This window comes from Olleya sp. YS (assembly GCF_029760915.1).
Taxonomy (GTDB): domain Bacteria; phylum Bacteroidota; class Bacteroidia; order Flavobacteriales; family Flavobacteriaceae; genus Olleya.
Genome location: NZ_CP121685.1, coordinates 1,277,399 through 1,335,069 on the forward strand (window position 1 = coordinate 1,277,399; position 57,671 = coordinate 1,335,069).

Consider the following 57,671-nt stretch of genomic DNA (forward strand, 5'->3'; position numbering starts at 1 on the left):
CTATTTTAGAGTTTACATCTTTAATGTCGCTTTTAAATACTTTAGGCATGCTCATGCTACCATCTCTAAAAAAAACAGAACCTCCATAATATTTCCAGATGTTTTTTCTAAGCGATGTCAATCTTTCATTAGCACGAATGGTAACTAACCCTACGACTTTATCATCTGGTAAATGTGGAAATGGAATATTCTCGTACTGCACTATTGGTGGATTGGTTAAATAGGCATTAATGAGGTTTTGGATTTTAGAATCGTCAAAAAAATCCACACCTATAATCTTATTGTCTTCATCTTCTACACCAATAACGATGTACGAGTTGTTTTTAGGATTGCTATTGGACAACGCGCAAACATGCTTTAAAAACTTTGCTTTTCCTTCTTTTTGGCTAATATCAATCTTTCGCTTTTTGTCATAAAAACTGTTCTCATCGTTATGTGCGAGCAGGTTTTTAATTAAAAGGCGTTTGTTAATCATTGCTTAATTTTTATTTACAATAGTACTACTAGCCTGAGCAGTGCAAAACATAAGTACATCCGCAATATTGACGTGTGCTGGACGTGACACTGTAAAGTAAATAACATCAGCCAAATCTTCTGGTTGCAACGCTTTGTAGCCTTTATAAACAGTATCTGCTTTAGCATCACCTTTAAAACGTACTTTAGAGAATTCGGTTTCAACCAAACCAGGATTTATGGCTGTAACTTTTATTCCAAATGGGTTAAGGTCAATACGCATACCTTCAGTAACTGCAACTACTGCGTGTTTGCTAGCACAATACACATTGCCTTTTGGATAGACTTCTTTCCCAGCAGAGGAGCCTATATTAATGATATGTCCAAATTGACGCTCAGTCATTTGTGGTATTACCGCTTTACTAACATATAATAACCCTTTAACATTAATATCCATCATAGCATCCCAATCGTCTAAATCACCTTCTTGTATTGGGTCTAATCCGTGTGCATTTCCTGCGTTATTTATAAGAATATCTATTTGTTTAAAGTCTTTAGGTAAAGATTCAATAGCCTCGAAGACCGCTTTTTTATCACGTACATCAAAATTTAAAGTGTGGACTTTAGTTTGCTTTGCTAACGCTTTTTCAATAGTATCTAAGCGTTCTTGTCGTCGTCCACAAAGGATGAGGTTAATTCCGTGTTTTGCAAACTCGTGTGCAGTTGCGCGTCCTATACCACTAGTTGCTCCTGTTATTAATGCTGTTTTATTACTCATAATTTATTTTTCACTATTCACTATTCACTATTAGGGTACTTTATGTCCTTGACAAGCCACTAAAATTAAAAACCAATCTTCTAATTCTAACTCTATGGTTGTTGCTGCGTAAGCATCAGATAACCGTTTTGTATTAGTTGTACCAATAACAGGCAAAATGTTTGCTGGATGCTTCATAATCCAAGCTAATAATAATTGGTCTTCAGTTGCATTGTATTTATCCAGTAACTCACCTAATTGTTTATGTATACGACGTGTTTGTTCGTTATCCTCTTTAAATACATTACCTAATGGCGACCAAGACATAGGTTGTATGTTGTGCAGTTGCATATGGTCTAAACTCCCATTGTGCATTGCTGTGTGATGGGTTAACGAAAACTGTATTTGATTCACTTTTACGTCAACAACCTTCGAAAGTAAGTCAATTTGTGATGGTGTAAAATTTGATACTCCAAAATCTTTAATTTTACCCTGTTGTTTTAAAGTAGACACAGCTTCAGCAATTTCCTCAACGTCCATCAATGGGCTTGGTCTGTGTAATAACAGTAGGTCTAAATAGTCTGTTTTTAAATTTTTTAGGGACTGTTCTGCAGACCAAATAATGTAGTCTTTACTATAATTATAGTGCTTAACTTTGTTTTCTGGACGCGCTTCACCAAGATATTGGATTCCACATTTGGATATCAATTGGATGTGGTTTCGGTCAATATGGCTTTCCGCAAAAGCGTTACCAAAATCTTTTTCGGTACTGTAATCACCATAGATATCTGCATGGTCAAAAGCTGTTATATTAGCCTCAACGCAGTGATGCATGAGGTTGACCATGTTTTTTTTATCTAGTTGTTTTCCCCATTGTCCCCAAGTCATTGTTCCAGCAATGACTTTAGAAAAGTTGTTTTTTATCATAAATTCTATTTCTTCTATAAAAGTAAAAAACAAAATACGCTTTAAAGGCTTTTAAATGCTGAATTTTTAACCAATTATTAACACCATAACATCAATTTTTTTTTCAATTTGCACACCTTGATTGAAATACAAATTCATTCCCTTAAAAAACAATAGATGATGGAAGAAATTAGTACAATTGATATTAAATCAATTAACGAAAAAATTGAAAAGGAAAGCGCTTTTGTCGACCTATTAATGCTTGAAATGAATAAAGTAATTGTTGGACAAAAACATATGGTCGAGCGATTACTGATTGGTTTATTAGGGCAAGGACATATTTTACTAGAAGGTGTACCTGGTTTAGCCAAAACATTAGCTATTAATACACTATCACAAGCTATTGACGCTAGTTTTAGTCGTATACAATTTACTCCAGATTTATTACCTGCAGACGTTGTTGGTACTTTAATTTTCAATATGAAAGAGAATGATTTCTCAATCAAAAAAGGACCAATATTCGCCAATTTTGTATTAGCAGATGAGATTAATCGTGCTCCTGCAAAAGTGCAATCTGCTTTATTAGAAGCGATGCAAGAAAAGCAAGTAACTATTGGAGATGAAACGTTTGTGTTAGACAAGCCATTTTTGGTTATGGCTACTCAAAATCCTGTGGAGCAAGAAGGAACCTACCCTTTACCAGAAGCACAAGTGGATCGTTTTATGTTAAAAACAGTTATAGATTATCCAAAGCAAGCAGAAGAGCAATTAATTATGCGTGCTAACTTAAAAGGAAATTGGGATAAGGTTAATCCTGTAGTTTCTGTTGCACAAATATTAAAAGCACAAGACGCAGTTAGAGAGGTATATATGGATGAGAAAATTGAAAAATATATCTTAGACATCATCTTTGCGACACGTTATCCAGAAAATTATAAACTAGCCGATTTAAAACCATTAATTTCTTTTGGAGCTTCACCACGTGGAAGTATTAATCTAGCTACAGCAGCAAAATGTTATGCATTCATAAAGCGTCGTGGTTATGTTATTCCAGAAGATGTGCGTGCTGTAGTGCACGATGTGTTACGTCACAGAATAGGCATTACCTATGAAGCTGAAGCCGAAAATGTAACTTCTGAAGACATCATTAACAAAATAGTTAATGAGATTGAAGTACCATAGAATTTTAGATTTTAGAATGTCGAATAACGATTAACAAAAATCGTAAATCAAAAAATCTACTATCGTAAATCAATAAATGGATACCAAAGAATTACTAAAAAAAGTACGTAAAATAGAGATTAAGACACGTCGTTTGTCTGATCATATTTTTGGAGGTGAATATCATTCGACCTTCAAAGGACGTGGTATGACTTTTTCTGAGGTAAGACAGTATCAGTTTGGTGATGATGTTAGAAATATAGACTGGAATGTTACTGCGCGTACTAACCAACCACACATAAAAGTTTTTGAAGAAGAGCGTGAGTTAACCATGATGTTGATGGTTGATGTGTCTGGATCAGAGTTTTTTGGTACAGAGCAACAATTTAAAAATGAAATAGTTACAGAGATTGCTGCTACGCTAGCGTTTTCGGCAACTCAGAATAATGATAAGATTGGATTAATTCTGTTTTCAGATGACATAGAGTTGTTTATTCCACCAAAAAAAGGACGTTCTCATGTATTAAGAATTATTAGAGAGTTAATCGAGTTTGAACCAAAAAGCAAACAAACCAATATAGCTGAAGCATTAAAGTTTTTGCGTAATGTGATGAAGAAAAAAGCAATTGTATTTATCATGAGCGATTTTATTGCTGATGATTACAAACAAACGCTTAAAATTGCTGCTGGGAAACATGATATTACAGGAATTAGAGTGTACGACAAGCATGAAGAAAGTATCCCTAATTTAGGAATGGTACAAATGGAAGATGAAGAAACTGGCGAGTTGATGTTAGTAAATACTAGCTCTAAAGCAGTCAGAACTAACTACACTAAGTTTTATAACAACAAGGTAGATTATTTTAAAGACAGTTTTGCAAAGTCTGGAGCAGGAAGTATAGCTTGCAGAACAGATGAGAGCTATGTTAAAAAATTATTAGGATACTTTAAAACTAGAGGGTAATAATTAAAGTAAAAAGTATAAAGTGAGAAGTGAAACGTTTTCAAAAATAGTAACTCAATCACAAGTATTAAGGTTTAACCTTATAGCTTTTGTCGTATTGCTTGTACCTTTTATTTCAGTAAGTCAAGTCACTTCATCAATAGATTCTACGTCAATAAAAATAGGTGAGCAAATCACTTATAAAATTCAAGTTGAAACTGATACCGTAAATCGTGTGGTATTCCCTGAAGGGCAAAGTTTTGTGCCTTTAGAGATGATTGAATCTTATAAAATAGATACGACTAAGCAAGACGCTAAATACAAGCTTATTAAAAAATATGGATTAACTCAGTTTGATTCGGGACGTTATGTTATCCCAAAACAAAAAGTATTAATTGCTGGAAAACAATTCCTGACAGATTCGTTGTTAGTTGAGGTTAATACAATTGAAGTCGATACCACCAAGCAAAAGCTTTTTGATATCAAACCCATGTTAGAGGTCGAAAAACCTGCTAGTAACTGGTGGAAATATCTGCTTATTGGATTAGCTATTGTGTCTTTGGCAGGGTTTTTAATTTATTGGTTTGTTTGGCGCAAAAAGCCATTAACAGAAGAAGAGGAAATTGCTTTATTACCTCCTTATGACAGAGCAAAACTAGCACTACAAAAGCTTGATGAAAGCAACTACTTAGAGTTTGATAAATACAAAGAATATTATTCTGAATTGACTTTAGCCATTAGAAAGTATCTTGATGAAAAAGTGTATGATAGAGCTTTAGAAAGTACTACAGACCAATTAATTACAAGGTTAGAAGTATTAAGCGATGGAAACCAAATAGATTTATCAAGAGACGATATTAAAAAATTAGAAGATGTTTTAAAGCGTGCCGATTTAGTAAAGTTTGCAAAATCTGCTCCAGATAAGGAATTAGCCAAAATTGATAGAACGGTAATAGACCAAGAAATTGACGTAGTTAAAGAAGCGCTTCCAGAACCAACAGAAGAAGAAAAGTTACTGGATTTAGAGTATAAAAAACAACAAGAACGTAAGGAATTTAGACAAAAAATATGGGTAACTGTTGCAGCGTTAGTTTTTATGCTAGGCTTGATCTTTGCTGCTTTTAGTTACAGATACGGTTTTAACTACGTAGTAGATACTATTTTACAAAAAGAGACCAAACAATTATTAGAAGGCAATTGGGTAAATAGTGACTATGGTTATCCACCAATAACCATTTCTACTCCTGAGGTTTTAAAAAGAGAGGAAGCACCAGTTCCGGATGAGTTAAAAGACAAAGTAAAAGTGTCTGCATTTGGGTATGAGTTAAAAAATAAACTGACAATAGCAACAGCTTCAACAGTTTTTTCTGGAATGCCAACTGGTGAAAATCAACCATCAACAGAAGATAATTTGTTAAAGGCAATAGAAGGTAATTTAAAAGCAATGGAAGCAGAAGGTGGACGAAATATTATCTCTAACAGAGATAAATTTGTAACACCTAATAATGCAGAAGGTGTCAAAACTTCTGGGACTTTTGAGTTTCCTATAGATGAAGATAAACAGGATTACGTTACTGGTGAATTTGTTATACTAAGCTTTGCTAATAAAGACGTTATGCAACAAATCTTAATCACATGTCTAAAGGACGATATTTATTTAGATCAAGTGGTAGAACGTATTTTAGCATCTGTAGAACTTAATCAAAAAGAGGACTAATGTTAGACGGAATTACATTTTTAAATAAAGAATTTTTCTGGTTGTTACTAGCACTACCATTAGCAATTATTTGGTACGTGTTTAAACACAAGCAACAAACTGCAGAGCTTAAAATTTCAAGTCTAAAAGGTTTTAAAATAACTAACTCTTGGTTGCCTAAACTAAAACACCTTTTATTTGCATTACGATTATTGGCTTTAGCTATATTAATTACAGCACTAGCAAGACCACGTACGTCAGAAACTAACACAAAAACTAAAACTACTAGAGGTATAGATATTGTCATGGCAATAGATGTATCTGCAAGTATGTTGGCTAAAGATTTAAGACCAAACCGTTTAGAAGCTTTAAAAAATGTGGCTACAAAGTTTATTAAAGGAAGACCAAACGACAGAATTGGATTAGTAGAATATGCAGGAGAAAGCTATACCAAAACACCAATAACCAGTGATAAAGCGATTGTTTTAAGTTCGTTAAACGAAATAAGGTACAATACTATTATAGATGGTGGTACAGCTATTGGCATGGGTCTAGCAACTTCTGTAAATAGACTTAAAGACAGCAAAGCTAAAAGCAAGGTTATTATTTTATTAACGGATGGTGTCAATAATTCTGGGGTATTAAATCCAAATATTGCAAGCGAATTAGCAGTAGAGTATGATATAAAAGTTTATACTATTGGGTTAGGTACTAATGGAATGGCTCTAACACCTTATACCATTGATAGAAACGGACAATTTCAATACCAACGAGCTCAAGTTAAAATTGATGAAGATTTACTAAAAAACATCGCAAAAGTGACTGGAGGAAAATACTTTAGAGCGACAAATACGCAAAAACTAGAGCAGATTTATGCCGAAATTAATAAACTAGAAAAAACAGAAATAGACGAAATAAAATACACCACATATCAAGAACATTTTAGACCATTTATTTGGGTTGCAGGAATCTTGTTATTGTTAGAGTTTTTAATAAGAATCACGCTATTTAGAAGTTTCATTTAAAAGTATTTAGAAGAAGAATGTTTCAATTAGAAGAAAAAATATGGTTTTGGACACTACTAGTTATTCCGGTAATTATAGTCTTCTTTTTGTTGCTTCAATTTTGGAAAAAACGCACACAAAAGAAGTTTGCTAATAAAAACCTATTAAAACGTTTAAGTCCTAATCAATCATTATTCAAGTCGGTTTTAAAACTTGTTGTATTATGTCTAGCGTTTGCTAGTTTAGCACTTGCATTGGTCAACCCTAAAGTAGGAACCAAATTAGAAACTATAAAGCGCGAAGGTGTAGATATTGTTTTTGCAGTTGATGTTTCTAAAAGTATGTTGGCAGAAGACATAAAACCTAACAGGTTAGAAAAAGCACAACAGTTAGTATCTAAAATCATTGATAATTTAGGCAGCGACCGTGTTGGTATTATTGCTTACGCAGGAAAAGCGTTTCCGCAGTTACCAATTACTACAGACTATTCTGCAGCAAAAATGTTTCTACAAAACTTAAACACAGACATGTTATCGTCTCAAGGGACTGCCATTAACGAAGCTATTAATTTGGCAAAAACCTATTATGATGATGACGAGCAAACCAATCGTGTACTAGTTATCATTTCAGATGGAGAAGACCATAGTGAAGCTGCTGTTCAAGTCGCAGAGGAAGCTAGTAAAGAAGGTATTAAAATTTTTACCATCGGAGTCGGAGAAACCGCAGGAGGACCAATACCTATTAAAAGAAACGGAGTATTGCTTAACTATAAAAAAGATAAGGACGGAGAAACAGTTATAACAAGATTAGATGAAGACACCTTAAAAGCAATAGCTAATCAGGCTAATGGTGTGTATATTAACGGAACAACAACAGACAAGGTGGTCAACGACATAACTGATATTTTAAACAAATTAGACAAAAAAGAATTTGAAGCAAAGCAAGTTGCCGACTTTAAGTCACAATTTCAATGGTTTTTAGCGCTTGCTATTACATTGTTGTTTTTAGATATATTTTTATTAGAAAGAAAAACTGCATGGCTAAAAAAATTAAATCTATTTAACGAGAATTTATAATACTCTTAACACCTACCATTCCAAGCCTTTAGTATATTTACGAGTTATTCAAATACAAATGAAACACCTACTAGCTTACATATTATTTTTAGTTACTGTAACTACTTTTGCTCAAGATAAAAAAGAAGACAAGCAAAAGTTGCAAGCACAAAGTTACGTTGCAGAAGCTAATGACTTGGCTGTTAACGATGCGTTTGTTGAAGCAGAAATGGAATACCGTAAAGCCTTGTCTTTAAAGCCAACACAAGTAGCTGGTGCCTATAATTTAGGGCATCAATATTTCAAAAAAGGAAATTTTGAAGAAGCACTGTTTAGACATCAACAAGCTGCTAAAAATGCCACTTCTAAAGAAGAAAAATATCGTGCTTTTCACAATATTGGCAACATTCTTATGGAAGAAAAAAAGTGTAAACAAGCAGTAGAAGCTTATAAAACTGCACTTAGAAATAAGCCTTCTGATGATGAAACTAGATATAATTATGCAGTAGCCAAGGAGTGTGCCGATAATCAAAAAGATGACGAGCCACAAGAGGAGGATAATGAAGGCGATAATAATCGAGATAAAGAAGACAACAAAGACGAAAACCAGAAAGAGAATAACGAAAAAGAGCAAGAGGATAAAGGCGAAGACGATAAAAAAGAAGGTGATCAGGATAAAGATAAACAAGGAGAGCCTAAAGATGAAAAAGAAAATGAACAAAAAGAAGGAGACCAAAAAAACGAACAAAAACAACCACAACCAGGACAATTATCGCCTCAACAAATTAAAAACTTGTTAGAAGCCATGAATAATCAAGAACAGAAAGTTCAAGAAAAAATAAATGCCCAAAAAGTTAAAGGGGCTAAATTACAAACAGAAAAAGATTGGTAAAACAGGCATGTAATTATTTCTTTTAAAATTAAATGAAGTTTATAAAACACATATTCATCCTTGCTTTAATAAGCACAACTACATTAGTTGTTGCTCAGGACGAAGATGCTGTACAATTTCAAGCTAAAGTCAGTAAAAAAACCTTAGGACTTAATGAGCGTTTACGTGTAGATTTTCAAATGAATAAAGATGGAGACAATTTTGTGCCTCCAAGCTTTGCAGACTTTATAGTTGTTGGTGGACCAAACCAATCAGTAAGTCATTCGTGGGATGGTAAAAGACGAAATTTTACCAAAATTTACAGTTATTTTTTAGCGCCAAAGCAAATGGGAACTTTCACCATTAACCAAGCTAAAATTGAGATAGATGGTCAGGATTATAAAACGTCTCCAATCACAATAAAAGTTACTAAAGCTAAAGAAAAACCTGCAGATCCTAATGACCCAGATTATATTGTTCAGGAATACATCCATTTAGTTACTGAAGTATCCAAAACTAACCCTTACTTAAATGAGCCAATTAGTGTAGTTTATAAGCTTTACGTCTCACCATTAGCTGGAATTAGTAACTATAGAGAGTTAGAAAGCCCAGTATTTAATGGGTTTTGGAGTCAAAGTATGGATGATAAAAGGATTAAAGCCCAAAATGGAACCTATAAAGGTGAAGATTATAGATATGTTACCCTTAGAAAAACCATATTATATCCTCAAAAAACAGGTAAACTGGTAATAGAGCCACTTAGTTTAGATTTAACGTTAGAAGTGCCAACTAATAGACGCGATATTTTTGGTAATCAAATAAAAACTCAAGCCCACAGAACTGTTACTGCTAGTGCAAGAACTATTAATGTAAAACCATTACCAGAAGAGGGTAAACCCGAAAGTTTTACAGGAGCGGTTGGAGACTTTCAGTTTATTATGGAGACCTCCAAAAACAGTTTGAATGCTACAGAATCGTTACAAGCTAAAATAGAAGTGTCAGGAAAAGGAAATTTAAAACTATTTGAATTGCCAAAACTAAAAACGCCTAGTACTTTAGAGGTTTACGAGCCTGAGCATCAAGAAAATGTCAGAACATCAATGTCTGGAATGCAAGGAAAAATTTCGGATACATATACCATTATTCCGCAGTATAAAGGAAAGTTCCCAATTCCGACAGTCAATTTCTCATATTTTGATTTAAAAACAGAAACTTACAAAGAAATCACTTCAGAAGATATCATCATCAATGTCCTTGAAGGACCAGTTTATGCAGAAGCAGATAATAATTTACCAATAACTAATAATGGTAAACAACCAGTAGTACTAAATGAAAATCAATTTGCTTTTATTAAAACAAATACCAACTTTAAATCTACAACCAAAGATTCTTTTTTAAACTCACCAATATTTTGGACAGGTTTGGTAGGTCCATTGTTAGCTATCCCTTTAGCTTTAGTTTACAGAAGAAAACGTGAAGAACGATTAGCAGATATTAGTGGGAACAGAGTTAGAAGAGCAGATAAATTAGCTAAAAAATATTTAAGCGAAGCTAAAAAAGCGTTGGGTCAAAAAGAAGCCTTTTATATTGCTTTAGAAAAGGCATTGCATAATTATTTAAAAGGTCGATTAAACATTGAAACAACAGATTTAAGTAAGGATAAAATTAGAACACTATTACTTGAAAGACAAGTTGAAAGTACAGTAATTAATGATTTTGAAGCTATACTGGAAAATTCTGACTTGGCAAGATACACACCAATAACTACAGTAACGATGCAGCAGGATTATGACAAAGCAGCAAAAACTATTAACCTAATAGATAAACAAATTAGGTAGTATAATGAAACAGTTTCTATTTATATTTTTTGTTTTTTTAGGAACCTTGACAGCGCAGAACAAAGCTGTTTTTGAGGAAGCTAATATGCTTTATAATGATGGTAATTATATTGAAGCTATAAGTAAATACGAATCTATATTAGAAACCAATCAACACTCTGCAGAACTGTATTATAATTTAGGAAACGCGCACTACAAGCTTAATAATATTGCTCCTAGTATCTATTATTACGAAAAAGCATTACAGCTAAAGCCCAACGATACAGACATATTAAACAATATAGCTTACGCAAAAAAAATGACTGTTGATGCTATTCAAACCGTACCTCAATTGGGACTATCTAAGTTTTTTAACCAACTTACTAATGCCTTAAGTTATGATAATTGGGCAAAGTTAGCTATAGGATTAATAGTTGTTTTTGTCGTGTTATTTCTAGTCTACTTTTTTACTTACAGTACGGTTTATAAACGTTTAACGTTTGTGCTTAGTTTTGTTTTTTTATTTCTAGCAATATCTAGTGTTGGTCTAGCTTTTCAAAAACAAGCTTTAGATAAAAAAAATAATCCAGCAATAGTTTTTGCTCAAGAAACAGAGGTGAAAACTGAGCCTAATTTAGGTAGCACAGATGCTTTTTTATTACATGAAGGCACTAAAGTCCAAGTACTTGACACCATTAATAATTGGAAAAAAATCAAACTGGAAGATGGTAAAACAGGTTGGATATTAAGTGATGACATCAAATTATTGAATACTTTTTAGTTATTCTTTAACACTTACGTATTACTTTAATTTTATATTTGTTAAAACCAACCTGCTAAAATGTATAAAAAACCAATATCTATTTTCTTTACAATATTATTTTTGGGCATTATTACTGCGCCATCAATAATTATTGCTATGGATGATTCTGTAGATATATCTGTTTTTTACAGTCTTAGCGAAGAAGAGGAAGAAATTAAAAATATAAAGTTAATATCTTCTTTTGAAGATTTGGAGTGTGATTTTTCTGAATTTTCAAATTACGATTTATATTTAGGGTATTACTACAAAACGTATCCTAAACCACATCTTAATATCATCTCTCCTCCACCAGAACATTATCTGTAATATTCTCTTAATGGCTATCTTGTAGCCAATTTTCATTCATTTAAATAGCTATTAACAATAAAGTTAATAGAACAAAAATTATTATAATATGTTTAAAACGTTAAAAAATGACTTACCAGCTAGTATAGTTGTATTTTTTGTAGCACTTCCTTTATGTTTAGGGATTTCAGTTGCTTCAGGAGCAGAACCAATTACAGGTTTAATTGCAGGAATAGTTGGAGGTATAATAGTAGGTGCTGCATCTGGCTCTAAAATTGGAGTTAGTGGACCTGCTGCTGGATTAGCAGTAATTGTTGCAACAGCAATTGGAAATTTAGGATACGAGAATTTTCTTGTAGCTGTTGTATTAGCTGGTGTTTTTCAAATAATACTAGGTTTTCTAAAAGCTGGTATTATTGGGTATTATTTCCCGTCTTCGGTTATAAAAGGAATGCTTACTGGAATAGGTGTAGTTATCATCTTAAAAGAAATACCATACTTTTTTGGTTTAGATAAAAATCCGGAGGGTGATTTTGCTTTTTTACAGGTAGATGGCGAGAATACATTTACTGAATTATTAAAAGCAATTAATGCGTTAATAAGCGGTAATTTTGATAAAGGAGCAACTATAATAGCTTTCATCGCTATGGGAATACTTCTTTTGTGGTCGAATGTATTAAGCAAAAAAGGAAAAATATTTAACCTTATACAAGGTCCTTTAGTAGCTGTAATTGTAGGTATAATTTTCTATTTTATTACAAAGGATAGTAGTTTATCACTTAGCGCTGAACATTTAGTATCTGTTCCAGTTCCAGAAAGTTTAGCAGGAATTAAAGATTTACTAACCTTTCCTAATTTTTCTGCTATTACAAATCCAAAAGTATTAATAACTGCGTTTACAATTGGTTTAGTTGCTTCTCTGGAAACATTATTATGTGTAGAGGCTACAGATAAATTAGATCCTGATAAAAACGTAACACCTACCAATAGAGAATTGTTTGCTCAAGGGTCTGGAAATATAGTCTCTGGAATGATAGGAGGATTACCTGTTACTCAAGTAATTGTACGTAGTTCTGCAAATATCCAATCTGGTGGAAAAAGCAAAGCGTCTGCTGTAATCCATGGATTTTTATTATTAATATCTGTAGTTACAATACCAACTATATTAAATTTAATTCCACTTTCTGTTTTAGCAGCAATTTTATTTATAGTAGGTTATAAATTAGCAAAGCCTTCTACATTTAAAGCAATGTATGATGGTGGATGGAAACAATTCGTACCATTTATAGTTACTGTATTAGGTATTGTATTTATCGATTTACTTTGGGGAATTGGATTAGGATTAGTAGTAGGTATATTTATCGTACTTTTTAAGAGTTTTGAAAATTCTCATTTCTTACATAAAGAAGGTGAAGACGTTGATGATGGTAAAATTAAAATGACTTTAGCAGAAGAGGTAACGTTCTTTAACAAAGGTGCAATTCTTAAGGAATTAGATAAACTTCCAGAAAACACATATTTAGAGTTAGATGTAAGAAAAACAAGATATTTAGATAGTGATATTATAGAAATCTTAGAAGATTTTGCTTACAAAGCAAGAGAACGAAATATTGATATTAAATTAATTTCAGAAAGAGGAATTGTAGAAAATCCAGATAGCTTTATCGAATTTTTTAAACTAAGACCAAAAATATCTAATAACTAAGCGGTTACAATAGAAATCACTCTACAGATCAATTAAATATCATAACATTTGTAAATTTTTAGAAACAAGTATTAAAAACCAACTAAATACCTATGAAAAACTTGTTTAGCAACTTAAAAGGCGATTTATTAGGAGGTGTAACAGCAGGAATCGTTGCATTACCTTTGGCGCTTGCGTTTGGTGTATCTTCTGGATTAGGACCAAGTGCAGGTTTATATGGTGCTATATTTATTGCTTTTTTCGCCTCGCTTTTTGGCGGAACAAACACGCAAATATCAGGACCAACTGCTCCCATGACTGCTGTAAGTATGGTGGTTATTGCGACTATTATTGCTGCAAACGATGGTAATTTAGAGCAAGCCTTACCAACCATTCTTGTTATATTTCTTTTAGCAGGACTGATGCAAATAGGATTAGGTCTGTTAGGATTTGGTAAGTATATACGTTACATACCATATCCAGTGGTATCTGGTTTTATGACAGCAATAGGTGTTATCATTTTGGTGACTCAACTTTTACCATCAATGGGTTATTATGCTAAAGAAGATGCGTCTTATGTAGAAACGTTTAAACCTCAAGCTGAAGAAATTATTCTACAAAACATTCTTAAAGACGAAGCAGGAGAAGGTATTTTGGTTTTACAAGATTTTAAAGAAACGATTAGTCGTGCAAATCAAATTACAGATGCAGACATTTTAAAAGAAGCCAAAACATTAGCTGGTAAAGAATCTTCGGGTGTTTTAGGCACATTTAAAGTACTATCAAAAGCAGTTAAGAATATTAATTACCTCGAACTTTTACTAGCACTTGGCACCATTTTAATTATTTACGGTTTTAAGAGAATTACAACTGCAATTCCAAGTACATTAGTGGCTTTGGTAATTATGACAAGCGTTGCATTAATTTTCAACCTTAACTACATTCCTATTGAAGAGATACCTACAGGTATTCCTAAGCCAAACTTAGAGATGTTTACACAGTTTAGTTTTAGCAATGTAAAACCATTTATTTTCACAGCCTTTACTTTGGCATTGTTAGGTGCAATAGATTCTTTGTTAACCTCTGTGGTTGCAGATAACATGACAAAAACTAAACATAAGCCTAATAAAGAATTAATAGGTCAAGGAATAGGGAATAGTATCGCCTCAGTTTTTGGAGGTATTCCAGGTGCTGGAGCAACGATACGTACAGTTGTAAATATTAAATCTGGAGGTAAAACAAAACTATCTGGTATGATAGCAGCTGTAATGCTTCTAATAATATTATTAGGTTTAGGTGGTATAGCTTCAAAAATACCTGCTGCAGTACTTGCTGGTGTTTTAATTACAGTTGGTATAGGCGTTATGGATTATAAGGGACTAAAAGCTATTCCTAGTTTACCTAAAGATGTAAAAATTGGACCATTAAAACTAAGTTCAGAAGTTATAATCATGTTGGTAGTATTAGTACTTTCAACATTTTGGGATTTGGTGTATGCTGTAGGGATAGGTTTAGTAATAGCATCTCTAATATTTATGAAAAAGATTGGAGATTTAACGACTAAAAGCTCTGATGTTTCACCTCTTAAAGAAAAAGCTTGGGAAGATGAAGCAGGTTTTCCTAAAAACCTAACTCAAGAAGTATTTATAAAACACATTAATGGACCTTTGTTTTTTGGTTCCACTAGTAACTTCCAGCAACTAGCTAAGCAAATACCAGATACTGCTTCTACAGTAATTGTTAGGATGGATAGAATGCCATATATTGACCAGTCTGGATTATTTGTTTTAGAAGATATTATCATTGACTTAGAAGCTAATGGTATTCAAGTACTTTTTGTGGGTGTCCAAGAACAACCTAAATATATGATGGAACGTATTGACATTATTCCAGATTTAGTATCTAAGGAGCATATTTTTAACACCTTTTCTGAATGTTTAGATTGGGTAAAAAGTAACATTAAAGACAAATATTAAACACAACTATTTATTAATAAAAAATAAAAAATGAAAAATTTAGCAATAACAAAACAAGTACAAGACGGATTAACGCCAGATAGCGTTTTAGCAGATTTATTAGAAGGAAATAACCGTTTTGTAAATGGAAAATTAGAAGGTGCAGACAATGCAGCATTAGTACAGCAAACTACAGGAGGTCAGTTTCCTAAAGCTGTTGTACTATCTTGTATAGATTCTCGTGTACCAGTAGAAACAGTTTTAGACCAAGCAATAGGTGATATCTTTGTTGCTAGAGTTGCAGGTAATTTTGAAAATGCAGACATTTTAGGAAGCTTAGAATACTCTTGTAAAGTAGCTGGAAGTAAATTAGTATTAGTTATGGGTCACGAAGCTTGTGGAGCAGTAAAAGCTGCTTGTGATGGTGTAGAACTAGGAAACATTACACATTTACTAAGCAACATTTTACCAGCGGTTCATCAAAGTGCAGAAGAAGTAGATGGAGAAGCAAATTCTTCAAATAAAGCATTTGTTGCAAAAACAGTAGAGAATAATGTCAAATTAACAATGGATCGTATTCGTGAAAAAAGTCCAATTCTAAAAGAAATGGAAGACGCTGGCGACATTAAAATCGTAGGTGGTGTTTACAGTTTACACACTGGTAAAGTAGAAATGTTATAAAACTTTTGATACAATAAAATCTAACCTGTAAGATCTAAATCTTGCAGGTTTTTTTATGCTTCAGATTCATTAGTATCTTCAGGTGCATCAATAGGATTGTTTTCCTCGCTGGCAGCCTTTATAATATCAGGAAATACCATTGGAGCAAGAGATTTTACAGGTTTATATAAAATAGACTCTTTGACATGTTCTTCATCTACAAATGAGATGGTACTATTCATTTTATCAAAAACAATCAATAAAACACTTAAAATCAACCCTACTTTTAAGGCACCAAAAACTGCTCCTAAAAGCTTATTTAAGATTCCTAAAGAAGCAAAATCCGCTAACTTTGTAAGTGCTTTTCCAGCTAAACTAATAGCTAGAATAATAATAACAAACGTTATGGCAAATGCAGTAATATTTATTGTTTTTTCGTCCCATGACGTTTTATCCATCAAAAAATTAGAAGCAAAATAACTAAAATGGATGGCACCATAAACTCCAGCTACCAATGCAACAATAGAAGCTAATTCTACAAAAAGTCCTTTAAATAATCCGCGTACCAATCCAAATAAAAGCAAAGCACCTAAAACAATATCAATAACAGCCATAATATTAGATTTTAGACAAATATAAATTAACTTTGCGACTTTCAAACTTTATACTTTTAACCTGATACATGTCAAGAGACGAACAATTAAAACAACGCTGGGAATTAGTGGTTACAAAACTATCTAACCAGTTTGCAGATGGAGATATCCTAGATTTAGATGCTATAATATATTTAATTGGTGTGCAAGAGCTAGGTCAGTTAGAGCGTAAGTTTAAAAAAGACCACAAATTAGACTTAATGCATATTGCCATATGTAAACTATTATCGCCTTATGGATATTATGAGTTTGATTTTGTGGATGAAGATGGTTGGCCACATTACAAAGTAAAAGAAGCATTACCACATTTAAAAGCAGGAGAGCAAAGTATATTAATGAAAGAAGCTATTGTTAACTATTTTATAGAAACCGAGTATATAGAGTAGAAATTATTAAATTTGCCAATCATTACAAGATTTATGATAGACAAGATTAAAGAACTTATTGCAGAAGCTGAAGCTTTTAAAGCACAAACTAAAGATGAGGTAGAAGCATTTCGTATAAAATACTTAGGTAAAAAAGGATTGCTAAACGAGTATTTTGCTGAGTTTAAAAATGTAGCAAACGATCAAAAAAAAGAATTTGGTCAAGCTATTAATACACTAAAAAACACTGCTCAAGATAAAGTAAATGCGCTTAAAGCAGAATTGGATAGTGCTACAGACAACTCGACATCTAATTTAGATTTATCGCGTCCAGGAGAGCCTATTACTATTGGTTCTCGTCATCCTATATCTATAGTGAAAAACCAAATTATAAACATTTTTTCCAATATTGGATTTAATGTTAGTGAAGGTCCAGAGATTGAAGACGATTGGCACAACTTTACAGCATTAAATTTACCTGAATACCATCCAGCAAGAGATATGCAGGATACGTTTTTTATACAAACTAATCCTGATATTTTACTACGTACACACACCAGTTCTGTGCAAGTGCGATATATGGAAAATAATCCACCTCCAATTCGTACCATATCACCAGGTCGTGTGTATAGAAACGAAGCGATATCTGCTCGATCACATTGTTTTTTCCATCAAGTAGAAGGATTATATATTGATAAAGACGTCAGTTTTGCAGATTTAAAACAAACGCTACAATACTTTACAACCGAGTTATTTGGAAAAGCAAAAATTAGATTACGTCCATCATACTTCCCATTTACAGAGCCAAGTGCTGAGGTAGATGTATATTGGGGCTTAGAGACCGAAACTGATTATAAAATCACCAAAGGTACTGGTTGGTTAGAAATTGGTGGTTGTGGTATGGTAGATCCTAATGTATTAACTAATTGTGGAATTGATGCAGAAGCCTATTCTGGTTTTGCATTTGGAGTTGGTATTGACCGTATAGCCATGTTGTTACATCAAATTAGCGACATTAGATTACTAAGCGAGAATGATGTTAGGTTTTTGAAGCAATTTAAAAGTGCATTATAAATAGTTTTACTATACTCTAAATAAGAATATTAAAAGCTCAACTAAAATTTTAGTTGAGCTTTTTTTTACCTGTTTTTGTTTACAGGTATTTATACTCTGGTTTTAACATATTGATATTCAGATATTTGTAACGTAATCAAACTGTAATTCGATTGACTAGCTAGTTGTTTTTGATTATAAAGGCGGTTTCTGAAAAGCCTATTATAATAGAGTAAGATGACATCAAAAAAACTAAATAATTATGTCTACTTTTAAAGTAAATATCCCAGCAGGTCCATTATGGAGCAATGCAGATGCAGAAGAGAAAGCACCTAAGATAGCAGCTGCTCACCAAGGAAAATGGACAGGACAATGGAATACTGTTATTGAGTCTCAAATGAGTGTTATTGAAGTTGAATTAAACGTCAAAAACTCAGGTCCAAACGAATTTAAAACGCTTGTATTAGCAGGTCCTATTTGGAACAATGAAGCCGCACAACAATTAGGACCTGTAATTGCAGCGTCTTATGGTGCTGAGTTTACAGGTAATTGGAATACGATTACAGAAGGAGTAATGAGTGTAATCGAAATTAAATTCAAGTATTAAAACGCTATTATTTTAGTATTCTTTAAATCGATTTTACATCTTACTAAAAACAAGGTGTAAAATCGCTTTTTTCTATAGTATTAATCAATATTTTTGCATTGTTTCTAATAAAAAATTTTTAATTAATATGAAAAAAGACATCCACATCCCAAAAGTCGAAAACGTCTATATAGCAGTTGTTAACGAGTATAATGACATTTATAAGACCCAAGATTGGAATGCCTACATTATAAATGATAAAGAGGTTGATTTAGACACCATATTAATTGTTACTAGTGGTTATTCTGAAGATAAAATGACTTCCATATTCAGAAAAAAACTAGATAAATTACCAAAAAAAAGCTATGCTAAGATAGAGTTGATGCAAGAAGACTTATTTGCTATAAACAACCAGTTTAAAGTGACTTTTTTTGAAGATAATACGATGTTTGATAAAACCTATACGTTTAGAAAAAACACCATAAATTTAAAAGCGTTACAACCCATACCTTTAATGGAGGCTCGTGGTGTGTTGGTAAAATAGCTTCTAGCCTTTAACAGTTTGCTAATAGCCAAAAGCAAATAGTAAACAGCTAATTCTAATCCAACTTTTCCGTCAGTTTTTTAAATACTTTTTTAGCATCTTTACCTTCATATAAAACTGCATAAACTGCATCTATAATAGGTGTACGTGTTTTCTTTTTGTTTTTTTCGTTTAATAGATGTGCAGATTTTGTAGCATAATACCCTTCTGCAACCATACTCATTTCCATTTGGGCAGATTTTACCGTGTAACCTTTACCTATCATATTTCCAAACATGCGGTTTCTAGAAAACGTTGAATAGCCAGTTACCAGTAAATCTCCTAAGTAAGCCGAGTTGTTAATGTTACGTTTCATTTTATGCATTTTTTTAATAAAACGTTTCATTTCTCGTATGGCATTACTCATAAGCACGCTTTGGAAGTTATCTCCATAACCCAATCCATGTGCAATTCCTGCAGCAATAGCATAAATATTTTTTAGCATTACAGCGTATTCGGTACCAATAATATCGTCACTAATTTTAGTTTTGATATAATCGCTAGATAACACATCTGCAATAGCTTGTGCTTTGTTTTGGTCTGCACATGATATAGTAAGGTAAGATAAGCGCTCTAATGCTACCTCTTCTGCATGACAAGGACCAGCTATTACGCCAATATTCTCAAAAGGAATGTTGTAATTATCATGAAAATGCTCACCTAACAGTAAACCAGATTCTGGTAATATACCTTTTACTGCAGAAACCACAGTTTTACTGGTAATATCTATTGACAACTTTTCTAATTCTGAATTTATAAAAGCAGACGGAATAGCAAATATTAACACATCTGCATAAGTTGCCATCTCGTTTATGTCGTTAGTTAGCTTTAATTGTTCTAAATGAAACTCGACAGAGCTTAAATAACTAGGGTTATGTTGCTCTTTAAGTAAATGTTCTTTAGTATATACACTACGCATATACCATCCAACTTCGTTTAGGTTTTCACACAGCATTTTTACAATTGCAGTAGCCCAACTTCCAGATCCAAAAACAGCGTATTTTAATTGTTGACTCATATAAGGGATTAAATTCTATATCAAAAATACATAAAAATTAATTCTTTAAATAGCCTTGATAATCAACTGTTTAGCATTTTTGGCACGCCTTTTGAAAATGGTGTAGTATCAATCCTTAAAACGACAGATTATGAAGACGATAAAATTACTTTCGACATTTGCTTTAATAGCAACATTATTTACTTCTTGTTATACAGAAGTAGTAGTAGACAATAATGGATTTGATTCTACACCAGTAAGTATCAATCAATTGTTAAATAGCCATGAATTATGGTACGTAGCAGTAGAAGAAACTATTGGATTTGGCGAGTCCCCTTTTTTACAAATAGCTTTTACCGTATCGTTTAGAAACGGAACCCTTTACGCTAATAACAACTTAGTTGGTATTGGTAGTCAAGGTAACGGATTTGGTATACCAATTGGTTATTATAATGCTTATGATATGATTTTGGATATCGACCATGATATTGATGGATACGATAGTTTTGATGTCTATCAAATAGATAATAATACTATAGAATTGTACAATCCTTTTAATGATACCTCGTATTTTTTACATGGATACCAACGTAATAACTTTGATTACGACTTTGTATTCTATGATAACATCCAATACTTTTTACAAGAGTATGAAGCTTGGGAAAAAACATACACCAGTAACTTTGGAGCTTTAAATGAGTTTGATAACGAAAACTACTTACAGTTTTTATCTGGCGGAAATGATAATACGTTTAGAAGCAGCCAAGATCCAAACGGTGTTAATTCAAACAATTTATATTGGGATTATACAGGGTTATACAATGTTGGAAACGTTAACGGTAACATGTATTTAAAAACACTAGTCTTAGATTATGATTATTTTGATAATGAGTTATTTGAATTAAGTGTTATAAACGACCAACGTGTCGAGTTGTATCACCCAAGTTCTGGAACAGTTTACGAGTTTACAGGTAGAGGATACATTGAGTATTTAAAAGTTGGAACGGAAATAAACAAATCAAAATCTTCTGGACTTAAAAAGCGTGTACAACACACTACAAAAAAAGAAAACACTAGAGAGAATACTAGAAAAAATACAAAATCATAAATACAAATTGAATTAGTTAGTTAGTTTGTAAAAACCGTTTAAGGCTTAAGCTTTAAGCGGTTTTTTAATTCCCTTTAAGTATAAAAACAATCCACATCAGTTCGAATATTTTGCGAAGTATAGCGAAATGTATCGAGAACTATTTTTAATGATTGATTTGCATTTCCCCAAGAGTTGTTAACATAAGTTGCAGTTGGACAACTAATTTTCTAACTTTAGGACAATTATATAACACTTAAAAATAACAATTACAATTATGGGATTATTTTCATTTATTAAAAACGCAGGTGCTAAAGTATTTGGGATTGGTAAAACAGATAAAGAGGAAGCAGCAGAAGCAGCTGCAGCAGAAGTAAAAATGGAAGCTTTAGCTGCTAGAAAACTGGAAGAAACAGCAAGAGATTTAGATTTACATGTCGAAGGATTAAGTATATTTATAGACGATGATGCAGCAACCATTTCTGGTCAAGCAGCAGACCAAGCCACTAGAGAAAAACTAGTTTTATTAGTAGGTAATAGTGATGGTATTGCAACAGTAGATGACCAAATGACGGTTGCAGAAGCAGCAGAAGTTATACCAGAAGCGCAATTTCATACTGTAGTTAGTGGTGATACATTAGGTAAAATAGCAAAGCACTATTATGGTAATGCTATGAAATATCCAGAAATTTTTGAAGCGAATAAACCTATGCTAACAGATCCAGATAAAATTTATCCAGGACAGGTATTACGTATTCCGACTTTAGACTAAACTAATTATATTTTAAATTGAAAAAACACCAACTGTGAGGTTGGTGTTTTTTTGTTATTTAAATTTCGTTTAACGGTCTCGTGTATGAGCTGTAGCGGATTTTATTCGACTACTTTTCAGATAGCAATATACTTTATTTAAGCGAAAAACAGTTCGAGTTTACACTTAAACCGCTATTGCTTATACACGTTGTTGTACGCTGGCTTTTAATCTTTCGATTTTTCGAGGATACTGTCAACTAATGATTCGAATTTCACTAATAACTTTTCATAGCTTCCAGTAGTCATTGGAACAGAATTATAGAATTCAAAAGTTTTTTGTTGCAGAATTGCCATTTCGTTGTCTTCATTAATAGCATTCCAAAAAATATTCCCATTCAAGTCCCAATACTTTGTTTCTTTTTCTGTTGTTGGTTCTTTTGGTAAAAGCATAAATGATTTGAATTGCGTCGTTTTCTCGTCTAATGGACAAAATGTAACAGCCATAATATGGTCTGGTTCAATTAAGATTATTGTATTGGGGAAAATATGAATCAGAATATTTGCGCCTTGTCTTAAATTCCATTCCGAAGTTGGCTTACTTTGAAATTCTTTCATTATTCTTTTCGGAAAGATGATACTATGGTGTAATTCGTTTTCGGTATTTACACTTAAATTATCCAAAAAGTATGGCCCAATTGTATTAGCGTGTGCAATCTTAAAATGATATCCTTCTAGCGCGCCATCAACGATAAGTTTCCAATTGCAATTAAGAATTTCAGATTTATGAAAATATGGATAGAGTTCTCCAAATTCAAAACCTTTTGTCAATTCATTAATCTCTGTCAACCATTTATCTATATCAATACTACCTTTTAATTCTGAATTGGGTAAGACAAATACCATTCCAAATCGTACCCAACAATCCAACTCGATTAGACTATGTGTAGTTTCTGAAACGTCATTAAATCCTTGTGGATGAAAAACGCCCTTAAGACAACCAGCTGTATCGTAAGACCAAGCGTGATAAGGACAAACAATGTTGCGTTTTATATGGCCTTTTTGTTCTTCCAACAGTTTTACGCCACGATGCCTACACATATTTATAAAGGCTCTTACAATTCCATCTTTCCCTTTGATTACAATAATAGGAATACCTGAATCCTCGTGTAAAAAATAATCGCCTTCCTTCTTTAAATCACCAACTGCACCTGTAATAATTGGATGATTTTGAAAGATTTGTTTTTGTTCCTTCTTAAATCGTTTATTCGAATGATAACGTGAAGTTTCTATGCTATGTGTAATACCGTCAGCATCAGTTTTATTTTTCTGTTTTTCAAGATTTTCGAAAACTGTTTTAATTGTGGCTATTTGTCTTTCTTGATTCATAAATTATTCTAAATGTTTAGATTAGAAAAATATTATGAATAATTGATTTTGCTCTTGACAAATATCAAGAATTTGACTTGCTTCTAATTCTGCTTAAAGTTTCAGCACTCATTCCAAGCATTGAAGCAATATATTGAAGCGGGATTTGATTAAAAATTTCTCTGTCTGATTCAAACAAGTATTTGTATCGTTGTTCTGTTGACATCGAGATTAAGGCATAAATACGATTTTCTAAAGCCGACATTAACTTAATAAGAAATAAATTCTCATAGGTTGCCCATTCTGGTACTTCGGCTTTGAGTTTCGAGTAACCTTCGGAAGTAATAGAGTATACATTCGTACTACAAAGGGCTTGAATATTCCATTTTGCAGGTTGGTTTAAATAGAAACTACCAACATCAGTTATGAGTTGGTTTTTTCCAAAAATCCAATGTGTTATTTCTTTATCTTCTGACAAGCTATAAAATCTTAAATAACCATTTGAAATTATTGAAATTCGGTTACATTGTTTTGAAAATTTGCACAAATAATCATTTTTTGTAATCTGCTCTTTTATAAAGTACTTCTCAACTTTTGAAATAAGTCGTTCAGGTAGGTTTAAAGATTCAAATAAAAAAGTTGAAAGTAAGTTCATTTGCAGGTTTTTCAGCTTGCGTACAATGTCTCTGATAAAAAATCGTTTCAATGTTTTTTATCAATCGTTAAACGAAGTTAGTTGAAAAAAATGAAAATGTCAAGCTAGTTACCTTTCTCTTCCGTTTTAATTAATGTTCCATTTTCATCATAAAAGGTCCAAGTACCAGCTTCTTTTCCGTTAATGTACATGCCTTTTTCTCTTATAATTTTTTGATCTAAAGAATATTGTAGATAGTAGGTTTTCTTGCTATTTTTTAACTCATTAAACACTCTATAAGAGTTGTCATGTTTAAAGGCTTTTTTTGTAATTAAAGACGAATCTGTTTTAATTCGCTCTTCATGCAAATAACTAATCCAAGAAGCAACATTACTGTCTCTATTAGCATAATAACCGTTAGGTAAATTAATAATGTTACAAAGACTAGGGTCTTTTTTAATTAAATCTTTAAAGGTGTATCTTTTAAACGCTCTGGATTTTGCATCACTAAACAAGGTCCACTTGCCATCAAAAGCATGTTGCACTTCTGTAATTGGAGTACTAAATGTCGCATCTGTAAAGGTGAGCATATCTGTGTTTAATTGTGTATTGGTTAGACCTTCAATACATTTAGAATTGGACGTAGTGTGTGTTAATTCAAAAGTGGTATTGGTTGAAGTATCAGGACTATTGTCCTGTTTATTGTAAACGTTCCATGTCACTAATTTTGGATCAAACCTATAGTCTAATTGAATAAATGTTATGGCATTGGTTTCAACTTTTGACACTAATAATGGTGCAGACGTCACACCTTTTAAAAATATATTACCAAATAAGTTAACGATAATAAAGTCTGAGGTCCATGTGCTGCTACTATATTCTTTAGTGTAAGTGATAGTACCATTTGTTGATGGATTATATAGTAATTTGTCACTTAATGTAGTAGTCGTGTCATCAACTTCATAAAAGGTATTGCTAATAAGCTTGTTTTTAAATATGTCTTTATTTACAGCTAAAGATTGCTCTATTGCTTTAAAAGGCATAAAGGCGTCGTTAACAGCAATTTTAAAGGACTTAGTAGACCTATTATAAGTTATAGGGAATGACTTATCTTTTAACATCAAGCGTATTCCCTCATTGGAAGCCTTGATAGTTAAAGTGTCTATCTTACTTGATAACTGTATGTTTCCAGTCTCCATATTAATTTGTTCAAAAAAACGTAACAAGTACATCTTGTCTTTTTTTACCAAAGCAAATTGTTGGATTTTATCACGTAACGTTTCTCCTGAAGCATTTTCAATACCATAACCTTTCCAAAAACTGTTATCTTGTAACTGTCCAAAAATTAAACACGGAAACAATATAAATAGGTAAAGTGTTTTTTTCATAAGTTTATCCTATCTGTAAAAGTTCATCTCATCCAAATACGACCATACATGTTCTGGTAACAAAGGTTTTATGTTTTTACCTGCTTTAATACTATTGCGGATTAAGGTTGAGGAAATCTCCATTATTGGCGCATCAACATGGTGTATATTGGGATGATTATCAAATTGGGTTTCTAAAGTACCTTCACTAATTCTTGGATATACATAAATGTGATGGTTACTTAAAATAACCTGGTAATTTTTCCATTTATGGAAGCTTTTTAGATTGTCTTCTCCCATAATAAGTGAAAACTCTTTGTTTGGATATTTTTCGGTTAAATGGGCTAAAGTATTAACAGTATAATTAGGTTGCGGTAAGTTAAACTCGATATCACTTTCTTTAAGCGTATCGTAGTCTTTGGTTGCTAAATACACCATTTCTAAGCGTTGGTGATTATCTAAAAGCGAGCTTTTCTTTTTAAATGGATTATGAGGTGTTACTACAAACCAGATTTGATCTAAATCGCTATTTTCAACCAATTGGTTGGCGATTATTAAATGCCCAACGTGTATTGGGTTAAAAGATCCAAAGTATAAGCCTATTTTCATTACCATCTAAATCTTCCCAAAGGGAAGACTTTTTTTAGTTTTAGTTTTTGTTGCACTTCGACTGCGCTCAGTGTGACAATGCAACTATTTTTTTATAAAATCTCCAACAATCGTTTCTGCTTCTATTAAAGCTTTTTCTAAATTATCGTTTTCTATAATCACATCAAATAATGGTGCTGTTGCTAACTCTGCACTAGCTTTAGCAATACGCATGTTTATTTTGTCGTTACTCTCGGTTTGACGTTTTTTAAGTCTTATTTTAAGCTCGTCAATACTTGGTGGTTTTACAAAAACTGCCAAGGTTTGTTCAGGAAATTTTCGTTTAATACGTAAGCCACCAGACACATCAATATCAAAAATAACGTTTTTACCAAGTGCCCAAAGTCGTTCGACTTCTGTTTTTAAAGTGCCATAAAAATTATCTCTATATACTTCTTCCCACTCTAAAAAGGCATCGTCTTTTATGTTTTGCTTAAATTGTTTCGCTGTTAAAAAATAATAGTCTTTAGCATCTTCTTCGGTTCCGCGTTTTTCTCTAGATGTTGCAGAGATGGAAAAAGCTAAGTTTAGTTGTTCTTGCTTTAATAAATGCCTTACAATGGTTGTTTTTCCAGAACCTGATGGAGCAGAGAATACAATGAGTTTGCCTTGTTTGGTGTTTTCGTTCATTCTTTAAAATATCTTAAGCAGATACTGCTAACTGCTACTGAATACTGCTTACTTTTTACAGTACATTCAATAATTGTTCCTTAATTTTTTCTAACTCGTCTTTCATCTGTACCACCAATTGTTGCATTGGTGCATAATTACTTTTAGAGCCAATAGTATTGATTTCTCGACCAATTTCTTGAGCGATAAACCCTAATTTTTTCCCGTTAGAATCTTTACTATTAATACTTTCAGTAAAATAGTTTAAATGATTGTCTAAGCGGACTTTTTCTTCGGTTATATCAAACTTTTCTATGTAATAGACTAGTTCTTGCTCAAAACGGTTTTCGTCATACTTTTCTCTAAGCTCTTCTACGCCTTTACGTAAGCGTTCTCTTACTCCTTCAATTCGCTCTGGATCCATAGCAATAACTTGTTCTAACAGCGCTGCAATATTTTTAATACGGTCGTTAAAATCTTGTTCTAAGACTTTACCTTCATTTAACCTATAGTCTGTCAAGCTATTTAATGCAGATTTTATTTCAGATTCAATCTGTTCCCATTCTTGGTTGTCAATTTCTTCTCTAACCGTATTTAACGCATCAGGAAAACGGACTGCCATTTTTAATAATTCTTGATCGTCACTGGTGTTAAGAAGGTCTCGTAATTGATGCATATATTGCTTAACTACAGGTGCATTTAATTGTGTTGAGGTATCATCTGCAGTAGTTTCTACAAAGATGGAAAAATCTACTTTCCCTCTAACTAATCGGTTAGCAATTAGTTTACGTAGATCTAACTCTTTTTCTCGGTAAATTGAAGGCATTCGTGCATTCAAATCTAGGTTTTTGCTGTTAAGTGACTTTAACTCTATTGTTATTTTTTTTGTTGGCAATTGTAATACAGATTTGCCATAACCTGTCATTGAATAAATCATATACACACTAATTGATTGCTACAAAGGTAAGTAAAATGTTAACGCTTAAGAAATAGAATATTTATTATGCATGCAGAGTAAATAATTGTAATTTTGAAGAAATTAAAGCTTAAAAAAATGTACAAAAAAGATTTTGAAATTAGATGGAGTGATATTGATGCTAACAGACATTTAGCTAACTCGGCTTACATCAATTTTATGTCACATACTAGAACAGCTTTTTTGCAAGATCATGGATTTTCTTTAATGACTTTAGGAAAAGCAGGTATTGGTCCTGTCGTATTTCATGAACATGTACATTATTTTAAAGAAGCTTTTTTAGGTCAACCCATAACTGTTAGTTTAGAAGTGTCTGGTTTAAGTGAAGACGGAATGTTTTTTAGGTTTGACCATAATTTTTACGATAGCAAAGGTCATAATTTAGCGTTTTGCGAAATTTCTGGAGCTTGGATAAACCTAAATACTAGAAAACTTACTGGATTGAATGATTCTTTGCTAGAACTAGCAAATCAATTTCCAAGAACTAAAGACTTTAAAACCTTAACCAAGCAAGATATGCGTATTCATGGTCGTATGCCTAAGCATGTAACACTTTAGGCTTTTTAGTTACTAAATACACACCAAAAAAGATTAAGGACGATGCTATTAACTTAACAGAAGTTACTGCATCACTACCAACAATGACCGCATAAATACCAGCAATTAAAGGCTGTAAATAAATAAATACAGTTACTGTAGACGCTTTTAAGTGTCTTAAAGCTAAAGGGTTTAATAGGTAGGTACCAAAGGTTGCGCCAACAACAACAAATACTACCGAAAACCAAATGTATGGTGTAAAGGAAGCGATGTTAATTGCTATGATCTGATTATAACCAAACGGTAACACTAAGAAAAAGCCAAATAAAAACAACCATCTAATGAAGGTAAATGGATGATATTTGTAGGTGAGTTTTTTGACAATTATTATGTAAATACTATAAGAAATAGCATTAAGTAAAATCATGATGTTGCCTAAAAACACATTATCTGCTGGACTTGCAGATCTACCATAAACAGTTAAGATTGTTGCACCAGCAAAACCAAAAATAACACCTAGCACCTTAAGTCTTGTAATTTTTTCTCCTAGATAAAAAGATGATAGTATTAATACGATAATAGGACTAATAATCATTATTACAGAAGCATGAATAGGTGTAGTCAATTCCAAGCCTTTAAAAAACAGTAACATATTTGTTGCAACTCCAAAAACAGCAGCATAAAAAAGTGTTAGAAAATCTTTTTTCTCAATCTTTTCTTTTGGACCTAAAAAACTAAACATCCAAAACAATGCTACAGCTGCGCCAACTCTGATTACTATAAAACCAAATGGTTTTATAAAGCCACCAACCATAACGTCCTTTGCAAAAGTATAATTTAGACCATAAAGTACTTGCACCATTAAAGCAGCAAGTAAAGCCCAATATCTAGTTTTCATGAAGCACAGTTTTTGCAGATTCAATGGTTTTTTTAGCACTTCCAATAAATATAGCATCGTCTATTACAATTACTGGTCTGCTTAAAAAGGTGTAATGATCTAATAGATAATGTTTGTAATCTTTTTCGGTTAGGGTTTGGTCTTTTAGACCCATGTCTTTGTAGAGTTTTGCACGTCTACTAAATAAGGCTTCGTAGCTACCTGCTAATGCTTTTAACGCTTCAATTTGTTTGGCAGTTAATGGATTAGTTTTAATGTCCTGTAGCTCGAAATCTGAAGGAAGATTAAGATCATTTAATATTCTACTACAGGTATTACACGTTTTTAGGTAGTATACTTTTTTCATGGTATCTAAAATTTAGGCAAAGGTCGTTTTTTTTAACAAAAAAGTATTCTCTTTTTAATTAAAACTAGTCTTCATCAGGCGAAGTTTCCGCGAAAGCGTTATGTTTAATTGGAAAATTACACGAACGAGCGATAAAACACATTTTGTTTGCTTCATGATGTAATTGATTGGCTTTGTGTATCATGCTAGCATCCTTTACAATCACTTTAGGATATAAGGTTACACTTGTAAATTGCCCACTGCCATCTTGGTTTTCTTGCATGACTCCTTTGGCTTGATCTGTATATTTGGTGATAATTATTTGGTGTGTCGCGCAGAGATGTAAATACCAAAGCATGTGGCAAGAGGCAATGGAAGATAGTAAAAGTTCTTCTGGATTATAACGAGTTTTGTTTCCTAAAAAAGCAGGGTCAGAACTTGCTAAAATTGGATTGTCTTTATTAGAAATTGTTATTGTATGATTACGATTATAGCTTTTGTAATTTGTGGTTCCGTCACCAAGATTACCTGTCCAAGTGATAGTTGATTGGTAGTTGTGTGTTTCCATTGTTTTGTTTAAAATCTAAAGTTAAAAATTGAAAGCTTATTAGTTTAAGATTTTTTAAATTAGTTATTTGAAATAAAATTGAATACTATGGATTTTGCATTTGATACTACTATTAAAAACAGAACGCTATTAAAACATTTTTTAGAAACGTTTACTTTGGAACAATTAAATAAAGTTCCTGAAGGTTATAGCAATAATATTTTTTGGAATGTGGCACACACAGTTGTTACACAACAATTATTAGTGTATAAATTGTCAGGTTTACCAATGATAATTAGTGACGATTTGGTTGAGACTTACAGAAAAGGCACAAAAGTAGAACGTGATGTGACACAAGCTGAAGTAGATTTGGTAAAGGGCTTATTGTTTTCTACAATTGAAAAAACTAAAGAAGATTACAATAACAGGTTGTTTCAAACTTATCATGAATATACTGTGACTACTAAAAGTACATTAACTAATGTTGATGAAGCCATAGCGTTTAATAATTTTCATGAAGGAATCCACTTAGGTTATATTTTAGCCTTAAAGAAAAATATTTAGTAGTTTAAATAAGGGTCTACTACAGCAAATGGAAGTGTAAACTCAATAATATTTTGATTTAATTGTCCAAACGCATCTTTATTATAAATAATGATAATACCGTCTTCATTAAACCCAATAGTTTCGGGTAATTTAAAGGTATTAGCATTGTCATTTAGACTGGTATAGGTTGTTAGTAATTCTTTGTCGTAATACTTTTTAACTAAAGCTTTAAAAGCATTCATATCGTTAACCATATCTTCTGTAGATAAAGACTTACCGTCTGCTAAATCAAAATTAAAAAACTTTGTTTTTAATGTGCTACTAGGTGATCCTGTATTAATATTACCATTCATTGCTATACTCACTAGGGTTTCATTTTGATAAGAAACTTCTCCATCAATAAACGCTTCCCAACGTGGTAAAACAGTATCAAATTCGTTTGCCAGAGTTTTATTAAAATTATTATAAGCCTCATTAAAAGCTTCAATACTAGCTTCTATAGTTCCTTTTTTACTTTTTGCACTATCAATATTTAGTATATCGCAAGTAAAACCTGCTAGTGTATTATTGATGTTTTTGGCTATTCTAGACGTACCGTTTGCTTTAGGGATAATCACTTCAACTAAAGTTTCTTTATCCTTAGTCATTAGTGTTTCAGAAAAAGTTAATGTTGCTTTTTTTTGACAAGAGACCATCATAAAAAAACAAGTAACTACTATTAATAGTATTGGTTTAGGTTGAGATAAGGTGTTAAACATAGATTAAAGATATTGTTCTAGTTTTTATACAACGAATTAAAAACTATTTTTGTTGCTAACAAAAGTTTTCAGTATGAAATTTAATACCAAAACCATACATGGTGGTCAAAAACACGATCCAGCTTATGGAGCTGTAATGCCTCCAATATATCAAACGTCTACTTACGCGCAATCTACACCTGGTGGTCATAAAGGGTTTGAGTATTCAAGAACACATAATCCAACGCGTCAGGCTTTAGAAAACGCTTTGGCAAGTTTAGAAAACGGAACTTTTGGTTTAGCATTTGGGTCTGGATTAGCTGCTATTGATGCTGTAATAAAGCTTTTAAAACCTGGTGATGAGGTGATTTCTACAAACGATTTGTATGGTGGATCATATCGATTATTTACTAAAATTTTTGAAGATTTTGGAATAAAGTTTCATTTTATAGGTATGCAGAATGCAGCTAATATTGAAAACTATATTAATGCTAATACAAAACTTATTTGGGTTGAAACACCAACAAACCCAATGATGAACATTATTGATATTATTACAACATCAAAAATCGCTAAACAACACAAAGTACTTTTAGCAGTAGACAATACTTTTGCAACGCCATATTTACAGCAGCCTTTAGAGTTAGGAGCAGATATAGTCATGCATTCTGCTACTAAATATCTTGGTGGACATAGCGACTTGGTTATGGGAGCATTAATTGTAAAAGATAAAATGTTAGCAGATAAATTATATTTTATTCAGAACGCTAGTGGTGCTATTTGTGGACCACAAGACGCATTTTTAGCACTTCGAGGAATTAAAACCTTGCATGTTAGAATGCAACGTCACTGCGAAAATGGTAAGGCTGTAGCCGAATACTTAGCAGCACATCCAAAAACAGAAAACGTATACTGGCCAGGATTTGAAACACATCCAAACCACGATATTGCAAAAGGACAAATGAAGGGTTTTGGTGGTATGATATCTTTTGTAACTAAAGGAAACAACTATGAAGACGCCATTCAAATAGTTGAAAATCTTAAAGTGTTTACTTTAGCAGAATCTTTAGGAGGTGTGGAGTCACTTTGTGGTCATCCTGCTAGTATGACACACGCTAGTATTCCCAAACAAGAACGAGAAAATATTGGTGTAGTGGATAGTTTGATTCGTTTAAGTGTAGGTATTGAGGACGTAGAAGATTTAATAAATGATTTAAAACAAGCTATAGGCTAGCCAAGAAAAAAAGAATTAGAAACAAAAAAAGCCCAAGTTAATACTTGAGCTTTTTGTTATATTTTTATTTAAAGATTAATCTAAGTAATAAATGTAACCCACATTTAGCCAAACTAACCAATCGTTATACTTGTTGTAGTCTTCTAATTTATGGTTTAAGCCATCAACCCAATCGCTAAAATAATATTGGCCTCTTAAATCTAACATTAAATCCGATACAACCGTTAATTTGTATCTAACTCCAATACTAGATACAATAGACCAAGTACTTCCGCCACTAACATCAATAGGTACAGGTAAGTTAGTTGGATCATTGACATACCAAGGATTATAGAAATTGTTTAAGTTATTTATATTTCCAGGATCACCTTCTCCAAGATAAGAAGTGCTTACTTTTGGGTTAAAAGACACATAGTGTGCTCCTAAACTAATAAAAGGTGCAAACTTATAGCCAAAAGCTTGAAAAGATCTAATACTTAGTGGAAAATACTCTAATTGCATTCCTATATCTAAATTGTTTGCTTCACCAGAGTGTGCTCTAAGTCTATCGGCATCTGCACTAGTTTGAGAAGGATCTACAAACTGACCTAAATGATCTAATTTAGTTTTATTCCAAGAAATCTCAGAACGTAATTTAAAGTGATCGTTAAAATAGTTATCGGTAGTATAACAGTTACAATCTGCTTGATACGCGAAATTGATATAGTGTACTAAACCAATACCAATCCCAGAATTCCCTGCATTTGTTTCATAATCAAAACGCTCTCCATAATCAGATTTAAAAGCTACAGGTCCAGTAATAATTCCAATTTCATGAGAAAAACCCAATTGAGAATATGCAGTACTAGCACTTAAAAAAATAAGTATTGCTAGAGTTAATTGTTTAGGGTTAAGCATAATAAAGCTTTGTTTTTAGAGGCTAATTTATTCAACAAATATATAAAACTACGACGAACATACAAATTTTGCAGATAAAATGCAGTAATTAAATGATTTTTTTCAAGTTATTTGATTTTACTACAACGTTTGCGAAATTTAAAAAAAAGTAGGTGTAGAATTAAAGATAATGTATCTTTGCCTTACATTTTTATGGATTGTATAACAGAATCGTAATTATTTACATAAATGAAAAACAAAATTGAAGCTTTTTTAGATTTAGTAAAGCAAAAAAATGGTAACGAGCCAGAGTTTTTGCAAGCAGTACACGAAGTTGCAGAAACCGTAATTCCGTTTATAGAAGAAAACCCAAAATATCAAGGTAAGATGTTGTTGGAACGCATGGTAGAACCAGAGCGTACTATCATTTTTAGAGTTCCTTGGATTGATGATAATGGAAACACTCAGGTCAATAGAGCGTTTAGAGTAGAATTTAACTCTGCGATTGGACCTTACAAAGGAGGTTTGCGTTTTCATCCATCTGTAAACTTAAGTATATTAAAATTTTTAGGGTTTGAGCAATTATTTAAAAACTCTTTGACCACCTTACCAATGGGTGGAGGGAAAGGAGGAAGTGATTTTGACCCTAAAGGAAAAAGCGATAACGAGGTGATGCGTTTTTGTCAATCTTTTATGACCGAATTATTTAGACACATTGGAGCTAATACAGATGTGCCAGCAGGAGACATTGGTGTTGGAGGACGAGAAATCGGCTACATGTTTGGACAATATAAGCGATTAAAAAACGAATTTACAGGCGTACTAACTGGAAAAGGGTTGTCTTATGGAGGATCTTTAATCAGACCAGAAGCTACAGGATATGGCTGTGTCTATTTTGCAAAGAACATGTTAGCAACAAAAGACGATTCTTTTGAAGGAAAAACGGTAGTTATTTCTGGATCAGGAAATGTGGCACAATATGCTTGTGAAAAAGCTACACAATTAGGTGGTAAAGTGGTTACTATGTCCGATTCTTCTGGATTTATTCATGATAAAGATGGAATTGATGAAGACAAGTTAGCTTTTATAATGGAGCTTAAAAATGTAAAGCGAGGAAGAATTAGTGAGTATACAGATGAGTACACATCTGCAACTTTCCATAAAGGCGAAAGACCATGGAACGTTGATTGTGATATAGCTATGCCATGTGCTACACAAAATGAATTAAATAAAGAAGAGGCTGAAGCATTAGTTGAAAATAATGTTATTGCAGTTGCAGAAGGTGCTAATATGCCTACTACGCCTGAAGCAATTGAAGTGTTTCAAAAGTCAAAAGTACTATTCTCTCCTGGAAAAGCATCCAATGCTGGAGGTGTTGCAACTTCTGGATTAGAGATGAGTCAAAACTCATTACGTTACAGCTGGACAAGAGAAGAGGTTGATGCAAAGCTTAACCAAATTATGGATGATATCCATGCATCTTGCGTAGAATATGGTAAACAAAAAGACGGAACTATAGATTACGTGAAAGGTGCAAATGTAGCAGGGTTTGTAAAAGTTGCAGATGCCATGTTAGCACAGGGAGTTGTATAATTTTAAAGTATATATCTTTTATAAAAACCCTTAACTGTATATCAGTTAAGGGTTTTTTAGTAATATGGGTTTTACTAAATTAGGAAGGTTTCGTTCCACAATTTCATAAATTACCACGTCTGGTTTGTATTGTTCTATTAGTTGTGTTGTGATTGGATTATAGTTTTTAATATACCTTGTTTGGTTGAAACTTTCATTAAAAAAACCTATCCATGCATCTGAAAATGAGTCTCGACTCATTAATAGTTTAAATTGCTGTTGTTGGTTGCTAAATATTAAGTCATCAAATCTAATTGATAATGTATCTATAGAAACAGATTTTTTTAAAGTTAAATTTACGACCTGCTCTTTAGTATAAACATTTATCATTTTAGATAAATGGTTTACAGGCTTCAATGAGGTGTTAATAATATAATCATTTAGCGATAAGGGTTTAACGCTTAATTCTTTTCCTATGGTATTTATAACGTCTTGATACGCATAAAAAGCTCCTAAGTTATTCCAGTGGGTATCAGTCTTGTAATATATTTTTTCTTCTTTTTTCTTCTCTAATAACACTTTATGAAGATTAATATAATTAATATTATTGTCTTTTAATGCTTCTATAAGTTCTTCATAAAAGGTAGCGTTTTGATTAAGTTTATAGGGTAAATTTTCTTTATAGATGCTGTGTTTATTTGGAGCAACTGCTACATAAAAAAGAATATTTTTCTCACGTAAATACTCCGAAAGTTTTTTTAAATTTTTAACAACCTGTACAATTTGAATTTTATCGTGCGTAGTATTAAATGTGTTATTTAAAACTTTTTTGTGAGCATTCCCTAAAAAATACCATCCTTGATTTCCTACAACGACTTTATCAGGAAGAGGATTTTCTTTCAAGATTTCAGATTTAAAACTCACATATTGATTGACCAATGTTTTTTTCAAACCATAGTTGCCCAAATAATAACTTTTGTAGTTTTTTAAAGTCGTATTAGGTTGAGAAAGATCAAATTCTGGAGGAGTTTCAAACTCAATATTTTCATTATTAGTAAAACCTTGTTCTAATCCAAACAACAACACAATATTTGGTATAATTAGTAGTGTTAAAAACACTATTATAAACAACTTATATGACCAATCTTTAGCTTTCATCATCATTTAAAATTTAAAATAGATAAAAGGGTTGTAGGCATTGGTAGCAATATAATAATAACAGGTCCAAAACAAGAGTAGTAAACTTAATGAGTTGATTACTAAATATGATTTATAGGTAGTGGATTGCTTAGATTTTACATTAAAATAATCTAAGATATATTTATATAAAGGAGTTGCTAAACACACACCAATAATTAATGCAATTATCACTTCTTTAGTAAAATAGAAATCGAAAAATTCGTAATTAGTTTGTGTCTTAAAATCAAATAATTTTAATATAAAATTTGTGGCTTGAGATATCGTATCACTTCTAAAAAATACCCAACCAATTAGTACAACTAAAAGTGTATAAAAATATGAGAGTACATTGTACTTTTTTAATATTGCATCAAAGCCTAAGCGCTCTATTATTAAAAATAGACCATGCCATAATCCCCAAATTAAAAAGGTCCAACTGGCTCCATGCCAAAGTCCTGTTAAGCTAAAAACTATTATTAAGTTAATATAAGTTTTAGTAGCTCCTTGTCTATTACCTCCCAAAGGAATATATAGATAATCCTTAAACCAATTAGATAGAGTTATATGCCAGCGTTTCCAAAATTCTCTTATTGATTTTGCAATGTATGGGTAATTAAAATTTTCAGGAAATGTAAAACCAAACATCAAGCCCAAGCCAATAGCCATATCAGAATATCCAGAAAAGTCAAAATATATTTGAAGTGCATAGCAAATTATTCCTACCCAAGCCACTAACATAGACAATTCGTTGTTAGGTAAACTAAAAGCTGCATCTGCAAAAAACGCACAATTGTTAGCGATAAGCATTTTTTTAGATAAGCCTATAATAAAACGCCTGCAACCATCATAAAACCTGTCTAAACTGATGTTTTTGTGTTGTAATTCTGTTTCTATTTCTGCATACCTAACTATAGGTCCTGCAATTAATTGAGGGAATAGGGTCACATAGCAAGCAAAGTCTATAAAATTTTTGTTTGCTTGTACTTTACCTCGATACACATCTATAGTGTACGACATGGTCTGAAAAGTGAAAAAACTAATGCCAATAGGCAATGCAATGTTAATGAATTTAGAGGAATAATCTATGTTAACCCCTAAGACATCAGATAAATTAGTAAAGTTAGAAGCTATAAAATAAGAGTATTTAAAGTAACACAAAATTCCTAAGTTGAAAAGTATGGAGAGGTACAAACCTACTTTTTTATACCCTCTTTGTATTACTAAACCCGCACTAAAATCGACTATGGCAGAGAGAAGTAATAATAACACCATAATTTGCTCTCCCCAAGCATAAAATCCTAAACTAAACAGTAGAAGAACGAAGTTTTTTATTTTTTTTGGTGCTAAATAGTAAATACACAAAACACAAGGCAAAAACAAAAACAAAAAAATAGGATCCGTAAATAGCATATTGTTTAATAAAAAGCAGGCTTAAAATACAATAATAATCAGTAATTTTGGTTTTTAATTAATATTGTATCAAAAATATTATAATGCAGACTTTTAGGATAATTATTTGCTTTATTACATGCTTTTGCATGACAAGTAGTTATGGACAAGATTATACTAACAATTGGAAAGAGCATTTTAGTTATTTAGACATACAAGATGTTAGTAAAACCGAAGACAAACTATATGCTGCAGCTACAAATGCGATTTTTACTTACGACTTTTTAACAAACGAAATAAATACGTTATCTACTATTAACGGACTTTCTGGGGATAATATCTCGACGATTTTGTATCTAGAAGATAGATCCATATTGCTAATAGGTTATGATAATGGTTTAATCCAAGTCTATGACGAGTCTGAGAAGTCAATTTTAAGCGTTGTAGATATATTAGAAAAACAAACCATCCCAGCAGCTAATAAAACTATTAATCATTTTTCTAGAAATGAAGATGTGGTTTATATCTCAGCAGGCTACGGGATTTCAGTGTTTGATATTAATCAATTTGAATTTGGAGATTCTTATTACATAGGTCCAAATAATTCTCAAATTAATGTCAACCAATCTACTGTTTTTGAAGGCTTCGTTTATGCAGCTTCAGATTTTGGAATTTTTAGAGGAGACATTAGTAACCCCAACTTAATTGATGCAACAGAATGGCAAAATATTAATTCTAATATTTGTCTAGGGATACAAACCGTAGACGATAAATTATATACTGTATTAATTAATAGAAAAGTTTACGAGATTATAAATACGACTTTAGTTGAGAAAACAATGTTTCAAGAAACTGTTACTGGTTTTAAATCAGTGGATAATCAACTAGTGGTTACAACATCTAGTATTGTTAAAGTCTTTTCTAGCGTTTTTAATGAGATAGCAAATGTTACTGTTGATGCTTCCGAGTATTCAGATTTAAGAACAGCCATTATAGCCAATGATGATGAAATCTATATAGGAACAAGAGTTAATGTTGGTACTGGTAACTCTGGACTAGGAATTTTAAAAACAACAATAGGTGATCTTACTAACTTTGAAGAAATTCATCCCAATTGTCCCTTAACAAACAGATTTTTTAAAATAGATATTAATAATGGACAAATTTGGGGAACACACGGTGGACACAATGCTATATTAAATTTTACTAGCAATCTGTATAGACGAATAGGTATAAGTCACTTTGATACAGAACAATGGGATAATATTAATTACAAAAAAATTAATGAATCTGTAACTAATCCCTTTTTTCTCTCTGGAGTAGCAATTAATCCATTAAATCCTAATCAAATATACGTAACCTCATACTATTCGGGATTAATTGAGATAACAGATAAAGAAGTTACTAATCATTACAATCAAGATAATAGTACGTTAACCCCTTTTTTTAGTAGCTTTTATATAACTTCTACTGCAAATTTTAATGAAAATGGAGATTTATGGGTTATGAATGGTCGTGTAGATCAACCATTAAATATTTTATCTAATGGTCAATGGAGTTCTTACAGTTTTCAGGATATAATTCCAGATCGTTTTGACGAAAACGGATTTTTTGACACTGTGTTTGATAGTCAAGGTAACTTCTTTTTAGGAACTCATAGATTTGGTTTAATTGGTATGAATTTGAACGGTAGCAATACCATTTTTAAATTTATAGCTGCAGATGAAGCAGGTATGCCTTCACCATCTGTCAAAACAGTTAATATTGACAGAAATGGACAGCTTTGGTTAGGTACAGATAAAGGACTAAGGGTAGTTTATAATACTAATGAGTTTGTTACTGGAACACCAGAAGTAGATAATATAGTTGTTTTAGATGACGGTGTACCGCAAGAATTATTATTTCAGCAGTACATATCAGATATTGAAGTTGATGGCTCTAATAACAAGTGGATAGCAACCTTAAGTACTGGATTATACTATTTCTCTTCGGATGGACAAGAAACAATTTTTCACTTCACAAAAGATAATTCTCCATTGCCAACCAACGATATTTTAGATGTGGATATTGATGATGTAAATGGAATTATTTATATAGCAACAGATAAAGGGATGGTGTCTTTTCAATCAGATTCTTCTAAACCTAGAGATAACTTAGAAAATGCATATGTGTATCCTAATCCTGTCAGACCAACTTTTAATATTTTAACAGATAAAGTTAAGATTAGAGACATTTCTGATAATGTTAATATCAAAATAACAGATATTGAAGGTAATCTTGTTGCAGAAGCAGAATCTAGAACTAACTCAAGATTTAAAGGATATAATTTAGAAATTGATGGTGGGACAGCCTTATGGAATGGAAAGAATTTAGGTGGAAATATAGTTGCTTCAGGTGTATATTTAATTATGCTTAACGATTTAGACACCTTTGAAACTAAAGTTCTAAAAGTAATGGTAGTTAGATAATGTTAACCACTACAAATGCTATTGTACTTACAAAACTTAGATATAAAGACAACGACCTTATTGTTAAATGTTACACCCAAAAACAAGGTATTGTTAGTTATTTATTAAAAGGGATATTAGCATCAAAAAAAAGTAATAAAAAGAACATCTACTTTTTACCCTTATCTCAACTTCAATTAAATACTGATTATAAATCTAACCGCTCTTTACAGTATATAAAAGATATAAAAACAGATTTTTTATATACGTCATTGCATACACATATTCTAAAAAGTGCAATTGTGATGTTTTTAGCTGAAATACTGGCTCAAGCCTTACAAGAAGAAGAACAAAATGACGCATTATTTAGCTATTTACAGACGACATTACAATGGTTAGATACAAATGACAATTTTTCTAATTTTCATCTGTTATTTTTACTGGAGTTGACTAAATATTTAGGATTTTACCCAGATCAAACTCACATTAAATCTGCAACTTATTTTAATTTATATGATGGCGAATTCCAACAAGAAAGTTCTTCTAAATATTGTGTGTCCGGAGAAAATTTAACATTACTAAAACAACTTTTAGGCATAACATTTGATGACTTACATAGTATTAAGATTAACGCTAAACAAAGACAATCGTTTTTGGCTCTAATTTTAGTATATTTTGAGTTACATTTGGGCAACTTTAAAAAACCAAAATCTTTACAAATCCTTAATGACGTTTTTAACTAGAAAAATAAAGTTTCTCTTTAGCTTTTGTTTATTATTTCTTTTTATTCTTTCCGCAACAGCGCAAAATATAAAAGTGTTGAATAATACAACCAAAGAGCCTATAGTTGGAGTAGCAATATATAATAAAGATCAGAGTAAAAGCGAAATTACAAACATTAATGGAGAAGCAAATTTAGATCAATTTACTAATACAGAAATTGTTTATTTTAAGCATATTTCACACCAAACTAAGCAGGTTAGAAAAAATAATATTGTTGATAATTTGGTCTATTTAATATCCAGCGAACAAGGTCTGGATGAGATTGTTATTTCAGTGTCTAATTTTGGTCAAAGGAAAAAAGATGTTCCAAAAACTATCGCAACTATAACTGCAAAAGATGTCACTTTTAATAATCCACAGACTAGTGCAGATTTGCTGGAAAGTACTGGACAGGTCTATGTTCAAAAAAGCCAATTAGGTGGTGGAAGCCCAATGATAAGAGGGTTTTCAACAAATAGGTTGCTAATTACAGTAGACGGTGTACGTATGAACAATGCTATTTTTAGAGGTGGTAATCTTCAAAATGTTATTTCAATTGATCCTTTATCTATTCAAAATACAGAAGTAACGTTAGGTGCAGGCTCTATAATTTACGGTAGTGACGCTATTGGTGGTGTGATGAGTTTTTATACTAAAAAACCAGAGTTTTCCTTTTCGGATAGTTTACACCTTAAAAGCAATGTATTAGTAAGATATGCAACAGCTAGTCAAGAAAAAACAGCACATATAGATTTAAATTTTGGTCTAAAAAAATGGGCGTTTTTAACCAATGCAAGTTACACAGATTTTAACGATTTAAGAATGGGAAGTCAAGGTCCTATAGATTATTTAAGACCAGAATTTGTGACAACTTCTAATGGTGAAGACGTTATTATTGAAAATAACAACCCAAACATCCAGAAATTTACAGGTTATAGTCAAATTAACTTGATGCAAAAAGTTAGCTATAAAGCTGCAGAAGATTTAGATATTGATTTAGGGCTATTTTATACAGCAACATCTGATTACCCAAGGTATGATAGATTAATCCGTTATAGAGGTGAAAATTTAAGGTCTGCCGAATGGAGTTATGGCCCACAAAAATGGTTTATGTCTAACGTAAGTGTGACTAAAAGAAGTAGTAGTGCGACGTTTTATGATAATATAAAAACCACTTTAGCGTATCAAAATTTTCAGGAAAGTAGAATGGATAGAGACTTTCAAGAGGTTGAAAGAAATGTAAGAGAAGAATCTGTTGATGCTGTTTCCTTTAATATTGATTTTGAAAAACAGATTAATGAAAAGTCTAACATATTTTATGGTTTTGAATATGTGTTTAACAAAGTGAGATCAATTGGATTTACCGAAAATATTGAAACAAATACTGTAGATAAAACAGTATCTAGATATCCCAATGGTGCTACTTGGCAAAGTACAGCTTTGTATGCAAGTTACAAGTATAAACCTAATAATCGTTTTGTTTTTCAATCAGGATTACGTTATAATTTAATAACTGAAAATGCCGACTTTACTGAAAATAATCAATTTTTAAATCTTCCGTTTTCTCAATCAAATAATGATGCTAATGCACTAACAGGTACAGCAGGAGTAACGTGGTCCCCAAACCAAACCCTTCAATGGAAATTTAATTTGTCTTCAGCATTTAGAGCACCAAATATTGACGATATAGGAAAGGTTTTTGACTCTGAACCTGGTTCTGTAGTTGTGCCAAATGATAACTTAGACCCAGAATATGCTTATAGTGGAGAATTAGGGCTAAAATTAAATTTCGATAAAGTAGTTGTTCTTGACATGGCAACCTATTACACCTATTTAGACAATGCATTAGTAAGACGTGATGGTACATTAAACGGAGAAACACAAATAGTGTATGATGGCGAATTAAGTAATGTACAATCTATCCAAAACGCTTCTAAATCTTGGATTTATGGTTTTGAAGTAGGTGCAAAAGTTAATTTTTCTAAGCATCTAAAACTTACATCTCAATATAATATTATTGGTGGTACAGAAGAAACAGACGGTGTTGAAGTCCCTGTAAGACATGTCGTACCTAATTTTGGTAACACGCATTTGGTTTGGCAAATAAACAGATTTAAAATAGATGGATTTGTTAACTATAACAATGCGTTGTCATTTAATCAGTTAGCACCTTCTGAAGCGGAAAAAGATTTCATTTATGCATTAGATAACAATGGTAACCCATATGCTCCATCATGGTATACTTTAAATGTTAGAACACAATATCAAGTTGCTGATGATGTAACTATTACTGCTGCTTTAGAAAATATCACGGATCAGCGTTATAAAACCTATTCTTCTGGAATCGCAGCACCAGGTAGAAACCTCATAGTATCATTAAAATATAGTTTATAAAAAAAAGCCTCTTTTAATTAAATGAAGCTTTTTTTTAAAAGGTAATTACAATCTATTTTTTAACTGCCTTTTTTGTGATTTCTAGACCATTGGATAACTTTATCTGAGCAAAGTATAAACTTTGTTGCAGCTTTTCTAAGTTAATTATTTCTGAATTATCATTACATTTAAAAGTGTAGATTTCTTTCCCTAACACATCTAAAATTTTTATAGATTTTATAGTTAAATTATTAGAGACACTAAACTTGACTAGGTCATCAGACAATTCTACTATTGAAAGGTTTGTCGTGTTGTTAGTATAATCTATTGTTGATAAAACTGAAGGATTAAATACAATTTCAAAACGATTATTAAATGTTCCAACACTAGATGTAAACGAATAATCTGATGCAGATAAATCGTGAATAGTATTGTTTAAATAGTCAATCAAATAGACCGTATTATTATCAAAAAAGTCACCTTGTACTTGTGCAATAGAGAGGGTGTAAATTGTTGGTGCTGTAGTTTTAGCATCAAATCCCAGTGGAATGACTTCATCTATAGTTAAGCTTTCTGGAGCTTTACCTTGTATGGCAAATTTGTCTGTCTCGTTAGGAATCATCGTGTAGATTTCTGCTTTGTTTTCATCATACAATGTTCTGTTTGCGTCATATGCCATACTGTCTTTTCCATTAGTAGCACCATTAACATAGGCTACTAATATTTGATGGAATACACCAGTATCTGAAGTTAAATTAACCCAAATTTTGTTGCTAATTGTGGTGTCATTTGCTCTAAAAAACTGAGTGTTACTTGATGCGTCAGCCATTCTAAAACTATTATCAAAGGTGACATTTCCATTTGTAATTCCTTGAACAAAAAAGCTTTGTCCAGATGGTATATAATCATTAGGAATTATCATATCTCCACCTGCGGTATTACCACTACCTTGAGTAATTATAGCATAATCACTATTAGAAAAGTTTTGGCCTTCATTTCCACTAGCATTAGCATCGGCTGGAGTATTATGAGACCATAAGTATACAACTCCTTGTATTGTGCTAGAGTTAGCTGTTAAAAAAGCGTTAGCATCAATAGCAGAAGGATAAGGGTTTCCTATTAAATTCCAATCTTCGTCACCATTGGCTCCATTGTAAATAATTGGACTGGTAATAATTCCTGTATTAAATACTCCATTAAACGTATAAGTATATTGTAGTCCAGTAGTAAACCCTACTGGATTATGCATAGAAATATAGCCAACACCTGGCGTCATTACAGTGTTTCCGTCAGAGATATAAGTCCAATCGTTACCATCATCATCAATACCATCAGATCCAGGAGTAAAGGTATTGGTGTTATTAATTTCGGTTTGTACATCTAAATAATTAGCTGCATTAAACCAGTATCTTCTATTTGGATTGGAAAAGGCTAAACCTTGATTAATTGTTGTGTTTTCAACAGGGGAGCTCCAATAGGTATATTCGTAAATACTGTTTAAAGGTGTTGTTTCTTTATTGACTAAAGAGACTCCGTTTGAGGTTAGATTAAATAATGAGGCATTGTTATTTTGAACAAAAGCACCTTGAGTTTCAACATACAACTCTCCATCAACAGTTACTGTGTTTTCAACTTCAACAAACGTATTATCTGTAATAGTTAGTCTGAATTCTGGTGATGTACCACTAGTATTTATTATTAATGAACAAGCTTGAAAACTTCCATTTATACTGGTATCATAACTCCCATCTAAAACTACCATTTTAGTTAAATCAGGCAATCCATTGGTCCAAGCCAAACCGTTCCAAGTAGTACTAGACATGTTAATTTGTATCGCATCTGTAGCGATAGAGCAAACACCAGACTCGGTTACCTCACAATAAAATTGATATCCATCTAAATTAAATCCTGTTATAGACAAATCTGTGGTTGTTTCGCCAGTCACAATTCCAGGATTAAATGCAGCACCTGTTACGTCTAACCATCCAGCTGTACCATTATTATATTTCCATTGGTAGCTTAAAGTGCCACCACCACCTGCTGTTACTGAAATGTTTACATTAGCAGCATCACAATTGTCAATGTCTGCAGGTTGGACATCTATTGTTGGTGAAGGAGTAATCTCAATCTCAAACCCAAAACAATCAGGTGTAGTATCAGAAACCCATTCTGAAGAAGTAAAAGTTAAAGCTGGTGCAGTTGCTGTATTAGCTCTTGTATAAATGTAACCATTATCATGTCCATCTCCATTAGACCATAAATCAATAGCTGTACCACTGTTTATTAAAACTAATTTATCATAATTAGCAGATGTAAATCCGTTATAACCTAAAGCTGAACTTAAAAATTGTAAATCTAATGTTACATTTGTACAGCTAGCGCAGTTTGAAGTGTCGCTTGTTGCTAAAATTAAAAATGTATCACCAGCTAAAATAGTTCCACTTAAAGGGTAAGTACCACCATTATAAGTTCCGGGAAGTGAGTTTGGGTCTGTTTGATTATTAGAAGACCCTATGGAATAATTTGATAAATCAATATCAGAACTTGTTGGATTTAATAACTGTATGTAATGACAAGAACCTGATGTTTCATCATAAATTCCTGAGAACATTAAATCTGTAAACCCAGCAGGAATTCCGCCTCCACCTCCAGAGCAGCTTCCGCTTAATACTGTAAAATCTGTAGAACTATCCACAGGGCAACCCAATTCTGTTACTGTTATAACACCAGTAGTCGCACCTAAAGGAACTTCTGCTACAATTTGTGTTACAGTTTGCGATATTATAGTGGCAGATGTGCCATTAAAATCTACTGTGGAACCTGCAGTAAAACCTGTGCCAGTAATCGTGATGTGTGATAGTTCTGGTCCAGAGTTTGGAGCAAAACTTGTTATAGATTGCACTGGTGTACATGCTCCAACAGTAAAATTAGTCGTACTATCAACTGGACAGCCAGCTTCTGTTACTGTAACTAAACCAGTAGTTGTTCCTGCTTGTACAACTGCTGATAAAGTTGTTGAGTTTATAAAAGTAACAACAGCTGCAGTACCGTTAAAATCAACGGTAGAACCTGCAGTAAATCCTGTACCAGTTATTGTGACATTAGATCCAATAGGACCTGTTGTTGGTGTAAAACTGGTAATAGTATGTGTTGGTGTACAAGCTGAGCATGTTGCTGTATGAGAACCTAAATCTGATATATCGTCTTGAGGAAGTACAATCCACTCGCTATTTGTTGTGTTTGTTCCAGCTGAGACAGTCCAATTAGTATTTGGGTCACAAACAGAAGATTTTCTTACTAATGTATGATTGGCAGTTGCATTTGTTGTTCCAGCAACATTCCATCCACTACCTGGATCAGCGCCATCTGTACCTACAGCATCTATTAAAAAAAATGTTCCGCTACCATTATCCTTTGCTAAACCAACAGCATCATCACCATTCCAACTAGCACTTCCACTTGTAGAATCTGCTAATAATAAAATAGTAGGTATGGCAAGATTGTTAGACAATACATAAGTACTACCATCTGTTAAAGTACCAGATAAGTTTATTGTTGTTTCTGGCCAACTCCCTCCATTTGCTATTCCCCATATTTGATAATCTGCAAGATTAACAGAAGATCCAGTTCCATTATAAATTTCAATAAATTTATTATTTCCAGAACCTTCACCATATTCTGATATTATCAGATCTGATGTTTGCGAAAAAGAAAAAAGACTAAATAAAAAAAATACAAAGGGTATATTTTTTTTCATAAAAAGATATTTAAATAAATAAAACTTATTTGAAGTTAAGATATCAATCAGTTGTAAAAATCTTAACTAAGCAAATATATCAAAATATCGATAAAATGATATATTTATTCGATAAAATACAAAAAATAATATACTTGGTTCATTATCAGCAATTTAAAAACATAAAAAAGGCTAAACTGTATAAATTTAGCCTTTTAATTTCTCTTAAAAATTTTTGAAATTTATTTTTTAATGGCTTTTTTACTTAGTATTTGACCATTACTTAACTCGACTTTAGCTATGTAAGTTGCTTGAGATAAGTTAGATAAGTTGTAAGTTTCTGTACTTTTATTTCCCTTTAGATTATGTAACAGTCGTCCTAATGCATCGTATATTTTGATGCTTTTAATAGTCAATTTTTCATTAGTTAATTTAAAACTGACATTATCATTTTCACCTTCTACAATCAACAAGTTATTTTCTGTTAATGATACATCATCTATAGATAAACTTGGTTGAGTAAATACAATTTCAAATCTATTATTAAATTCTCCTATTGCAGATGTGAAAGAATAGTCTCCAGTGGTTAAATCTTGGTAGGTGTTTAATAAGTTGTCTTTTAAATAAATAGCATTATTAGATAAAAAGTCACCTTGTAAGTGGTCTATAGATATGGTGTAAATAGTTGGAACATCAACAGAGTTTAAAAATCCTAAAGTAATAGTTTCATTTAAATTCAAATCGCTAGGCGCTTTACCTTGAATTGCTAATTTTTTAGAATCGCCTGGCACTAAGGTGTATAATGAAAGACTTGCTAAAATAGCTCCATTCTTTTTCGCATCGTAATATGCACCATCATTAGCAGCTGTGGCTCCTGGAACATATCCAATAACTGTTTGATTAAACAATCCATTATCTGTAGTAATGTTTAACCATAATTTATCGTGTTGATTTATTGCTGTATTATTTCCTGCTCTAAAAAATTGATCATTATTACCTGTAACACGCATAGCATTATTAAACGTTACAGTACCTGATGTAGCTCCAGGTGTATCAGAATAGGTTACAAAAAATCCTTGACCTGAAGGGATATATCTATTAGGTGTAATACCATCTCCACCAACAGTTTCTCCAGTTCCGTTTATAATAGCATAATCGTTAGTTGTAAAATTTAATGGCTCGTTACCATTTGTAGTACTTGAAGGAGGTGTAGATTGAGACCATAAATAAATTGCACCATCCAATTTTCCGCTTGTTGGATTGGACAAGAAATTATTCTGAGCAAAAAACAAATCGGCATCTATTGCAGAAGGGTAAGGGTTACCAATTAAATTCCAGTTGATATCACCTGTTTCAGTATCGTTTCTTTCAACAGGAACCGTAATGTCTCCATTATTTAAAGTTCCTCTAAAAGTATATACATAATTGTTTGGTCCAAATATAAATGCACCTATCGAGTGTGTTGCAGCATAACCCACACCAGGAACCATATTATCACCAGACGCTTTTAAAAACCAATCATCGCCATTATCATCAATATCATCAACTCCAGCTCCAGCTACCAAGGTATTATCATTTAAAGTTTCATATTGTGAGTCCACAAAATTACCTGCATTAAATTCAAAACGTCTAAATTGACTAGACTGAAACAATGCGTTACCAAAGGTTTCGTTAGCTACAGGTGAACTCCAATAGGTATACTCATACCATTCACTTAAAAAAGAAGTCTCTCTATCTACTATTGCTGCATCATTTGTAGCAAAAAAGGTACTACCAGAATCATCATATGTCGCAGCATTATCTACCTGAACAAATGACCCTTGATTTTGTACTGAAATACGTCCATTGTTAGTGACATCTGTAAAAACTTCTACGTAATCGTTTGGCGCAACCGTTAAGTTGATTCCAGAACCTATAGTTAAGGTACACGCTGTAAAACTTCCAAGACCTGCTGTACTAGTATTATAATTTGCACTTAAAACAGCATGTGTTGAAGCGCTTGGTGTTGTTGGTGACCAAGATGTACCATCCCAAGTTACTGTAGAAGTACAAGAAACAGGATTAGAACACACATTAACATCATCTATCCATAACTCACCAGCTCTAGTCGAGCTAAATTCAAAATAAGACCCAATAAAACTTCCAGTAGTATATGTAGTATCATTTGTGGTTCCAGCACTGACTTCTCCTGTACCATCATCGTAAAATAACTCCCAATCTCCAGCAGAACTTCTGGTGACTCTAATACAAACATCATCATTAGCATTCCAATTAAAAGCACTTGCCAGAATTTCTGTATCAGCACCATTGTTAACTCTATAAATCTTTAACAAATCATCAGATGTAGTTTGGTTAACACCTACTCTGTAACCAGTTGCATTGCTAAATAAATTACTTTGACTTGACAGAAGTATAAAAGAAAAATTATTGTTTGATGAAGGATCCCAATTACCATTTCTCATACAAAATGACCACTCGTAATCTCCATAAGCCAGATTTTGAATCCCTATATCTGCATTAATATAACTATCGCCTGCAGTACCAGTTATGTTATGTTTTAATTCTCCAGCTGTAGTCGTCCAATCTGCAGTATTATTCCATTGGGTTAGTCCAGCACTAAAATCATCAGAGAAAATAGAAGAGCATGGGTTTGTGATATTTAAAATACCATTGTTATTAGTTGTTGGATCCCAAAAATTACCGACATTATCTGCTTGGATTCCACCATAGCTAAAACTACTTCCGTTTAATTGAAAACGACTAGCAAAATAGTAAGTACCAGCAGCTAGACCAGATCCTATCTCTGCGGTATATTGGTCGTTATTTCCAAAGTCAGAATCGTAGGTAGCAGCAATCCAAGTCCAGCCTGTTCCAGAAATGGGACTTACATCTGCAGAATTATAACCTATCCAAGCTAAGATATTTGCACCTTGTCCAGCAGCATCTGTTACACCAGGCTCATAAGCTTGAGCGTAAACATTAAAATTATCTCCAATATTAATATTACCGTTTTTAGGAAAATCTACATTGCAAAAATCAACTTGGTCTGCATTTACGATTAACTGTAAAGAGTTACCAGTACTCCATACTCCAGCAGTGCCACCATAAATAAAAGGACAAGAATTTAATTGAAATCTACTAGCTATATAATAAGTCCCAGGTGTTAATGTTGATCCTACTTCAGCAAAATACTCATCATTATTACCTCCAATATTATTGTAAGATGCTGGTAACCAGTTAGTCCATGTTGAAGGATCTGTATCAGTTGTACTGTAGCCTATTTCCGCTGTAACGCCAGCACCTTGAGCAAATGGTGTGTCTGTTAAACCTGGCTCGTACACTTGAGCATAAACCACATTAGTAGTTGCTCCTTGTGTAATGGTTTGTGTAGTTGTTGGAAATTGAATGTTAGCAAAATCTAAGTTGTTTGGACATGAGGCAGAAACTGAACCTCTTAATGCTAAAGAATTATCATTAATCCTCCAAGTTCCACCACCTGCCTCAGCGTTATATCCATAAAATCTAACATATAACGTTTCTCCATCATTTATTGTCTCTGAAAGACCAGTAACATCACCATTTCTTTCACTGGTGTTATCTGGTACGTTTACAGTTGCTATTGTGGTAAAAGTTGTAAAAGCAGCATCTTTAGAATACCTAACCTGATAATCTCGAATTCCTGTTCCAGAACGTCTTTCTGAAAATAAGACTTCTTCTAGAAGAATATTAAATCCAGAGTTAGGTGTAATACTTATCTCAAAATATTCGTTAAGGTCTATAGCTCCAACACTCCAACCATTTCTAAAAGCACCATTAGCTGCATAAGAAATTGTTCCTCCTGTGGATGTAAATAGGCTAGCAGTGATATTAGCGTCAACGTTACTTGGGCTACCATCTGCAGTTAGTACCCATTCGCTTAATGTAGTTTGCGCAAATCCAAATCCACTAACTAGTAGTAGTAAAAAAAGTAATTTTATATGTTTCATAATAGGGCGTTTTTAAATGTTATTAAATAGCTTATTTTTGAGTTATGTATCAAAAACAAGAGTCCTTTACAATAGAAGAAGCAACTAAAAAGCTGGAACACTATTGTGCTTATCAAGAACGCTGTCACCAAGAGGTGAGACAAAGGCTAAAAAGCATGAATATGATACCTGAGGCTACAGATATTATAATAGTTCATCTTTTGGAGCACAACTTTCTTAACGAAGAACGTTTTGCCAAAACATATACTAGAGGTAAGTTCAGAATTAAAAAATGGGGCAAACGTCGAATCGCTCTTGAACTAAAACGAAAAGACATCTCCAAATTTAATGTAAACCAAGCACTTACAGAAATAGATAATGATGAGTATATCGAAGTTTTTAATGATTTAGCCGAAAAAAAGACGAATTCGTTAAAAGAGACCGACAAATACAAGAAAAAAAAGAAACTTATTGATTATTTACTATATAGAGGTTGGGAGAGTCATTTGGTCTATGAAAAAGCAAATGAACTGATTAAATAGATGGATAAAAAAACCTTTCAATATAACATTGAAAGGTTTGTATCTTGTTAAAAACTATGATTTTATAAATTAAAAACAGCTCCAAAGTTAACCGTAAACTGATTGTGAATCTTTTCAGCAGCAGTTAACGCATCAGAATTGTATTTAGCAAAAGTGGTTCCAAATTCCGAGAAAATTCCAAATCCACTTGAGAAAAAATAACGCATCCCTAAGTGTCCACCAAAGTTTTTTGTGCTTAGGCTTATTCCTGGATACAGGTCAAAGTTGTCGTCAATATTTAACACGCTTCCTAAGTTAGCATTAAAACGACCTTCAAGCTCAAAACGGTCTGAAAAATCTGCAGTTAACCCATTGTTTAAGTTAAGGGCATAACCAGTAACTACACCTATAGATATATTTTCTCCTAAACCATAATCGTAACTTAATGTTATACCATTAACGTTATCTTGTATATTGGCACCTATTTGAAATTTTTGATCGCCTTTTCCTTCAAAAGATTGAGCTGTTGTAAACGTACTTACTAAAAGTGTTATGGCTAATATTATGTTTTTCATTTGTCTTATTTTATTTATGTTTTAAATTATTGTTGGTATTAGTTATGGCTTTTTGATTTTTCCAATCTATCCATTGTTGACCTTTAATACGACGCATTAAGTTGTCAAAATTACGCATTATAAACACATTGTAAATAGCTTTACCTAGATTTTTTGGGTTTCGTGCAATAGCTCGTAAACTCATTGAAAAACCAGGAGTCACATATTTCATATAATGCCAATAACCTTCTGGCATATACAGCACTTCTCCGTGATTTAATTGACATTGCCAACCTCTTGCATTTTGCAACGCTGGCCATTTGCTAAAATCTGGATTAGAAAAGTCTATATCTTCACGTGTAATTAAAGCATGAGGGACCTTATATAAATGTTTATTTTGTTTTTGGTCGAATAGAATAATTTGCTTTTCGCCTTCAAAATGAAAATGAAAAATATTAGCTAAATCAATATCATAATGCATAAAGGTATAGCTATCGCGACCGCCAAAAAATAGCATTGGTAAACCTTTCATTAAACGTAAGCCAAAATCTGGAAAGGTAAAATCTTTTTGAAGCTGCGGTACTTCTTTTAAAATATTCCACAAAAATATTCTATACTTAGTAGGCTTGCGTTTAAGCAAATCTACATACTCACTCATTTTCATTGTTGCATGAGGCTCGTTAAACCCATCTTTATAATCAACTGGTCTGTCGTCGTACAATGGGACTGTCTTGTGTCCAGCAATATCTTTAATATACTCTAAATTCCATTTAGAATAGGCTGGCCAATCCGTAATGAATTGCTCAATAACTACAGGCTTTTGTGGCTTAAAATAATGCTTAATAAAGTCCTGTTTAGTTATAGTTTTAACTCTTGGTATGTCTTGAAGGTTTAGTTTCAATAGTTCAAAAATTTAAACGTCAAAGTTAATAAAACCTTACTAAATTAAATGTTATAATAGTTACACTTTAGTTAAAGTTGTAACGCATCCCAAATAGCGCATTGCTAGGAGGCATTGGTGTAAAGCCGGTTTCAATATAATCTGCATCAAAAATATTACTTGCTGTAACTGTAAATTCTACTTGTTTTAAAGTTGCAATTAATGAAGCATCCCAAACATTATAGCTTTGTCCTGTAGTACGCTCTGCGTGTTTGTAAACAATGTTTTGTCTTACATTTTTAAACAATTGTGTACTAAAACGTGTTGTAAAATGATGTTTTAAAGTATTTAAAGAATAACGAGACAGCTCTTTATTTTGATCTAATATATCATCTTCTAAAAAGGCATAACCAACAGCTAAGGTTTGATTAAAGTCGTTAATTTTAAAGCTATATGAGGTGTCAAACTCAAAACCTTTAGTGTTTACTTCAGTAATGTTAGTCGCAGTGTAAATGGTTTCGGTTGTATTTGGTCTTAAGTAATCTATCAAGTTTTTAGCATCTCTATTAAATAAGGCGATGGATGCAGAAAATGCGTTAGTATTATATTTTACTCCTATTTCTTGTGCAAATGCTTCTTCAGGTTCTAAATTGGCATTACCAGCAGTTCTAAAATCATTATAAAACAAATCTGTGTAAGTTGGGATTCTGTAAGTATAACCAATGTTTCCGTAGATTTTTAAATCATCAGTAACGGTATATCCTAAATCTAAACCAGGAAATGCATGAAATTTAAAATCTGAAAAATAAGTAACAGCAACACCTGGAGTAATGTCTAATTTTTCATTTAACAATTTAAATTGATGCTCTAAAAATAGGTTTGTCATAAAGCGATTACGATTACCTAGATTATTACTTCTTAAATAGATTTTAGACATATCGATACCAAAACCTGTCACACCAGCATTAGAGGTGTAAGAGGTATTGACTTCTGCTCCCATTTTATCTGTAATATGAAAGTTTCTAAAAAATGAAGGATCATCACGTCTTAATAAAAATAGATCTTGATTACGCTTCCAATACACACGAGGTTTTATTTTAAATTTTTCAGTGTTAAAAGTGGTTGTAAAACCAATTAGGCTATTTTGGGTTTCTTCATATTCATTAAAAGTAGGGTTGGTAGTATAGAAGTTTTCTGCACCAAACTTACGGTCAAAAAACGTTGCAATTAACTCAATAGGTTGTGCATTTTTATTGAATGTGCTTTTTAAAAAGTAGTTGGAATTATCATAATCTGAATTATTGCGATATCCTTCAGAAGTCAATTTACCAACGTGAATAATATGTGATGAGTTGTCCAAATCTGTTCCTACAGTAATGGAGCCATTTAATTGATTAAAAGAGCCTGTTTCTACATTTGCCGATACCGTATTTTTTAAAGACTTTTTAGTCACTATATTAATAGCTCCAGTAAATGCATTTTGTCCAAATACACGTGCAGCAGGACCTTTTATAATCTCAATACGTTCAATAACTTCTATTGGTAAAGCAGCATTCATGGTGTGATGTCCAGTTTGCGCATCGTCCATTTTTATTCCATCAATTAATAGTAATGTTTGGTCAAAACCACCACCTCTTATATGTAAATCGGCTTGACTACCAGCAGTTCCACGACGTCTAATATCAACTCCTGCAACCTGTTGTAGTAAATCTGCAACGTTGGTGGCAGCACTATTTTTTATGTCTGAAGACGAAATAACAGTAATGGTTCTTGAGTTTTCTTTAAACGGAAGATCTATTCTAGCTGAAGAGATTAAGATAGTATCTAATTGTTGTTCTGTTGGATTATCTTGTGAGAAAGACACACAGACAATAAGGAATGTAATAAGAGTTGTTAGTTTAATTTTTGACATTTTAGTTAGCTTTTAAGCGTGCAAATGTATAAAAACTTATATAAAATGGTTACGAAAATTAACCAATGTTTTATTTGAAATTTATCTTTTATTTTATATCAAACTCTGTTTTACAATTACTACATCTATATTTGTCTTTGGAGTAAAAAGGAAGCGTCCCAGCGATAAAGCCAAACACAAAAGCAAAAAAAGATTTAAAATCTTTAATGGTTGAAAACATAGCAACTTCTTGACTATTACAGTTTGGGCAATGTATAGCATTGCCATTATCATCTACCGAGTATTTTTTAATTGTTTCTAAAATGTGCTGTGCTTTTAAAGCATCTTCTGCAAATACTTTAAGCTTAACACCACCTATCGCATTACTTACTAAAGGATCTGTGTCAATTGTTAAGTTGTCACTTAAAAACACTTGGATACCTTCAGACTCTAAGCGTCCTTTTATAATTTGTGCTTCTGATGAGTATTGGAATTTAGCGATAGTTTTAAAGGTTTGGCTCATGTTAATGATTTGAATTTTTAAAGATATAAAAAATGACTGTAGCTATTAGTTACAATTTTAACACATCAAATCAAAAATTTTACAAAAACTAACTAACTTTTGTTGTATTTTTACACATATGTTTGCATTAGTAGATTGTAATAATTTTTATGCGTCCTGTGAGCGTGTATTTAACCCTAATTTAGAAGGAAAACCAATTGCTATTTTAAGTAATAACGATGGTTGTGTTATCTCACGAAGTGACGAAGCAAAACTTTTAAAGTTACCAATGGGAGCACCTATTTTTAAATGGGAATCCTTTTGTAAAACTAACGGTATTAATGTTTTATCATCCAATTACCCTTTGTATGGTGATATGAGTAGTCGTGTTATGAATATTCTAAAACAGTTTACTCCAGATGTTGAGGTATATAGTATTGACGAATCATTTCTAGAATTTAAAGGCTTTGAGCATCATGACCTAAATAACTATGGTAACCAAATACGAAAACGCATAAAAAAATGGACAGGTATTCCAACATGTGTTGGGATTGCACCAACAAAAGCACTTAGTAAGGTTGCCAACAAAATTGCACGTAAATTTCCAAATAAAACTAACGGTGTTTATGTAATAGATACAGAAGAAAAACGTATTAAAGCCTTAAAATGGATTAAGATTGAAGACGTTTGGGGTATAGGAAGAGGTTTAACAAAACGTTTAAAAGCAAAAGGCTGTAAAACAGCTTTTGACTTTACGCAACTGCCAAATCAATGGGTAAAACGTAATTTTTCTGTAGTAGAATCTAGATTAAAACGTGACCTAGAAGGGATTCCAACCTTGCAATTAGACGAAGACAGTAAAGACAAAAAAATGATTGCTACTACACGTAGCTTTGAGTATACTTATTCAGACAGAGACAATATAAAAGAGCGTATTTCTACCTTTGCAACAAGCTGTGCAGAAAAATTACGCAAACAAGGTTCATGCTGTCATGTTATTATAGTATTTTTAAGAAGTGACAAATATAAGCAAGACTTAGAACAACATCGTGTAAGTACTAGTGTAAGTTTGTCTTGCCCAACAAATTCATCTTTAATAATAAGTAATTGTGCAGTTAAAGCAGTAATGTCTATTTTTAAAGAAGGAATAAAATATAAAAAAGCAGGAGTTATCGTTTCAGGTTTAGTTCCGGTTGATAATTATCAACTTAATATTTTTGAAACGGAAAATCCAAAGCACGTCCCTTTAATGCAATCTATAGATAGTATAAATTCTAAATATAGAAGCAATAAAATTAAAATAGGAAACCAAGATTTACAACGTACTTGGAAAATGCGTCAAGAACGATTGTCGCCAAAATACACCACGAATATTAACGATATTATAGTAGTAAAATGATAGCACGCAAATCCGGAAGTTTAACCTTTTTTACACCAGAAGCTGTAGATAATGCAGCAGGATATTTTTTTGATACAGGTATTTCGGCAGGATTCCCGTCTCCAGCAGAAGACTTTAAAGAGCAACGCTTATCTTTAGACGAAGAATTAGTTAAAAATAAAGAAGCTACTTTTTATGCCAAAGTAAGTGGGCAATCCATGATTGGAGCCGGACTAGACGATAATGATTTACTAGTCATAGATCGCAGTTTAGAACCAGAGAACAATAAAATAGCAGTTTGTTTTTTAGATGGCGAGTTTACTGTAAAACGCTTACGTGTCTCTAATAATGAGGTATGGTTACAACCAGAAAATCCTAATTACCCAATTATTAAAATAACAGAAGAAAACGACTTTTTAATCTGGGGAATAGTTACTAATGTGATTAAAAAGGTATAGTTGTTTAAAAAAATAAGACATAAAAAAAACGCGAAGCAGATGCTTCGCGTTTTTAATTATAAATTAAGTAAAGTATTAGTCGGCTAATACAATGACTTTGTTTCCATTCATCTCTAAAGTTCCAGAGTTTATTTTTAATAAGGTTGTGTTTTTGTCGCCTTTAGTAAAACGATTTTCAACCTCTTCGTCTAGCACAATATTACCAGTAATCTTTACTGTTCCTTCTTTTAAAAGAGACACTACTGGAGCGTGATTATTTAACATTTCAAAATCACCATTTACTCCAGGAACCGTAACGCTAGTTACTTCTCCACTAAATAATGTTGCTTCTGGTGATACAATTTCTAAATACATGTTCTTTTAGTTTGCAGTTTGCAGTTTACAGTCACTGAGACTGAATACTGAAAACTAATTACTGGTTTATGCTTCAGCTAACATTTTCTCTCCAGCTTCAATAGCTTCTTCGATAGTCCCTTTAAGGTTAAAAGCAGCTTCTGGTAAGTGATCTAACTCACCATTCATAATCATATTAAACCCTTTAATAGTTTCTTTAATATCTACTAATACACCTGGAATACCAGTAAATTGCTCAGCTACGTGGAATGGTTGAGATAAGAA

The 57,671-nt window shown here is 32.3% G+C and carries 54 protein-coding genes (2 of these 54 running past the window's edge); 28 read left to right on the forward strand and 26 right to left on the reverse strand.

Annotated features, from left to right (window positions below; all coding sequences use genetic code 11):
- The 3 genes in view from Ollyesu_RS05865 to Ollyesu_RS05875 are tightly spaced (at most 30 nt apart) and all read right to left on the reverse strand, a layout consistent with a single transcriptional unit that may run on beyond the window.
- Positions 1-475, reverse strand: partial view of an ATP-binding protein gene (locus tag Ollyesu_RS05865; RefSeq protein ID WP_279302863.1) — the start only. The gene continues 656 nt to the left of window position 1, outside the view; 475 of the gene's 1,131 nt are visible here — the first part of the coding sequence; it begins with the start codon at positions 473-475; its stop codon lies off the left edge, out of view.
- A gap of 3 nt (positions 476-478) precedes the next feature.
- The gene (locus Ollyesu_RS05870) at positions 479-1,231 is read right to left on the reverse strand and encodes an SDR family NAD(P)-dependent oxidoreductase (protein WP_279302864.1); all 753 of its coding nucleotides are present in this window, start codon (positions 1,229-1,231) and stop codon (positions 479-481) included.
- A 30-nt stretch (positions 1,232-1,261) separates the two neighbouring features.
- On the reverse strand, positions 1,262-2,137 hold the full coding sequence (locus Ollyesu_RS05875; protein ID WP_279302865.1) for an aldo/keto reductase: 876 nt from the start codon (positions 2,135-2,137) through the stop codon (positions 1,262-1,264).
- A 159-nt stretch (positions 2,138-2,296) separates the two neighbouring features.
- Between Ollyesu_RS05875 and Ollyesu_RS05880 the strand changes: the two genes are divergently transcribed.
- The 12 genes from Ollyesu_RS05880 (at position 2,297) to Ollyesu_RS05935 (ending at position 16,091) form a co-directional block, all read left to right on the forward strand.
- Entirely contained in the window at positions 2,297-3,298 is a 1,002-nt protein-coding gene (locus Ollyesu_RS05880; protein ID WP_279303063.1) for a MoxR family ATPase, read from the forward strand.
- A gap of 76 nt (positions 3,299-3,374) precedes the next feature.
- A complete protein-coding gene (locus Ollyesu_RS05885) occupies positions 3,375-4,241 on the forward strand; it encodes a DUF58 domain-containing protein (protein ID WP_279302866.1) in 867 nt (288 codons plus the stop codon).
- Positions 4,242-4,263: 22 nt separating this feature from the next.
- Positions 4,264-5,937 (forward strand): hypothetical protein, encoded by a 1,674-nt coding sequence (locus Ollyesu_RS05890; RefSeq protein WP_279302867.1) that lies wholly within the window; start codon positions 4,264-4,266, stop codon positions 5,935-5,937.
- A complete protein-coding gene (locus Ollyesu_RS05895) occupies positions 5,937-6,941 on the forward strand; it encodes a VWA domain-containing protein (RefSeq protein WP_279302868.1) in 1,005 nt (334 codons plus the stop codon). Before Ollyesu_RS05890 ends, Ollyesu_RS05895 begins: the two co-directional genes overlap by 1 nt.
- 17 nt (positions 6,942-6,958) lie before the next feature.
- Positions 6,959-7,996 carry a VWA domain-containing protein gene (locus tag Ollyesu_RS05900; RefSeq protein WP_279302869.1) on the forward strand — a complete coding sequence of 346 codons (1,038 nt, stop codon included), beginning with the start codon at positions 6,959-6,961 and terminating at the stop codon, positions 7,994-7,996.
- 58 nt (positions 7,997-8,054) lie between these two features.
- Positions 8,055-8,867 (forward strand): aerotolerance regulator BatC, encoded by an 813-nt coding sequence (locus tag Ollyesu_RS05905; RefSeq protein ID WP_279302870.1) that lies wholly within the window; start codon positions 8,055-8,057, stop codon positions 8,865-8,867.
- A 32-nt stretch (positions 8,868-8,899) separates the two neighbouring features.
- A complete protein-coding gene (locus tag Ollyesu_RS05910; protein WP_279302871.1) occupies positions 8,900-10,684 on the forward strand; it encodes a BatD family protein in 1,785 nt (594 codons plus the stop codon).
- A 4-nt stretch (positions 10,685-10,688) separates the two neighbouring features.
- Positions 10,689-11,444 (forward strand): tetratricopeptide repeat protein, encoded by a 756-nt coding sequence (locus Ollyesu_RS05915; RefSeq protein WP_279302872.1) that lies wholly within the window; start codon positions 10,689-10,691, stop codon positions 11,442-11,444.
- 60 nt (positions 11,445-11,504) lie between these two features.
- Positions 11,505-11,792 (forward strand): hypothetical protein, encoded by a 288-nt coding sequence (locus tag Ollyesu_RS05920; RefSeq protein ID WP_279302873.1) that lies wholly within the window; start codon positions 11,505-11,507, stop codon positions 11,790-11,792.
- Between the two features lie 88 nt (positions 11,793-11,880).
- Complete coding sequence (locus Ollyesu_RS05925) at positions 11,881-13,476, forward strand: SulP family inorganic anion transporter (protein ID WP_279302874.1); 1,596 nt, start codon at positions 11,881-11,883, stop codon at positions 13,474-13,476.
- 92 nt (positions 13,477-13,568) lie between these two features.
- A complete protein-coding gene (locus tag Ollyesu_RS05930) occupies positions 13,569-15,431 on the forward strand; it encodes a SulP family inorganic anion transporter (RefSeq protein WP_279302875.1) in 1,863 nt (620 codons plus the stop codon).
- 30 nt (positions 15,432-15,461) lie between these two features.
- Positions 15,462-16,091: a carbonic anhydrase family protein gene (locus Ollyesu_RS05935; RefSeq protein ID WP_279302876.1), complete on the forward strand. Its 630-nt coding sequence runs from the start codon at positions 15,462-15,464 to the stop codon at positions 16,089-16,091.
- A gap of 53 nt (positions 16,092-16,144) precedes the next feature.
- Here Ollyesu_RS05935 and Ollyesu_RS05940 read toward each other — a convergent pair whose 3' ends face one another.
- The gene (locus tag Ollyesu_RS05940; protein ID WP_279302877.1) at positions 16,145-16,684 is read right to left on the reverse strand and encodes a CvpA family protein; all 540 of its coding nucleotides are present in this window, start codon (positions 16,682-16,684) and stop codon (positions 16,145-16,147) included.
- Positions 16,685-16,752: 68 nt separating this feature from the next.
- Here Ollyesu_RS05940 and Ollyesu_RS05945 point away from each other — a divergent pair, with 68 nt between their 5' ends.
- From Ollyesu_RS05945 to Ollyesu_RS05960, 4 genes are all read left to right on the forward strand, one after another.
- Positions 16,753-17,109, forward strand: coding sequence for a hypothetical protein (locus tag Ollyesu_RS05945; protein WP_279302878.1), 357 nt, complete (start codon positions 16,753-16,755; stop codon positions 17,107-17,109).
- 33 nt (positions 17,110-17,142) lie between these two features.
- Positions 17,143-18,162, forward strand: coding sequence for a phenylalanine--tRNA ligase subunit alpha (gene pheS / locus Ollyesu_RS05950; RefSeq protein WP_279302879.1), 1,020 nt, complete (start codon positions 17,143-17,145; stop codon positions 18,160-18,162).
- Positions 18,163-18,403: 241 nt separating this feature from the next.
- Positions 18,404-18,748: a mannan-binding lectin gene (locus tag Ollyesu_RS05955; RefSeq protein WP_279302880.1), complete on the forward strand. Its 345-nt coding sequence runs from the start codon at positions 18,404-18,406 to the stop codon at positions 18,746-18,748.
- 127 nt (positions 18,749-18,875) lie between these two features.
- On the forward strand, positions 18,876-19,271 hold the full coding sequence (locus Ollyesu_RS05960) for a hypothetical protein (RefSeq protein WP_279302881.1): 396 nt from the start codon (positions 18,876-18,878) through the stop codon (positions 19,269-19,271).
- 55 nt (positions 19,272-19,326) lie between these two features.
- Here Ollyesu_RS05960 and Ollyesu_RS05965 read toward each other — a convergent pair whose 3' ends face one another.
- A complete protein-coding gene (locus Ollyesu_RS05965; RefSeq protein ID WP_279302882.1) occupies positions 19,327-20,328 on the reverse strand; it encodes an NAD(P)H-dependent glycerol-3-phosphate dehydrogenase in 1,002 nt (333 codons plus the stop codon).
- Positions 20,329-20,458: 130 nt separating this feature from the next.
- On the opposite strand from Ollyesu_RS05965, the gene Ollyesu_RS05970 reads away from it, so the two are divergent.
- Complete coding sequence (locus tag Ollyesu_RS05970; protein WP_279302883.1) at positions 20,459-21,415, forward strand: nicotinic acid mononucleotide adenyltransferase; 957 nt, start codon at positions 20,459-20,461, stop codon at positions 21,413-21,415.
- A gap of 256 nt (positions 21,416-21,671) precedes the next feature.
- Positions 21,672-22,166: a peptidoglycan-binding protein LysM gene (lysM, locus tag Ollyesu_RS05975; RefSeq protein ID WP_279302884.1), complete on the forward strand. Its 495-nt coding sequence runs from the start codon at positions 21,672-21,674 to the stop codon at positions 22,164-22,166.
- A gap of 206 nt (positions 22,167-22,372) precedes the next feature.
- On the opposite strand, the gene Ollyesu_RS05980 is transcribed toward lysM, so the two are convergent.
- The 6 genes from Ollyesu_RS05980 to Ollyesu_RS06005 form a co-directional block, all read right to left on the reverse strand.
- On the reverse strand, positions 22,373-23,533 hold the full coding sequence (locus Ollyesu_RS05980) for an SRPBCC family protein (RefSeq protein ID WP_279302885.1): 1,161 nt from the start codon (positions 23,531-23,533) through the stop codon (positions 22,373-22,375).
- A gap of 64 nt (positions 23,534-23,597) precedes the next feature.
- Positions 23,598-24,167 carry a cyclic nucleotide-binding domain-containing protein gene (locus tag Ollyesu_RS05985; RefSeq protein WP_279302886.1) on the reverse strand — a complete coding sequence of 190 codons (570 nt, stop codon included), beginning with the start codon at positions 24,165-24,167 and terminating at the stop codon, positions 23,598-23,600.
- Positions 24,168-24,271: 104 nt separating this feature from the next.
- Positions 24,272-25,534 carry a hypothetical protein gene (locus Ollyesu_RS05990; RefSeq protein ID WP_279302887.1) on the reverse strand — a complete coding sequence of 421 codons (1,263 nt, stop codon included), beginning with the start codon at positions 25,532-25,534 and terminating at the stop codon, positions 24,272-24,274.
- 9 nt (positions 25,535-25,543) lie between these two features.
- Complete coding sequence (gene nadD / locus Ollyesu_RS05995; RefSeq protein WP_279302888.1) at positions 25,544-26,122, reverse strand: nicotinate (nicotinamide) nucleotide adenylyltransferase; 579 nt, start codon at positions 26,120-26,122, stop codon at positions 25,544-25,546.
- 84 nt (positions 26,123-26,206) lie between these two features.
- Positions 26,207-26,791 carry a guanylate kinase gene (gene gmk / locus Ollyesu_RS06000; protein ID WP_279302889.1) on the reverse strand — a complete coding sequence of 195 codons (585 nt, stop codon included), beginning with the start codon at positions 26,789-26,791 and terminating at the stop codon, positions 26,207-26,209.
- A 55-nt stretch (positions 26,792-26,846) separates the two neighbouring features.
- A complete protein-coding gene (locus Ollyesu_RS06005) occupies positions 26,847-27,707 on the reverse strand; it encodes a YicC/YloC family endoribonuclease (RefSeq protein WP_279302890.1) in 861 nt (286 codons plus the stop codon).
- 117 nt (positions 27,708-27,824) lie between these two features.
- Here Ollyesu_RS06005 and Ollyesu_RS06010 point away from each other — a divergent pair, with 117 nt between their 5' ends.
- On the forward strand, positions 27,825-28,304 hold the full coding sequence (locus tag Ollyesu_RS06010; RefSeq protein WP_279302891.1) for an acyl-CoA thioesterase: 480 nt from the start codon (positions 27,825-27,827) through the stop codon (positions 28,302-28,304).
- Here the strand turns inward: Ollyesu_RS06010 and Ollyesu_RS06015 are convergent.
- The 3 genes from Ollyesu_RS06015 to Ollyesu_RS06025 form a co-directional block, all read right to left on the reverse strand.
- Positions 28,285-29,181 carry a DMT family transporter gene (locus Ollyesu_RS06015; protein WP_279302892.1) on the reverse strand — a complete coding sequence of 299 codons (897 nt, stop codon included), beginning with the start codon at positions 29,179-29,181 and terminating at the stop codon, positions 28,285-28,287. The genes Ollyesu_RS06010 and Ollyesu_RS06015 overlap by 20 nt on opposite strands.
- A complete protein-coding gene (locus Ollyesu_RS06020) occupies positions 29,171-29,527 on the reverse strand; it encodes an ArsC/Spx/MgsR family protein (RefSeq protein WP_279302893.1) in 357 nt (118 codons plus the stop codon). The genes Ollyesu_RS06015 and Ollyesu_RS06020 overlap by 11 nt, the downstream gene beginning before the upstream one ends.
- Before the next feature lie 64 nt (positions 29,528-29,591).
- Entirely contained in the window at positions 29,592-30,074 is a 483-nt protein-coding gene (locus tag Ollyesu_RS06025) for an OsmC family protein (RefSeq protein WP_279302894.1), read from the reverse strand.
- Positions 30,075-30,161: 87 nt separating this feature from the next.
- On the opposite strand from Ollyesu_RS06025, the gene Ollyesu_RS06030 reads away from it, so the two are divergent.
- Positions 30,162-30,617 carry a DinB family protein gene (locus Ollyesu_RS06030; protein ID WP_279302895.1) on the forward strand — a complete coding sequence of 152 codons (456 nt, stop codon included), beginning with the start codon at positions 30,162-30,164 and terminating at the stop codon, positions 30,615-30,617.
- Here Ollyesu_RS06030 and Ollyesu_RS06035 read toward each other — a convergent pair.
- Positions 30,614-31,357 carry a DUF4163 domain-containing protein gene (locus Ollyesu_RS06035; protein ID WP_279302896.1) on the reverse strand — a complete coding sequence of 248 codons (744 nt, stop codon included), beginning with the start codon at positions 31,355-31,357 and terminating at the stop codon, positions 30,614-30,616. The genes Ollyesu_RS06030 and Ollyesu_RS06035 overlap by 4 nt on opposite strands.
- Positions 31,358-31,430: 73 nt before the next feature.
- Here Ollyesu_RS06035 and Ollyesu_RS06040 point away from each other — a divergent pair, with 73 nt between their 5' ends.
- Positions 31,431-32,570 carry a cystathionine gamma-synthase gene (locus Ollyesu_RS06040; protein WP_279302897.1) on the forward strand — a complete coding sequence of 380 codons (1,140 nt, stop codon included), beginning with the start codon at positions 31,431-31,433 and terminating at the stop codon, positions 32,568-32,570.
- Positions 32,571-32,645: 75 nt separating this feature from the next.
- Here the strand turns inward: Ollyesu_RS06040 and Ollyesu_RS06045 are convergent, their stop codons facing one another.
- On the reverse strand, positions 32,646-33,467 hold the full coding sequence (locus Ollyesu_RS06045) for a glutamate dehydrogenase (RefSeq protein ID WP_279302898.1): 822 nt from the start codon (positions 33,465-33,467) through the stop codon (positions 32,646-32,648).
- 228 nt (positions 33,468-33,695) lie between these two features.
- Here Ollyesu_RS06045 and gdhA point away from each other — a divergent pair, with 228 nt between their 5' ends.
- Positions 33,696-35,039 (forward strand): NADP-specific glutamate dehydrogenase, encoded by a 1,344-nt coding sequence (gene gdhA, locus Ollyesu_RS06050; protein ID WP_279302899.1) that lies wholly within the window; start codon positions 33,696-33,698, stop codon positions 35,037-35,039.
- Positions 35,040-35,084: 45 nt separating this feature from the next.
- Here the strand turns inward: gdhA and Ollyesu_RS06055 are convergent, their stop codons facing one another.
- A complete protein-coding gene (locus tag Ollyesu_RS06055; RefSeq protein ID WP_279302900.1) occupies positions 35,085-36,176 on the reverse strand; it encodes a DHHW family protein in 1,092 nt (363 codons plus the stop codon).
- Between the two features lie 6 nt (positions 36,177-36,182).
- Positions 36,183-37,469: an MBOAT family O-acyltransferase gene (locus Ollyesu_RS06060; protein WP_279302901.1), complete on the reverse strand. Its 1,287-nt coding sequence runs from the start codon at positions 37,467-37,469 to the stop codon at positions 36,183-36,185.
- A 266-nt stretch (positions 37,470-37,735) separates the two neighbouring features.
- On the opposite strand from Ollyesu_RS06060, the gene Ollyesu_RS06065 reads away from it, so the two are divergent.
- The 3 genes from Ollyesu_RS06065 to Ollyesu_RS06075 are packed head-to-tail and all read left to right on the forward strand — an operon-like array spanning position 37,736 to position 43,189.
- Positions 37,736-40,054, forward strand: a complete 2,319-nt coding sequence (locus tag Ollyesu_RS06065) for an ABC transporter substrate-binding protein (RefSeq protein ID WP_279302902.1) — start codon at positions 37,736-37,738, stop codon at positions 40,052-40,054.
- Complete coding sequence (gene recO / locus Ollyesu_RS06070) at positions 40,054-40,776, forward strand: DNA repair protein RecO (protein ID WP_279302903.1); 723 nt, start codon at positions 40,054-40,056, stop codon at positions 40,774-40,776. The genes Ollyesu_RS06065 and recO overlap by 1 nt, the downstream gene beginning before the upstream one ends.
- The gene (locus tag Ollyesu_RS06075) at positions 40,760-43,189 is read left to right on the forward strand and encodes a TonB-dependent receptor (protein ID WP_279302904.1); all 2,430 of its coding nucleotides are present in this window, start codon (positions 40,760-40,762) and stop codon (positions 43,187-43,189) included. Before recO ends, Ollyesu_RS06075 begins: the two co-directional genes overlap by 17 nt.
- A 52-nt stretch (positions 43,190-43,241) precedes the next feature.
- On the opposite strand, the gene Ollyesu_RS06080 is transcribed toward Ollyesu_RS06075, so the two are convergent.
- Both Ollyesu_RS06080 and Ollyesu_RS06085 read right to left on the reverse strand, forming a co-directional pair.
- A complete protein-coding gene (locus Ollyesu_RS06080) occupies positions 43,242-46,925 on the reverse strand; it encodes a lamin tail domain-containing protein (RefSeq protein ID WP_279302905.1) in 3,684 nt (1,227 codons plus the stop codon).
- 221 nt (positions 46,926-47,146) lie between these two features.
- A complete protein-coding gene (locus Ollyesu_RS06085) occupies positions 47,147-50,890 on the reverse strand; it encodes a T9SS type A sorting domain-containing protein (protein ID WP_279302906.1) in 3,744 nt (1,247 codons plus the stop codon).
- 44 nt (positions 50,891-50,934) lie between these two features.
- Here Ollyesu_RS06085 and Ollyesu_RS06090 point away from each other — a divergent pair, with 44 nt between their 5' ends.
- On the forward strand, positions 50,935-51,411 hold the full coding sequence (locus Ollyesu_RS06090; RefSeq protein WP_279302907.1) for a regulatory protein RecX: 477 nt from the start codon (positions 50,935-50,937) through the stop codon (positions 51,409-51,411).
- A 62-nt stretch (positions 51,412-51,473) separates the two neighbouring features.
- On the opposite strand, the gene Ollyesu_RS06095 is transcribed toward Ollyesu_RS06090, so the two are convergent.
- The 4 genes from Ollyesu_RS06095 to Ollyesu_RS06110 form a co-directional block, all read right to left on the reverse strand.
- The gene (locus Ollyesu_RS06095) at positions 51,474-51,965 is read right to left on the reverse strand and encodes a DUF6646 family protein (RefSeq protein WP_279302908.1); all 492 of its coding nucleotides are present in this window, start codon (positions 51,963-51,965) and stop codon (positions 51,474-51,476) included.
- Positions 51,966-51,975: 10 nt separating this feature from the next.
- Positions 51,976-52,845 (reverse strand): cupin-like domain-containing protein, encoded by an 870-nt coding sequence (locus tag Ollyesu_RS06100; RefSeq protein ID WP_279302909.1) that lies wholly within the window; start codon positions 52,843-52,845, stop codon positions 51,976-51,978.
- A gap of 67 nt (positions 52,846-52,912) precedes the next feature.
- Positions 52,913-54,736, reverse strand: coding sequence for a TonB-dependent receptor (locus tag Ollyesu_RS06105; RefSeq protein WP_279302910.1), 1,824 nt, complete (start codon positions 54,734-54,736; stop codon positions 52,913-52,915).
- An 88-nt stretch (positions 54,737-54,824) separates the two neighbouring features.
- Positions 54,825-55,238, reverse strand: a complete 414-nt coding sequence (locus Ollyesu_RS06110; protein ID WP_279302911.1) for a DUF2007 domain-containing protein — start codon at positions 55,236-55,238, stop codon at positions 54,825-54,827.
- Between the two features lie 118 nt (positions 55,239-55,356).
- Between Ollyesu_RS06110 and Ollyesu_RS06115 the strand changes: the two genes are divergently transcribed.
- Together Ollyesu_RS06115 and umuD are read left to right on the forward strand one after the other, a co-directional pair.
- Entirely contained in the window at positions 55,357-56,616 is a 1,260-nt protein-coding gene (locus Ollyesu_RS06115) for a Y-family DNA polymerase (protein WP_279302912.1), read from the forward strand.
- Entirely contained in the window at positions 56,613-57,053 is a 441-nt protein-coding gene (umuD, locus tag Ollyesu_RS06120) for a translesion error-prone DNA polymerase V autoproteolytic subunit (RefSeq protein ID WP_279302913.1), read from the forward strand. The genes Ollyesu_RS06115 and umuD overlap by 4 nt, the downstream gene beginning before the upstream one ends.
- A gap of 75 nt (positions 57,054-57,128) precedes the next feature.
- Here the strand turns inward: umuD and Ollyesu_RS06125 are convergent, their stop codons facing one another.
- Positions 57,129-57,407 (reverse strand): F0F1 ATP synthase subunit epsilon, encoded by a 279-nt coding sequence (locus Ollyesu_RS06125; protein ID WP_279302914.1) that lies wholly within the window; start codon positions 57,405-57,407, stop codon positions 57,129-57,131.
- Between the two features lie 66 nt (positions 57,408-57,473).
- Positions 57,474-57,671: the 3' end of a F0F1 ATP synthase subunit beta gene (gene atpD / locus Ollyesu_RS06130; protein ID WP_279302915.1), read on the reverse strand. The gene runs 1,311 nt beyond the window's last position; 198 of the gene's 1,509 nt are visible here — the last part of the coding sequence; its start codon lies beyond the right edge, outside the window — the gene reads right to left on this strand; the stop codon is at positions 57,474-57,476.

Coding starts and splice junctions, on each gene's coding strand:
- Ollyesu_RS05870 (WP_279302864.1), bottom strand. CDS start 1,231: ATGAGTAATAAAACAGCATTAATAACAGGAGCAACTAGTGGTATAGGA.
- Ollyesu_RS05875 (WP_279302865.1), bottom strand. CDS start 2,137: ATGATAAAAAACAACTTTTCTAAAGTCATTGCTGGAACAATGACTTGG.
- Ollyesu_RS05880 (WP_279303063.1), top strand. CDS start 2,297: ATGGAAGAAATTAGTACAATTGATATTAAATCAATTAACGAAAAAATT.
- Ollyesu_RS05885 (WP_279302866.1), top strand. CDS start 3,375: ATGGATACCAAAGAATTACTAAAAAAAGTACGTAAAATAGAGATTAAG.
- Ollyesu_RS05895 (WP_279302868.1), top strand. CDS start 5,937: ATGTTAGACGGAATTACATTTTTAAATAAAGAATTTTTCTGGTTGTTA.
- Ollyesu_RS05900 (WP_279302869.1), top strand. CDS start 6,959: ATGTTTCAATTAGAAGAAAAAATATGGTTTTGGACACTACTAGTTATT.
- Ollyesu_RS05905 (WP_279302870.1), top strand. CDS start 8,055: ATGAAACACCTACTAGCTTACATATTATTTTTAGTTACTGTAACTACT.
- Ollyesu_RS05910 (WP_279302871.1), top strand. CDS start 8,900: ATGAAGTTTATAAAACACATATTCATCCTTGCTTTAATAAGCACAACT.
- Ollyesu_RS05915 (WP_279302872.1), top strand. CDS start 10,689: ATGAAACAGTTTCTATTTATATTTTTTGTTTTTTTAGGAACCTTGACA.
- Ollyesu_RS05920 (WP_279302873.1), top strand. CDS start 11,505: ATGTATAAAAAACCAATATCTATTTTCTTTACAATATTATTTTTGGGC.
- Ollyesu_RS05925 (WP_279302874.1), top strand. CDS start 11,881: ATGTTTAAAACGTTAAAAAATGACTTACCAGCTAGTATAGTTGTATTT.
- Ollyesu_RS05930 (WP_279302875.1), top strand. CDS start 13,569: ATGAAAAACTTGTTTAGCAACTTAAAAGGCGATTTATTAGGAGGTGTA.
- Ollyesu_RS05935 (WP_279302876.1), top strand. CDS start 15,462: ATGAAAAATTTAGCAATAACAAAACAAGTACAAGACGGATTAACGCCA.
- Ollyesu_RS05940 (WP_279302877.1), bottom strand. CDS start 16,684: ATGGCTGTTATTGATATTGTTTTAGGTGCTTTGCTTTTATTTGGATTG.
- Ollyesu_RS05945 (WP_279302878.1), top strand. CDS start 16,753: ATGTCAAGAGACGAACAATTAAAACAACGCTGGGAATTAGTGGTTACA.
- pheS (WP_279302879.1), top strand. CDS start 17,143: ATGATAGACAAGATTAAAGAACTTATTGCAGAAGCTGAAGCTTTTAAA.
- Ollyesu_RS05955 (WP_279302880.1), top strand. CDS start 18,404: ATGTCTACTTTTAAAGTAAATATCCCAGCAGGTCCATTATGGAGCAAT.
- Ollyesu_RS05960 (WP_279302881.1), top strand. CDS start 18,876: ATGAAAAAAGACATCCACATCCCAAAAGTCGAAAACGTCTATATAGCA.
- Ollyesu_RS05965 (WP_279302882.1), bottom strand. CDS start 20,328: ATGAGTCAACAATTAAAATACGCTGTTTTTGGATCTGGAAGTTGGGCT.
- Ollyesu_RS05970 (WP_279302883.1), top strand. CDS start 20,459: ATGAAGACGATAAAATTACTTTCGACATTTGCTTTAATAGCAACATTA.
- lysM (WP_279302884.1), top strand. CDS start 21,672: ATGGGATTATTTTCATTTATTAAAAACGCAGGTGCTAAAGTATTTGGG.
- Ollyesu_RS05980 (WP_279302885.1), bottom strand. CDS start 23,533: ATGAATCAAGAAAGACAAATAGCCACAATTAAAACAGTTTTCGAAAAT.
- Ollyesu_RS05985 (WP_279302886.1), bottom strand. CDS start 24,167: ATGAACTTACTTTCAACTTTTTTATTTGAATCTTTAAACCTACCTGAA.
- Ollyesu_RS05990 (WP_279302887.1), bottom strand. CDS start 25,534: ATGAAAAAAACACTTTACCTATTTATATTGTTTCCGTGTTTAATTTTT.
- nadD (WP_279302888.1), bottom strand. CDS start 26,122: ATGAAAATAGGCTTATACTTTGGATCTTTTAACCCAATACACGTTGGG.
- gmk (WP_279302889.1), bottom strand. CDS start 26,791: ATGAACGAAAACACCAAACAAGGCAAACTCATTGTATTCTCTGCTCCA.
- Ollyesu_RS06005 (WP_279302890.1), bottom strand. CDS start 27,707: ATGATTTATTCAATGACAGGTTATGGCAAATCTGTATTACAATTGCCA.
- Ollyesu_RS06010 (WP_279302891.1), top strand. CDS start 27,825: ATGTACAAAAAAGATTTTGAAATTAGATGGAGTGATATTGATGCTAAC.
- Ollyesu_RS06015 (WP_279302892.1), bottom strand. CDS start 29,181: ATGAAAACTAGATATTGGGCTTTACTTGCTGCTTTAATGGTGCAAGTA.
- Ollyesu_RS06020 (WP_279302893.1), bottom strand. CDS start 29,527: ATGAAAAAAGTATACTACCTAAAAACGTGTAATACCTGTAGTAGAATA.
- Ollyesu_RS06025 (WP_279302894.1), bottom strand. CDS start 30,074: ATGGAAACACACAACTACCAATCAACTATCACTTGGACAGGTAATCTT.
- Ollyesu_RS06030 (WP_279302895.1), top strand. CDS start 30,162: ATGGATTTTGCATTTGATACTACTATTAAAAACAGAACGCTATTAAAA.
- Ollyesu_RS06035 (WP_279302896.1), bottom strand. CDS start 31,357: ATGTTTAACACCTTATCTCAACCTAAACCAATACTATTAATAGTAGTT.
- Ollyesu_RS06040 (WP_279302897.1), top strand. CDS start 31,431: ATGAAATTTAATACCAAAACCATACATGGTGGTCAAAAACACGATCCA.
- Ollyesu_RS06045 (WP_279302898.1), bottom strand. CDS start 33,467: ATGCTTAACCCTAAACAATTAACTCTAGCAATACTTATTTTTTTAAGT.
- gdhA (WP_279302899.1), top strand. CDS start 33,696: ATGAAAAACAAAATTGAAGCTTTTTTAGATTTAGTAAAGCAAAAAAAT.
- Ollyesu_RS06055 (WP_279302900.1), bottom strand. CDS start 36,176: ATGAAAGCTAAAGATTGGTCATATAAGTTGTTTATAATAGTGTTTTTA.
- Ollyesu_RS06060 (WP_279302901.1), bottom strand. CDS start 37,469: ATGGTGTTATTATTACTTCTCTCTGCCATAGTCGATTTTAGTGCGGGT.
- Ollyesu_RS06065 (WP_279302902.1), top strand. CDS start 37,736: ATGACAAGTAGTTATGGACAAGATTATACTAACAATTGGAAAGAGCAT.
- recO (WP_279302903.1), top strand. CDS start 40,054: ATGTTAACCACTACAAATGCTATTGTACTTACAAAACTTAGATATAAA.
- Ollyesu_RS06075 (WP_279302904.1), top strand. CDS start 40,760: ATGACGTTTTTAACTAGAAAAATAAAGTTTCTCTTTAGCTTTTGTTTA.
- Ollyesu_RS06080 (WP_279302905.1), bottom strand. CDS start 46,925: ATGAAAAAAAATATACCCTTTGTATTTTTTTTATTTAGTCTTTTTTCT.
- Ollyesu_RS06085 (WP_279302906.1), bottom strand. CDS start 50,890: ATGAAACATATAAAATTACTTTTTTTACTACTACTAGTTAGTGGATTT.
- Ollyesu_RS06090 (WP_279302907.1), top strand. CDS start 50,935: ATGTATCAAAAACAAGAGTCCTTTACAATAGAAGAAGCAACTAAAAAG.
- Ollyesu_RS06095 (WP_279302908.1), bottom strand. CDS start 51,965: ATGAAAAACATAATATTAGCCATAACACTTTTAGTAAGTACGTTTACA.
- Ollyesu_RS06105 (WP_279302910.1), bottom strand. CDS start 54,736: ATGTCAAAAATTAAACTAACAACTCTTATTACATTCCTTATTGTCTGT.
- Ollyesu_RS06110 (WP_279302911.1), bottom strand. CDS start 55,238: ATGAGCCAAACCTTTAAAACTATCGCTAAATTCCAATACTCATCAGAA.
- Ollyesu_RS06115 (WP_279302912.1), top strand. CDS start 55,357: ATGTTTGCATTAGTAGATTGTAATAATTTTTATGCGTCCTGTGAGCGT.
- umuD (WP_279302913.1), top strand. CDS start 56,613: ATGATAGCACGCAAATCCGGAAGTTTAACCTTTTTTACACCAGAAGCT.
- Ollyesu_RS06125 (WP_279302914.1), bottom strand. CDS start 57,407: ATGTATTTAGAAATTGTATCACCAGAAGCAACATTATTTAGTGGAGAA.